This is a genomic window from Nonomuraea sp. NPDC050202, from assembly GCF_040656115.1.
Classification (GTDB): domain Bacteria; phylum Actinomycetota; class Actinomycetes; order Streptosporangiales; family Streptosporangiaceae; genus Nonomuraea.
This window is the reverse complement of record NZ_JBFALF010000058.1, coordinates 1-50,487: the sequence shown is the minus strand read 5'-3', so window position 1 is coordinate 50,487 and position 50,487 is coordinate 1. Positions and strand designations below refer to the sequence as shown.

The following is a 50,487-nucleotide window of genomic DNA, read 5'->3' as shown; positions in this document are numbered from 1 at the left end:
AGCCGCCCGAGGTTGACCGGGTGCAGGCCGTCGGCGTCCTTGGCCGGGTCGATGCGCTCCAGCAGCGCCATCGTGTCGAGGTGCTTGGGCAGGGGAAGCTGGACGATGTAACCGGTGCACGCCGGGGAGGCGTTGAGCTCGTCGATGGCCGCTTCGACGTCGGCCTGGGAGGCGGTCGCCGGGAGGTCGACGCGGATGGAGGCGATGCCCACCTCCGCGCAGTCGCGGTGCTTGCCCGCGACGTAGATCTGGCTGCCGGGGTCGTCGCCCACGAGCACGGTGCCGAGGCCGGGGGTGATGCCGCGTTCCTTGAGCGCTGCCACCCGGTTCGTGAGGTCTGCCTTGATCTTGGCGGCGGTCTCCCTGCCATCGAGTCTCACTACACCCATGCCGGCTCCTCCTGTCCTGTTTCCCGGCACGCCGCACCCCTGTGGCTCGGTCATCGCGCGGGGACGCCGCGCAGGGCCGCCTGCTTCAGGTCCCGGACGTGCTTGGCGTAGGGGGCGGGGTAGACCGTGGCGCGGACGTGCACCTGCTCGTGCTGTTCGACGTGCGGCTTCCTGGACCCGCCAGCCGGCTCGCCCCAGACGAGCGTGACTTCCGTGCCTGGGCTCGCGTACTCCTCCTCCAGCATGGCCAGGGACACGACCACGCCGTCGTTGTTGTTGTAGCCGCAGTGGCTGGACAGCCCCGCGAGCCGGCCGTCGTGCGCGCGGACCTCGTCGAACTGCGGGAACCCGTAGAAGGAGACCGGGAACTCCAGCGACTTGTACCGGGGGCCCGTGCCGAACTGCGAGGCGAGGATGCGCAGTACGTCCTCCTCGTGCCACACCAGGGTCACCTTCCTGCGGTGCGGCAGACCGGCCATGCCCTCGAGCGCCGCACGCCCGATGAAGTCGTGGTCGAACTTGAGCAGGCGGTCATAGCCAAGGTCCCACGGGGTGACGTAGTAGTCCTCGATGTCGGCCGAGTAGAAGCTGCCGCCCAGCTGCGCGTTGCCCTCCCAGCCGGAGGCGGGCAGCCATTGCCGGAAACCCCGCAGCTCCTCGCCGGTGTAGATGCCGGGCAGCGGGTAGGCCACCCAGCCGCTCTCGAAGATGGTGCTGAAATACGCCTGCGTGCCGCCCTGCACGAGCCCGTACTTCTCCCCCGCCGCCAGGATGGCCGACCGTACGGCGTCGAGTTCCTCATAAGGTCCCGACAGCTCCACCCCCTGGTGGCCGGCCATCCCGTGCCGCAACACCAGCACCTCGGCGCCGCCGATCCGCACCCGTGCCGTCCGGAAGAAGGCCAGCTCCGGCGTCGCCCCCTCCACGACGTCGTCGAAGATCCTCCCCGCGTTCGGGCCGTCCAGCTGGAAGCGGTAGCGCACCCGCCTGGCCCTCGGGTTGTACGGTGTCGGCGCGTCCCGCTCGATGGTGACGTCGTAGCCTCCCGTCTCGGCCTGATAGTGCACCCAGTTCAGCACGCTCATGCCGCTGACCAGCTCGAAGCTGTCCTCGCCGAGCCGGTAGCAGATGCAGTCGCCGATGACGTGCCCGCGTGGGGTGCACACGACGAGTTGCTTGGCCCGGTCGGCCGGGAAATCGGCGAAGCTGTTGATGCCGACACGAGTCAGCAGGCGCAGGGCGTCCGGCCCGGTCAGGAAGAGCTCGGGCATGTGGTGGGACTGGTCGAACAGGATCGCGCTCTGCCGCCACGCCCGCTGCTCATCGCGCCAGTTGGTGAACGCCGGCGGGATGTAGGCCGCCGTCAGGCTGGTACGCGCGCGGAAGTGGGGGGCGATGGTGTCGTGGTAGAAGTGGTCGACCAGGTTCGGAGTCTCGTCGATGAGAGCCTGGAGTGACTTGCCGTCTCCGTCGGCCATGGCTGATTCCCTTTCCTTCATCTCGCCTCAGAAGACGATCGTCCGGTTGTCTTGGCGGATCACGCGGTCCTGGCAGTGCCACAGCACGGCGCGGGACAGGACCTGACGCTCGATGTCGGCGCCGCGCCTGGTCAGTTCGGCGACGGTGTCCCGGTGCGAGACGCGGATCACGTCCTGCTCGATGATGGGCCCCTCGTCGAGATCTTCGGTGACGTAGTGCGCGGTGGCTCCCACGAGCTTGACGCCGCGATCCTTGGCCTTCTGGTACGGGCCCGCGCCGATGAACGCAGGCAGGAAGGAGTGATGGATGTTGATGATCGGCACCCCCACCTCCTCGATGAAGGAGCCCGACAGGATCTGCATGTAGCGGGCCAGCACGAGCAGGTCGACGTTGTCGGTGACCAGCTTGACGATCTCGGCCTCGGCGGCCGACTTGTCCTTGCCCTGCGAGGGCACGTGGAAGAACGGGATGCCGAAGAAGCGCACGTCCTCGGCGACATCGCTGTGGTTGGAGATCACCATGGGGATCGTCACCGGAAGCTCGCCGCGCCGTTGCCGCCACAACAGGTCCAGCAGGCAGTGGTCCGACTTGGAGGCGAGGATGGCGACCCTCAAGGGCACGGACAGGTCCCGCAGCCGCCAATGCAGTCCCAGTCCGTCGCCGACGGTGGCCGCCAGATCGGTCTCGAGCGCGGGTACCGCCGCGGCGAGGTCCTTGATGTGCGCCACCGTCCGCTGGAAGAAGGCACCGCCGTCCGGGTCGCTGTGCTGATCCAGCGCGACGATGTTCGCGCCGTGCCGCGCCAGCACGCCCGCCACGGCCGCGACGATCCCGGGCTTGTCGTCGCCGTGCACGACCAGGCTCGCGTGGTCGCGAAGCAGCGGCAGCCGGCCGGCGCTCATCGTGTCACCATCGCGTGGTCCCGGATCCACTGCGCTGTCGCCTGGATGCCGCCGAAGGTGTAGAAGTGCAGGAGCACGTCCCCGTGAACCACCGGGTCGAGGTGCTGGCCGAGGTTGTCCACGAAGCGTCCCGGGCCGGCGGTGCCCAGCAGGTTCGTCAGCGAGAAGCCGTACTTCTGGGCGATCCCGGCCGATGACTGCACGCCGAAGCGGCGCGCGTAGCGCAGGAGCCGCTTGACGCCGGCCGGGCCGGGCACGCCGATCCGCACGGGCGCGTCGATGCCGCGGTCACGGACTTCTTCCAGCCAGTGCAGGACCGGCGCCGGGTCGAAGCCGAACTGTGTGATCACGGTCATGCCGAGGGACTGCTGCTGGAGGGCGGCGCGTTTGTCCTCCAGCGCCCGCCAGAGCGTGGAGCGGTCGATGCGCGGATGGCCCTCCGGGTAGCCCGTGACGCTGACCTGGCGGACGCCGTGCTTGCCGAGCAGGCCGCTGCGGATGACCGCCAGCGAGTCGCCGTAGGGGCCCGCTGGTGCGTCGGGGTCGCCCGCGACGACACAGATGTCCTCGGCTGCTCCGACGTCGGCGAGGGCCGCGAGGAACTCGTCGAGTTCGGCCGTCGATCGAAGGCGGCGCGCCGACACATGGGGAACGGGGCGGAATCCGAGCCGCCGTACGGCACGTGCGGCGTGCACACGCATCGAGAAGTCCTCGTGGGCCAGGAACGTCACGTTGACGCGCGTCCCGGGGGGCAACACCGCGCTCGCCTCCTCCAGGGCGTCGGCGTCCTTGCCCGTCAACTCCAGCGAAAAATCGTCCAGCAGGCGCGTGCCGAGCACGCGCGCCGGGAGATCACCGCGATCCAGTCCCATCATTTCCGCCCTCCTCACTGGCGGCCCCGCACAGAAGATCCAGGCGGGCCCGATCCGGCGCCCGCCGTCCGCGGCCGATCGCCTGCGCGGCTGTTCGAGAGCCGATCCGGCTCGACGGTAGGGCGGCGGCAGGCGTCCGGCGGCGAGATTCGGTATCGCAGAATCGGCCCTGTCGTTCCGTGTCCTGAGTCGCCCGGGAAGTCAGGCGCCGGAGTCAGGAGCACGCGCCGCGAGCGCCGGACCCAGCCTCCGGCCTCGGCCTGGGGCGTTGACCATCGGTCTTCATCGAGATACGTTCGGCGATACGTATCAATTGGGGCATTTCGCCAGACGTAGCGGGCCAGGCGCCCCGTGAAGATCCGGCGCCGTCCACCGGTAGGGGGTGAAGATGTCTTCTCCGGAGAAAGTCCCTCCCGCATACCCCACGAACGCGCTCGACCGCGGCCTGCGGCTCATTCAGCTCGTCCGTGACGAGGGCAGCATCCGGGTGACCGACGCCGCCAAGGAACTGGGCGTGGCGGCTTCGAGCGCGCATCGGCTGCTGCAGGCCCTGGTGTACCGGGACTTCCTGGTCCAGGACGACACGCATGCCTACGTCGCGGGCCCGGCGATGTCCGCGCAGGTCGCCGATGTCGCCTGGAGCCGCGGCCTGCGCCGGGCCGCCACGCCCCACATGGCCCGGCTCAGCGAGCTCGTGGGCAACTCGACGAACTTGGCGATCCGGGTCAAGCAGGACATCCGTGTGCTGGCCAGCGTCATCGTCCCCGGCAGCACCGTCGACTGGCGTGGCTCGGTGCTGCCGGCGCACCGGACCGCCGGCGGCAAGGCCGTGCTCTCGATGCTGCCCGATCCGATCCTGGAAGGCATGTATCTCACCGCGGGCCGGGCCGCCACAGTCTCGGCCGCGGAGTTCGACCAGCTCATGGACGGCATCGCGTGGGCCCGGCGTACCGGCTGGTCAGTCTCGAGGGGAGAGTGCGAGAAGACGATCACCGCCATCGGCATCCCCCTGCGCGGCCGGTCGGGCGAGGCGCTCGGCGCGATGACCATCACGACCCACGGCCCTTCGAGCCTGGTCGGGCCGGGCTTGGAACGCACCGTCCGGCACCTGCTGGAAGCCCGGTCCCGCATCGAGACCGAGATCGAGGTGTGAGGGCGCCCGCGGCTCAGCCGTAGGTGCCGGCCTCGCGCCCGCCCTCGCCGGCGCCGTCCGGCGCGAGGGACCCTTCCAGCCGGTCGATGAGTTCCAGCCCGCGGCGCGCCCACGCGATCTCGTTGTCCGCGTGCGCCACTTGCCCCTCCAGGGCCAGTTCCTTGAAGGCCAGGATGCGGTCGTGCAGCTCGGGAGGGCTGTTGTCGAGCCTGGTTCTGAGCAGAGGGAAGTGGACCGCCCTGATCGTCTCGAGCAGCGTGCTCCACTGGTGCCGGCGCAGCGTGTAGTGGTCCAGATGCCGGGTGAGCACCATGCGGGTGTCGGACAGGTCGGCCAGCTCCGCGTAGGAGATCTGCAGCCGGTGGGCGTCACGCTGGGGCGGGTAGGGGATCGGCGAGCTCACCCAGGCCTTCAGCGCGGCCCGGCCGCGTGCGGTGATCGTGTAGAGCCGCTTGGCCGCACGTTCCCCGCGGGGGACCGTTTTCGCGCGGACCAGCCCGTCATCCTCCATGCGCCGCAGTTCGGGGTAGATCTGGCTGTCCTGCGCCGCCCACATGAGGCCCACGGTGTCGTCGAAGTAGCGGACGAGCTCATAGCCCGTCATCGGCTGTGCCGACAGAAGGGCCAGAGCGGCGTAGCGCAGTGACACGGACCCCTCGCTGTCGTGGTGGCGGACTTCCCCAACATACCGCCTGCGATCTCCGGAGGCCGACGGGAGAGATCAGGAAAATTCAGGTCTTGACACCGCACGGGCGATAGTGGCCTACTTCAGTAAAAGCTTACCTAAAGAGTGAGTGATATCCGGACGTTCCTGGAGGTGGAACGGCATGACCACAGAAACTCAGGCCCACGACAACGACGGCGCACAGGCTCGCGCCGGTCGGGCGATCACGACCGAGGAGTACCGGGAGCTGCTCGCCACGATGCCCTCGATCAGGACATCCAGCGAGGCGGCCTCGGTGCTGACGGCCGACGACTACTTCAAGGTCGTGCGCAAGCAGGACACCCGGCCCGCGTTCTGGAAGTTCCAGGACGTGCGCGAGACGCTCGACCGGCTCGCCGAGGAGCCCCTGCGCGAGGCCGAGCGGCGCTTTTGCACCACCGTCAACGCCGACACCGGCGAGCTGGTCGGCGCCTCCCCGTTCATCTTCATCGGCTGGCAGCTCATCCACCCCGGCGAAGAGGTGCCGCCGCACCGCCACAACTCCGTGGCGATCTACCACATCCTCGAGGGCAGCGGCTACACGGCCGTCCAGTCCACCGGCCAGACCTGGGCCAAGTACCACTGGGAGAAGGGCGACACCCTCGCCTGCCCGGCCTGGGCCTACCACGCGCACTACGCCGAGGGCGAGCAGGACACGCTCATGTACGTCGTCCAGGACATGCCGATGATGGCCGCCAGCCGGACGCTGTTCTGGGAGGAGCCGCTCGGCCAGGAGAACATCCGGCACATGGTCGTGGGCACCAGCCCCTCCTGGAGCGTCACCCGTCACGACGGCGCCGGCCAGGAGGGCTGAGCGCATGCGGCGCGACATCTCCCTGACCGGCGACGGCGCGGGCGGCATCCTCGTCGAGGCCGCACAGCCTCCGAGCGGGCGGCCGGCGGTGGTGCTCACCACCGCCATCGCCGGCGTCAACGACTACGTCCTGCGCCAGGCCGACCGCCTCGCCGCCGACGGCTACACCTGCCTGGTGCTCGACTACTACGCCCGGCAGGGCGGCCAGGCGCCCGACCTGAGCAGCATGGACAAGATCATGGCGGCGGTCACCGCGCTGCGCGACCCGGTGGTCATCGACGACATGGCGGCGGCCGTGCGCTGGCTGGGCGCGCAGGCCGGCGCCGAGCGGGTCGGCGCCGTAGGGTTCTGCATCGGCGGCACGTACTCCCTGCTGGCCGCCTCCCAGGTGCCCGGCCTGCACTGCGCCGTCACCTTCTACGGGATGCTGCGCTACACGCAGACGACCGACGCCAAGCCGGTCTCCCCGCTGGAGACCGTGGAGAAGGCGGCCTGCCCGGTGCTCGGTCACTTCGGCGAAGCCGACCACCTGGTGCCCGCCACCGACGCGGCGGAACTCAGCGAGCGGCTGCGCGGCAAGCCCGCGGAGATCTACACCTACCCGGGCGCCGGGCATGCCTTCCACGAGGACTTCCGGCCACAGGTGTACCGGCCGGTGGCGGCCACGACCGCGTGGGCGCGCACCCAGGAGTACCTGTCGTACTACCTGCGAGAGCCGGCATGACGGACGTGGACTGGGTCCGGCTGGCGCCCTCCACCGCGCTGCCCCGCGGCACTGCGGTCAACGTCGACATCGACGGCGAGCAGGTGGCTCTCTTCCACAGCGACGACGGCTTCCACGCGCTCGCCGAGGCGTGCCCGCATATGGGAGCCCCCCTGAGCCAGGGCGAGATCCACGGCGGACAGGTGAAGTGCCCCTGGCACGGCTGGCGCTACGACCTGGCGACCGGTATGCGGCAGGACCGGCGGGGCCAGCCCGCTCGGGTGTATCCCGTCGCAGTGCACGACGGGTGGCTGTCGCTGGGACTGCCTCGCAGGAAGGAACCGGCGTGAAGATCGACAAAGTGGTGACGCGGCAGGCCGTGGTGCCGCTGGGCGCGGCACGCGGCGGCTCTGGCGCCACGAGCCTGCAGGTGCTGCACGTCACCGTGCACGACATCGGCGGCGAGAGCGGCACCGGCTTCACCTACGCCCTCACCGGCGGCGTCGAGGGAGCCCGCGCGATCGTCGACAACCTCTACGGCCCGCGCGTCACCGGCGCCGATCCTCTGCAGTGGGACCGCCTGTGGCACGAACTGCAGGCGGCCACCCACCGCCTCGGCACCGGCGTCGCAACGGCGGCGCTGTCGGCCCTGGACATCGCCGTCTGGGACCTGCGCGCCCGCGCCGCCGGCCTGCCGCTCCACCGCTTCCTCGGCACTCATCGCGAGAGCGTGCCCATCTACGGCAGCGGCCGCGCCACCCACCAGATGAGCGATGAGGAGCTGATCGCCGGTGCGCTGTCCTATGTCGAGGAAGGCTACGGCGCGATCAAGCTGCGAGCAGGAGTCCTCGGCCTCGATCGCGACGTCGCCCGGGTCGCGGCGGTGCGCGGAGCGGTGGGCGCGGACGTGCAGATCATGGTCGACTGCAACGAACGGCTGGACCTGGCACAGGCCCAGCGGCTCGGGCAGCGGCTGAACGACCTCGACGTCGCCTGGCTGGAGGAGCCCCTGCCCTCCCACGACGTGGCCGCGCACGCGCTGCTGGCCTCGCGCTGCCCGGTGCCCATCGCCGCCGGCGAGCACCTGCAAGGCCGCTTCGCGTTCAAGCAGTACCTCGACCAGGGCGCCGCGGCGGTCCTCATGCCCGACGCGCCCCTGGCCGGAGGGATCACCGAATGGATGAGAATCGCCGTCCTCGCCGAAGCGTCCAGTGTCGCGATCAGCCCGCACTTCCTGCCGGAGCTGCACGTGCACCTGGCCGCCGCGACGAGGGCCGCCACCTGGGTCGAGCACTTCCCGCTGCTCGACGATCTCCTGCTGGAGACCCTCTCCCCCTCCGGCGGCGTCGTCTGCCCGCCGGACCGTCCCGGGCACGGCCTGCTCTGGGATCCCGACGCCCTCGACCGCTTTTCCGCCTCCTGACCGGACGGGTACGACGATGAAGCTGGCAATGTTCGACGACCACCGCATCGGCCTGGTCGATTCCGTCACGGCGACCATCCGCGACGTCACTGACGCCGTGCCGGGCGCGGGCGATCCCGACCCGCTCGGCGCGGGCTGGTGGGTACGGCTGTGCCGGGACTTCCCCGCGCTGCGCTCGCGGCTGGCCGAGGCCGGTCGGGCGGCCGCCCCCCGCCCGCTGGGAGCCGTGAAGCTGCGCGCGCCGGCGCTCAACCCCGGCAAGATCATCGCGTGCGCGTCCAACTACGCCGCCCACGTCGCCGAGATGCGCGAGGTGGTGGCGCCGCGACAGACGGCCGGCGCGGGGGCGTGGCTGCTCGACTTCGACGTCTTCCTCAAGGCGCCGAGCTCCATCAGCGGCCCCGACGACGAGGTGCTGCTGCCCAGGGCCACGCTCCAGGCCGGCCGCGAGATCCACCACGAGAGCGAGCTCAGCCTCGTCATCGGCCGCGGCGGCAGCGACATCGCCGAGCAGGACGCGCTTGAGCACGTGTTCGGCTACCTCATCGGCCTGGACATCACCGTCCGCGGACAGGGCGACCGCTCCCGCCGCAAGAGCCACGACACCTTCACACCGCTCGGACCGTGGATCACCACCTCCGAAGAGGTGGCCGATCCCCAGCTGCTCGACATCGAGCTGCGCGTCGGCGAGGAGGTGCGCCAGCGCGTGAACACCGCCGACATGATCACACCGGTGTCCCGGATCGTCGCGTACGCGTCCTCGATCATGACGTTGCAGCCCGGGGACATCATCATGACCGGAGCCCCGCCCGGTGTCGGTCCGATCCGCCCCGGCGACACCATCGACGTCGCCATCAGCGGGCTGGGCGAGATGACCCTCCCCGTCCGCGCCACCGGCTGACCCTCCGGCGGGCCCGACCGCGTTCCCCGCCGCATCACCACGGGCCGTCACCGGCCCGGGGCTCCCATCCGTGACCGTATCTCCCCCCAGTTCCCACCACGATCGCTGAGCCAAGGAGCCTGTGATGCGTCGTGCCCCCGTATCCCCGTCGCCAGGTGCCCACCGCCACGCAACAAGCAACAAGGCAGCCATTCTCGTCACCGTCCTGTGCTGGCTGGCCGTCGTCGCCGACGGCTTCGACCTGATCGTCTACGGCAGCGTGCTCCCCACCCTCGCCGACGAACCCGGCTGGCAAGTCGGGCCACAGAGCCTGAGCGTCATCGGCGCGCTGACCTTCCTCGGCATGCTGATCGGCGCGATCACGATCGGCCTGCTCAGCGACCGCGCCGGCCGGCGCCTGCCACTGCTGGGCTGTCTCATCTGGTTCTCCCTCTGCATGATCGGATGCGCGCTGGCCCCCTCCCCCGAAGTCCTGGGAGCCGCGCGCTTCCTGGCCGGGCTCGGCCTCGGCGGGCTGCTGCCGACGGCGTCCGCGCTGCTGATGGAGTACGCGCCGCCCCGGCATCGCGTGCTGGTCTACGCCCTGGCCATCAGCGGCATCCCCCTGGGAGGCGTGCTCGCCGCCCTGCTGTCGCTACCCCTGCTGCCCGAACCGGGCTGGCGTGTGCTGTTCTGGATCGGAGCGGCGCCCCTCGTCCTGATCGTCCCGCTCGCCTGGCGTTACCTGCCGGAATCGCTGGAGTTCCTGGTGAACCGCGGCCGCGCAGGGGAGGCCGCGGCGATCGCCGCCAGGTTCGGCGTCTCCCTGCCCCAGGCACCGGCCGCCGAGAGGCCTGCGCAGCCGGCGACGCCGCTGCTGCGCGGCCGCAACCTCGCCGCCTCGCTGTGCTTCTGGGGCGCCACGTTCCTGGCCCTGCTCACCTGGTACGGCCTGGGGACCTGGCTGCCGGGGATCATGCGCGACGCCGGCTACGAGCTCGGCTCGGCCATCGGGGCGCTGCTGGTCCTCAGCGTCGGGGGCGTGGTCGGCTCGTGGGCGATCGCGGCGCTGGGCGACCGCCTGGGATACCGCACGGTCGCCGTCGGCTCCTTCCTCACCGCCGCCTGCTCACTGTTCCTGCTCAGCATCCCCTCCGGAACCCTGATGCTGTATCTGCTGCTGGTCATCGCGGGCTCGGCCGCCGTCTCCACCCAGGTCCTCATCAACAGCTTCATCGGGATCTACTTCGAGGCCTCCCAGCGCGCCAGCGCACTGGGCTGGTCGCTGGGCATCGGCCGCACCGGCGCCATCGTCGGCCCGCTGACCATCGGCGCGCTCATCGGAGCCGGCCTGCCCTACCAGTGGAACTTCTACCTCTTCGCCGGCTGCGCCCTGCTGGGCGCGATCGCCGTCATGCTCGTGCCCGCCCACCGCTCGTGACCATCGTGTGGACGTCCGCGCTCACGGCGCGAGGTGACGGAACATCTCCTGAACCGAGACCGCACCCCGCCGCAGCGCCCGCCCAGCCGGCCTGCGTCCCTGTCCAGGTCCTCCAGCTCCGATCTGATGGCAGACCAGGTACGCGCGCCCGGCGTAGGCGGCGCGGGCCGGAGGCCGCCGGCGCGAACACCGGCGACATCGTGCCGCGCATGCCGGAGAACGGCTCTCGCAGCGAGAGGGTCAGCCCCGGCGCGTCTCAGCAGGACACACCAGCTCTCCTTGAGCCACCCGGGGGCATACACACGACCCTTTCGCAGGGCCCTCGACGACCGCATCTGCCGAATGACTGGTCCGCGGCCTCCCCGCACCGAGCGGCGAAGCGCGGGCCGATCAGTCGGCTACCGGCGGCCACGCGGCCGATCACCGGGGGCCGTCCACGGAGAACAGGACCATCATTGCGGCTATCGCCAGCACCCACACAACGAACAACGCGCACAACAAGGCTTCCAGCCACCGGCGCCAGTGCTGCTTCACACGACGCCATGGGGTCATGCCCGAGATCCCGTGTCCGCCAAGCAGCGCTTCAGCACACTCCTCACCAGCGCGACCCGCGACCGGGCGGCACCGGCAGCAGCGTCATGCCGGGTGTGAACGGCGAGAGGCGATGGGCCTGTACGGAACGCCACCTTGGTGAACGGCACGGCGAAGGCGGCATGTCGGTCCCTTCTCATCGGCTACGGCGACACGCTATTCGCACGCCACCAGCGGCGAATCCGTCGCACGACCTGCCGGTGCTCCCGCCCCGTCGCGCACGGTGTCGCCCACAAGGCTCCTCGCCGCTCACCCGTCATCGGACCTGTCCCATTCGGCACCGGTCACGTGACAGATTCGCCCACGCCGTCCCAGGCAATAGCGTGGCCTCGTCGTCGACGCCCGCGCGATTCGACGGCTCGTTCCGCCCCGGCCCGAACCGGTCCTTTCGCATCGGCGAGGCTCGCGGCGTCGCTCGCATTTCGACACCACAAGCGCGACCCGGATCTCCGATCGGCCGTCATGCGTGGTGGTGAGTGCGGTTCTCACAGGGAGTTCACCATCATGAAACTTGCTTCGCAAGACTCGATCGCCAGCCTGGACGCCGATTTCGGTGCGATGGCCGTCAAGCGTGGCCGCTACGCATGGGGGCTGCCACAGCTTTCGATGCGGGAGAAGGCGTTCGTGTTCGTCGCGGCGGACCTGTGCTGCCGTGCGCTGCAGTTCCCCCTGCAGACCCACGTGATGATGGCGCTGTCGAACGGCGTGAAACTGGAGGACATCCGCGAAGTGGTGCGTCATCTGGCGCCGTACGTCGGATACCCCACCGCGGCCGAGACCCTCATGCGGCTGATCGAGATCGAGAAGGCCGCCGGTGAGGCCGGTCTGGCGACCAACGATGAGAACTCCGGCACCCCCCAGGGCCAGCCGCAGGAGGCCCGCCTTCCCGACGGCGCCGTGCAGCAGCTGAAGGCGCTGGATGAGGACTTCGCCGCCTTCGTCCAGGAGCAGTTCGAAGAGCGGTGGGGCCGGCCCAACCTGACGGTGGCCGAGCGGGCGCTGGCCACGATCGCGACCGACGTGCTCAACGGAACGCTGGATCAGTCGTTCGCCCAGCACGTCGGGCTGGCGCTGGACAACGGCGCGGCAGAGGAGAAGGTGCGGGCGGTGCTGCTGCTCGTCGCCGAATTCGGCATGGCCAAGACGGGACGCGCGTTCGCCGCGCTGGCGGATGTCCTGGCCGCCAGACGATGACGCCCTGCCCGGCGCCCCTGCCTCAACTGATCCATCCCTTGTCCTTGAAGGAGAAACTTACATGACGCTCATGGCCGACAGCCGGACCCGATTCCTCGACCCGGACGCGTGGCGGGGAATGATCTACATCGACGGCGGCTGGACCGCCGGCTCGGGGCCCGCCTTGCAGGTCTTCGACAAGTCCACCGGTGAGCAGATCGCTGAGGTCGGGACCGGTACGCCGGACGATGTCGCGCGTGCGACGGCTTCTGCCAAGAAGGCACAGGCCGCATGGGCAAGTACGCCGGCCGCGCAGCGGCGGGCGATTTTCCTGCGTGCCGAAGCCCTGCTCACCGAGCACCACGACGAGCTGACCGAATGGCTGATCCGCGAGAGCGGCGGCATCCGCCCCAAGGTCGCCTTCGAGCTCGCCAAGAGCCATGAGAACCTGCTCCACGCCGCCGCCGTCACGACTCGCTCGACCGGCCAGATCCTCCCGTCCGAGCCGGGCGTGCTCAGCCTCGCGCGGCGTGTACCCCGGGGCGTCGTCGGCGTGATCACGCCGTGGAACTTCCCGTTCGTCCTCGCCCTGCGCATGCTGGGGCCGGCCCTGGCCACCGGCAACAGCGTGGTGCTCAAGCCCAACCCGCACACGCCCGTCACCGGCGGCATCCTGCTGGCGCGACTGTTTGAGGAGGCCGGGCTGCCGCCGGGGGTCCTGCAGGTCATTCCGGGTGGCGGCGACGTCGGCCAGGCCATCGTCACCGACCCCGGCACCGGCATGATCTCCTTCACCGGCTCGACCCAGGTCGGCCGCGCGATCGCCCAGGCCGCCGCGCCCTTGCTGAAGAAGTGCGTGCTCGAACTCGGCGGCAACAACCCGTACATCGTGCTGGAGGACGCCGACCTGGACGCCGCCGTCTCCGCGGCCGCGTTCGCCTCGTTCATGCACCAGGGTCAGGTGTGCATGACCGCCGGCAAGCACCTCGTGCACCACTCCGTCGCCGCCGCCTACGCCGACAAGCTCGCCGCCAAGGCCCAGTCCCTGCGCGTCGGCAACCCGGCGGAGGAAGAGGTTCACCTGGGACCGATCGTCAACAAGACGCAGATCGACCGCGTGCAGCGCATCGTCGACGACAGCGTCGCGGCCGGCGCGGTCGCGCTCACCGGCGGCCACCACAACGGGCCCTTCTTCGCCCCCACCGTGCTGACCCACGTGACCGAGGACATGCCCGCGTTCGACCAGGAGATCTTCGGCCCGGTCGCTCCCGTCATCGCGTTCGAGTCCGACGAGGAGGCCATCGCCCTGGCCAACGCCGGTGAGTACGGTCTGACCGCCGCGGTGCGCAGCGGCTCGGAGTCGCGGGCGGCCGCCATCGCCGAGCGGCTGCGCGCCGGCGTTGTCCACGTCAACGACCAGAACATCGCCTACGAGACGTGGGCGCCGATCGGCGGCATGGGCGCCTCCGGGGGCGGCGACGCCCTCGGCGGCCCGGCCGACGCCGACGCCTTCACCGAGTGGCAGTGGATGACCCGCCGCGCGGAGCAGACCGTTCACCACTTCTGATCCCGGGGAGGGGCCACCCATCAGCCCGCGGCCCCTTCCTGGCGTTCGCCGCCGGGGCGCTGTGCGCCCCGGCGGCGAACGTGCCTCACCGATGCCGGCCCGCCAGCTGAGCCGTACAGGAAGCCGACCACATGACGCGACATCTTCGGACGAGGCGAGAGCCCGACGACGGATTCACGGCAGCCACCGTGTCAGCCACCGTGTCAGCCACCGTGTCAGCCACCGTGTCAGCCACTGCAGCAGCCGCTGGGCCACCCGCTGTCCTACCCCGCACCGCATGACCTGGCCGCCCAGCCCCAGCCCGAGCGACCTGGAACACGACAGGAAACGGAACCTCGCCGACGTGGCCCTCGCGACCCTGGCCACCGAGGGCACACGGGGCCTGACGCACCGCGCCGTGGACCGTGCGGCCGGCCTGCCGTCAGGATCCACCTCGAACTGCTTCAGGACTCGCGCTGCGCTGCTTCAAGCAGCGGCCGAGCGACTCGGCGAGCGCATCAGCGCGGACCTGGCCGCCCTGCGCCTGCGGGAGGACGCCTCCCCGCAGGAAGCAGCCGACGCGGTGGCGTGGCTCGTCGACCAGTGGACGAGCGCCGACCGCGAGCGCCGGCTGGCCAGATATGAGCTGTCGCTGGAGGCGACCCGGCGGCCCGAGATCCGCAAGACCCTGCTGGACATCGACTCCCACGTGCGCACGACCGTCGCCGAACTGCTGCGCGGCGCGGGCGTGCCCGGCGCCGATTCGTGGGCGGACGGGCTCATCGCCTACTCCGACGCGCTATTCCTGGCGCATCTGCTCAACCCGCGCCCCGGCGAGCCGGGCGACCTGCGCCCGAAGATCGACGCACTGCTGGCCATGGTGACGAGCGACGCCCGCCCGGCCGGCCCATGACCGGTCCGCCGGGCCCGAACAACGTCCCAAGCGACTTCGAACGAGGTGATGACGACGATGACAGGCGGTCGGTGGGCGGCGTGCGCGCTGGTCGTGCCTCCCGAGGCTCGCATCGACATCGGACTGCTCGACCGGCTCGGCGGTTTCGCCTGCCTCGGAAGGGGCGGCTTCGGCTCCGAAGTAGCCGCCACGGTCTACGCCGCGGGCGACGACCTCCTGGTCGAGGCCGCGATCCCGGAACTCGCCATCAAGGCGCTGCTGTTCCGCGCGGACCGCGCGGAACGGGTCGCCGCCTTCCGCGAGGCCATCGCGGCACGCTTTGCGGTCTGTACGGAGCAGATCCTGCGTGACATGCTGTACCAGACGCTTCCCCGCAGCCCCTGGACGCTGGTGGCGATGGCCATGGCGCTGGGCGGCGGCCCGGCCGAGCGCCAGACCCGTGATCTGCTGCGCGCGTGCCGCAATCATGACGACGCCGAGGTGCGAGCTGCCGCTCTGTACGCCGACACGGTCGCCGAGGAGCTCCGCCACCTTCCGGTCATCCGGCTCGAGGCGGATCCGCACAAGCCGGCACGGGTCCTTGGGGCCGACCAGCCCACGCTTGACGGGAGGGACCGGATCACGGTGCGCTCCCCGACCATGGAGCACGCCATGCCCGGCTGCGTCACCTGGCTCCGTCTGGTTCCCGGGTCCGGCTGCGCCGACGACGTGGCCCTGTGGGCCGAAGACGCCCACTGGGGTCTCGAACTCATCCACGACGACGCCGATTCCGCCTGGTCACAGTACATCTACTGCGACCCCGTCAGCCGTAGCGCCCTTCACATCCTCCGGCACCCGGCCTTGGAGCACGCATACGTCGCCGTACATGGTGCGAACAGCGAGCCGACGGTGGGCGCGTTGCGGACGGCTCTGGACGCCGAGGTCCTGACAGGCCCACCGGCCGGCTGGGGCCGCACGGCTGACTGACCCATCGGTCCGCAGGCGGGCCCGTCACGACCCAGGAAAGGTGCCGAAAGCAGCCGTGGCGCCCGGCTCGCGCAGCGCGGAGGTGCAGAACATGTCCCCATCGATTCCCTGGCTCCGTCACCTGGCCGAGGGACGGGTCTTCGTGTCCCGGACCGGCGGCCACGGCAACGCCGTCCTGGTTCTGCTCTGCACGCGCTTGCCGCCCGCAGCCCTGCGGCAGGAGATCGCCCGCGGCGCGCCAGCCCCGGCGACGGTGTTCGTCGACGTCGGCGATGGCGCTGCCCACGTGCACAACCGTCTGCTCGAAAGGCCTTTCGCCGGTCATCCGCTCCTGGGGGCGGCGGCGGTGCTGCACGAGCAGGGGTATGCGTTCGACCGTCTCACCGTGGCAGCGGGAACGGTCACGCTGTGGAGTGAAGACGCCCGCATGTGGCTGCGTGCCCCCGCGATCTGGTGCCCGGCCACGCGCCATCGCCGGCTGGACTCACCCCGGCACGTCGAGGCCCTGCCCGGACCGCCCGCCGACGAGCCCGTGCAGGTCTGGGCATGGCTGGACCGTCAGGCGGGGACGGTGCGCGCGCGGCAGTTCGCGCCCAGTGAGGGCAAGCCCGAGGACGAGGCATGCGGGTCGGCGTCCATGCTGCTGGCGCACACGCTCGGCCGGCCGCTGACGGTGATCCACGGGAAGGGGTCGATCATCCACGTCCGCCCGGAAGGCCCCATGGTGGCGCTCGGTGGTCGATGCCTGGCCGATGCCGTGCGGGCCGACGACGCGCTGGGCAGGCTCCCATGACAGGCCGGGCACCGCACGCCTCCGCCGCTGGTCTCGACCTGCACCTCGACCTGCCTGCCGACCTCCCCGGCACGGGCGGCGTGGGACGGGCGCTGGAATCAGCGCTGCGCGAGGCCGTGCGATCCGGCCGGCTGGCGGCGGGAACTCGGCTACCGGGGAGCCGTAGCCTCGCCACCGACCTCGGCATCGCCAGGGGCACCGTCGTGCAGGTGTACAACCGTCTGGTCACCGAGGGATGGCTGACGGCAGTGCACGGGTCGGGCACCCGCGTGGCCCGCATCTCATCCCAGCGAGCCGAGACGGAAACCGACCGGCATCGCCGCTTCCGCCCGGAGGGCACAGGCACGGTCGATCTACGACCCGGCCGGCCCGACGTCAGCTCGTTCCCGCGCGCGGCCTGGGCCTCCAGCGTCCGCGAAGCGGTCTCGACGCTGGAGGCGCGCTTGCTGGACTACCCCGAACCCGGCGGCGCGTCGGAGCTGCGGGCCGTCATCGCCGACTACGTCCGCCGCACCCGCGGGGTACGGGCCGCCGCCGACGATGTCGTGGTCGTGCCCGGCTTCGCCGCGGGACTGGCGCTGCTGGCCCGGGTGTTCACCCACCTCGGGATCCGGGAGGTCGCGACCGAGAACCCCGGTTTTCACCGCCATCGCGAGCTTCTCCGGCTCGCCGGCCTGGAGGTGGCGCCGCTGACGGTGGACGCCAGCGGCGCCGATCCGGCGGAGCTCACGTCGCAAGCTGGCGCCGTGCTGCTGACACCCGCCCACCAGTATCCGCTGGGGGTCGTGCTGGCGCAGGAGCGGCGGACGGCCTTCATCGACTGGGCTCGCCGCAACCATGCCTTCGTCATCGAGGACGACTACGACGGCGAATTCCGGTATGACGGGCGGGCCGTGGGCGCGATGCAGACCCTCGCACCCGACCGGGTGGTCTACGCGGGCACTACCAGCAAGGCGTTGGCGCCGGGAGTGCGGCTCGCGTGGCTGGTCGTCCCCCGCGTCCTGCGACGGCCGGTACTGGCGGCTCTGGAGGAGACCGGCGTCCAGGCGCCGGTGGTGGACCAGCTGGCTCTAGCGGACCTGATGCACGGCGGCGGCTACGACAGGCACGTCAGGGACCGGCGGCTCGCCTACCGCCGCCGTCGAAGCGAGCTCACCCGACGACTGGCCGCGATCGGCTGGGCGCACCCGGCGGGAGCCGCCGCGGGGCTGCATACGTTGCTGCCCGTCGACACCGAGCGGCAGGAACGGCATCTGGTCTGCGAAGCCGGGCGCACCGGTGTGCGGCTGCACGGCCTGCACACCGACCGGTACTGGCATCAGGGCAGTCGCGGCCCTGCGGCCCTTGTCCTGGGATATGCCACTCCCCCGTCCCATGACTGGCCGCGCTCACTGCAGGCGCTGGCCGCCTTGCTCGTGCGGCACGGGCGGTGACCGGTGTTCACTGCTTCGCCGTGGTCACAGGTGAGCGAATCCTTCGCGCCACGACGGATGGCGTGGCTGCCAGCGCAGGTCAGCTCGCGCATGGCGGTTGTCGGCGCCGCGCGCCCATCCGTTCCGGGGTCCGGGCGGAGCCTCGGCCGGCGGCGGCGCTCCGACGGACCGGCAGAAGGCGGGCACCCACTCGCGGGCCGGTGCCGGCTCGTCATCACAGACGTTGACCGTGCCGCTCGGCCATGACAGCGCCTGCGCCGCCGCCTCGGCGGCGTCCTCCACGTGGAGGAAGCTGGTGACGTTGTCGTCGGCACCGAGCTGGCCGGCGTGGGCCTCTCTGGCGTAGAGCCCATACCGGGCGTACCAGGTTCCGGGCCCGTACAGCAGCCCGTAGCGCAGCACCACCCACTCCGGCATCTCCGCCACGGCCGCTTCCAGCGCCGTGACCCCGCTCACCGTCGTGTGACGGGGTTCAGGAGCGTGCAGGTCCAGTGGCGTCTGTTCGCAGGCGGGAGCGGCGCCCGGCTCGTAGGCCCACGCGATGCTCTGCGCCACCATCCTGGGCACATGAGCGGCCATCGCGGCATCGACGAGGTTGCGCGTGCCTGCCTTGCGGAGCGCGGCGTTGGCGCGGGGGTCACCCGCGCTCAGGTCGGTGAGCTGGTGCACCACCACGTCCGGCGCCGCGTTCGCCACCTCCTTCATCACCGCCGCCCGATCATGGGCGTCAGCCACTGCCGGTACCGCACCGAGCGCGCGGAGCCAGGCGGCGCGTTCAGGGCTGCGGGTCAGGCCGACCACATGGTGTCCCTCGGCGACCAGCAGCCCTGCCAGCCTCCGCCCGATCAGTCCTGTGGCGCCGGCCACGAAGATCCGCATAGTCACCTCCTCCTGTCGTTCAGCTCGGCCTCGGTGCCCGGCGGGCCCGGCGCCGCGCCAGTTCGGCGTCGTCGACGAGGGTGAGCATCGGCTCGCCCGGCACGCCGAACATGACCACCACGAAACGGCTGCACGCATCGGTGAGGTGGTTGCCCGCCTGGTAGTGGATGACGTCGCCGCCCGGTTCCCAGAACGCCTCGCCGGCGCGGATGATCCGCTCCGGCTCGCCTTCCAGCTCGAACACCATCTCGCCTTCCAGCATGTAGCCGAACACCGGACCCGAGTGCCGGTGCGGTGGCGTGCCGGGGTCGCCCGGCGGCAGCTCGACGAGGGCCGTCATGATCTCCATCTCGGGCGTGGCCACCGTCAGCACCCGATGCAGAAGTGAGGTCAGGACGGTGTTCGACTGTGGGGGCAGCGTGACCATACGGCGAACCTACGCCGTCGCAGGATCTGGCCGATGGACCAGTTCCGGTCGGATTTCGTGCACCACTTGGCCCTCCTTCACGGCAAGGCGGCCCCTCGGCCCCGTCACGAAGCGGAAGGCGCAGGCCGGGCCTGCGACCGGACCGGTCACGGTACCGATGCGGCGCCCGATCCCACCGATCTACGGTTGCCTGCTCCGGAAGGGAATGAGGTGTGATGAAGACCTATGAGAGCCAGGTGTGCATCGTGGGGGCGGGCCCGTCCGGTCTGGCGGCCGCGATCGGGCTTGCGCTGGCCGATGTGCCGTTCGTCCTGCTGGACGCCGGCACTGGCCCCGTGACCGAGTCACGGGCGCTGGTCATGCACGCCGGGGGGACGGAGGTGCTGCGGCACCTCGGGGTGGCCGACGAACTGGTGGATGCGGGGCTCAAGATGCCCACGTTCCGGATCTACGGCCGACGCAGAACACTGACCACCATCCCCTGGGACAGCGTCGCCTCGCCCTTCCCGTTCATCCTCTTCGTGCCGCAGCGCACCACGGAGAGCGTCCTGCACCGGAGGCTGGCCCAGCTGGGCGCGCAGCCGCTGCACGAGCACAGAGTGACCGGCGTCGCGGAGGTCGCCGGAGGCTACGAGGTGACCGGGGACGGATTCGCCGTCCGGGCACCGTATCTGGTCGGCGCGGACGGGCTCGGCAGCACCGTACGCCGCGAGCTGGGCATCACCTTGCCCACCGGCACCTACGACACCGCGTTCCTGCTCGGCGACGTGGATCTCGACGGCCCGCTGGATCCCACGGTCACGCACGTCTTCCCCAGCCGGCACGGCCTGCTGTTCTTCGGCCCGACGGCCGATGGGCCATGGCGTCTCATCATCACCGTGCGGACTCCGCGGCTGCCCACCACCCCGACCAAGCAGGTGCTGCAGCGTCACGTGGACGAGCGCGGTCCCGGCGGCCTAAGGATCAAGGAACTGACCTGGTCGGCAGCATTTCGTGCCCAGCACGGCGTGGCCAGCAGTTTCGGCCACGGCGGCGCGGCGCTCGTCGGGGACGCCGCCCACACCCACAGTCCCACCGGAGGTCAGGGCCTGAACACCGGAATCCAGGACGCCTATGACCTGGCCGCCACTCTCGCGGCCATCCACCGGGGTGCCCCTGCCGGAGCGGCACTGGCGGGCTACCGCAGCCGCAGGCACGCCGCCGCGCAAGAGGTCGTGCAGGTCACTCACCGCGTTCACCAGGCCCTCACCGCCGGCACGCTCCCCGTGCATCTGCTGCGTCTGGGCGTGCTGTCCGTGCTGGAGCTGCTGCCCGCTGTCCGGCGCCGAGTCGCCCGCACGGTCTCTGGCATCGGCCGAACCCCCCACGCCACGGGCGCTCCTACGCTACGGCCGGCCGACAACCGGTGAGCGGCACCTGGACAGATCCGCCCCGACCTTCAGTGCCCCGTGCGCCGGCAACCGCTTGGCGCGGCCGCCCGGCTCTGCGTCGTCCGGCGCATGGGCGTTGACGCCGGCCACGTGACGCGCTCGGGACACGGCGGGGAACGGGTGGGCAAGACGGGTTCCCGCGCCCGCATCACCCTCGACGGGGCCGGCGACGGTCATGGTGCGGTGCCGGATCTGCCATCCAACTGGGCGGCCCCTCCCCTGGCCGGCGATCGGCGCTCCAGGAGAGCCGGCTCCCCTGCCGCCGTAAGGGGACCCGGACGTGAATCCTGCCCACCAGCGGGCTAGAGTCCCCTTCGGTAAGTGTCGGCCGCGCGATGACGCGGCGCCTGCGTCCCTGGGTGCCGCCCGTGCGGCTGGACCAGTCACACGACAGATGCCGTGCCAGCCCTTCGAAGCCCACCATTACGCCATCAACGCGGCTTTGTGGAGGAACGGCCATGCCCGTGCTCGACCGACAGGACGATGTCTTCATCCTCGATATCGGGGACACCGAGAATCGTCTGCATCCCGACTGGATCGCCTCAGTCAACGCCTTGCTGGATGAGGTGGAGAAGGGTGACGGGCCAAGATCCCTGGTGACGGTCGCGCAAGGCAAGTTCTTCTCCAACGGGCTCGACCTGGACTGGGTTCTCGCCAACACCGGGCAGGCTGAGGAGTACGTCTCGGACGTCCAGCGGTTGCTCGCGCGGATGCTCACCTTCCCCATGGTCACCGTGGCGGCCTTGCAGGGGCACGCGTTCGCGGCCGGCGCGATGTTCTCGCTGGCGCACGATTTTCGGGTGATGCGCCGTGACCGGGGCTACTGGTGCCTGCCCGAGGCTCAGATCGACCTTCCCTTCACTCCCGGCATGTCCGCTCTGGTCCGCGCCAGACTGACCGCGCAGGTCGCACATGAGGCCATGGTCACCGCTCGCCGTTACGGCGGGTACGACGCCGTGGCCGCGGAGATCGTCGACGCCAGCGCGGACGCGACCACCATCCGCGCGGCCGCGATCGACATGGCCCGCGACCAGACGGCGAAGGCGGGCCCGACGCTGGGGACGATCAAGGCCCGCATGTATGCGCCCGTCGTGGAGGCGTTGCGGGAGAAGGTGACGTTGCCCATCTGAGGCACGGCCGGCACACGACCGGGCGGCGCCTCTCCCGACGCGCGCCCCATCGGCGATGGCCGCGCGGTCTGGCGAGCGGCGCGACGCCGGGCCTCGCGCATACCGGCTGATAACAAGCCACGAAGCCTCATCGATCGTGGCCAGATGACAAGACCGGGGTTGCTTCTTTCCCTCACATGAATATCCTCATGAGAGGACTTAAAAGTCCTCTGAATAGGACTTAATGGTGAGAGGATGAGACGCATGCCCCTGCCGCATGAGTGACCGTTCCGCTTCGGAGCAGCCCTGCACGTACCAGGTACCCGCGATCAATGGCTGGACAAGTGCAGGAAGGCCGAAGCTCTGGGATATGACACGATCTCGGTACCGGACCATCTCGGCATGCCGGGACCGTTCCCCACGATCATGCTGGCCGCCGAGGTGACGGAGCGGGTGCGGCTCGGCACGTACATGCTCAACGCGAACTTCTACCGGCCCGCGCTGCTCGCCCGCGAGATCGCCACCACCGACCTGCTCATCGGCGGCAGGCTTGAGGTCGGCATCGGAGCGGGGCACGCCAAGCCGGAATTCGAACTGGCAGGCCTGCCCTACGGCTCCGGCCGTGACCGTGTCGAGGGCCTGGGCCGGATGGTGTCGGAGCTACGCGTTCTCTTCACCCACCCGGACATGCAGCCGCAGCCCGCTCAGCGCCCCTCTCCCCCGATGATGATCGCGGGACGCGGTGACCGGCTCCTCACCCTGGCCGCACGCGAGGCCGACATCATCGGCTTCAACGGAGCGGCCTCCAGCCAGCACGACAAGGGCGGCCTGCCGACCTTCGCGGCCTTCGACGCCGTCGCCGAACGGGTGGACTTCGCCCGGTCGGCGCTCGGGGAGCGGATCGGCGAGGTCGAGTTCAACAGCGCGGTCGTCGCGGTCATCGTCACCAACGACCGCCGGTCAGGCCTGGAGAAGGTCGAGCAGTTCGCCCCCCACCTGAGCCTGGAGGAGCGGGCGGAGGTGCCCGGCCTCCTCGTCGGCACGGTGCAGGAGATCGCCGACAAGCTGCGCAAGAACCGCGAGCGGCTGGGGTTCAGCTACATCACTGTCCTGGAACCGGGGCTGGAGGCGATGGCGCCAGTCATCGAGCTTCTGCGGGGGCAGTAGCGCGGAACACCCCTGCCGCCAAGGGGGCTTCGGGCCACGCTTGCGTACGTCACTGCCATGACTCGCGTCCTCTCCGGCACCCCGCCTACCCGCGATCGCGCCGTCGCCAGCGACCGCCTCGTGACTGCGCATGCGCGCGGCAAGAGGCGGTGGCACGGCCGTGGACATCACCGTGGCCTCCATGCCGGTACATGTGCCTGACGGGGTTCGCCGAAGAAGTGGCTCCAACTGACCGACGCGAGCCCTGTGTGCGGGCGGACCGGTCCATACTGATCAGACTGGCACTGATCACCAGCGGACACGGTGTTCTGACGGCTCAACGACGGCAGCCTGCGTATCGCACGAGTGCGCAAAACACGGGCCACGTTGCCGCTGCTGCGGGCCGCCGATGAGCGGCCCGCGCTGGCGGCCGACGTCTCCCCCTGGCTGTGCCCCGATGCCGCCGCTTCGCCACCCGCTCGCTCTGCCACCGATATGGCCGGGGCAAGAACGAACACCAGATGATCCCCAGCTGGCCGTACTCGATCGTGACCGCCTTGGAACCGGAGGCCCGCAACTCTTGGACCGCGCCCTGCCGAAGCGACTCCCCTGCACCCGGATGTCGATGTCCTGCCGGTCACCCGCCGTCCAACTCCGCCCGGTGGCCGAGCGGCAGGCCACGACCTGCGCTGCTCCGCGCCTACAGTGGGCAACCTCCCGATCCGACAGGCACTGCTCTAAACGCCGAGATCGCAGGCTCCCGAGGGGCCGGGCACACCCACCCGCGTTGAGCCCCGACCGCGCCGAACGCCTCCTCCAAGCGCCGGCGGCCGGCCGTGGAGTCGGCAAGGGGTCACAGCCAAAAAGCCGTCGGACTCGCTGATGGTGACCGCCGCATCGGCATACTCGCTCCGATAGGAGGAACCACAGCCATGTGTTCGCCTGGATACCGGCACGCAGGCCTTCGGCAGCCGTTCGCGTTCCGACGTCCGCAGCGGCTCATCGTGCGCTCATCAGCGCGGATGATGAGCGCACAACGCCTCTGACCGGCCACGTGCGGCTGGCACCGTTTCCGCTGTTGTTTCCCTCCCCTTCCCCGTCGTTCCCGGTCTCCGGGAGCGCGCGACGGGGACGTGCACCAGTGAGCCGCAGGCCAATCGGGGAAACGACCGGACAGGGATGGTGCCAGCCCCGGTGACGCCACCGGCCGAGCCGGCGAAGGATCAGGAGAGTGGGAGGATCGCCCGGGCGAAGAAGGCGGCGTGGGCGGCGATGCGGTGGCGGGCCGCCTCCAGCTGAGCGGGTGTGGCGTGGGCGTGGAGCCAGAGCATGCGGGCGTGGGCGATGGGGGCCAGCAGGGTGTACGCGAGGTCGCCGGGCTCGCCGAGGTCGCCGCGGATGCGGCCGTCCGCCAGCCAGCGGGTGAAGACGGCGGTCAGATGCGTCAGAGCGTCCTCAATGTCGGCGTGGAGCACCGGGTCGTGCAACAGCCCGTCGCGGGAGACCAAGCTGGTGACCTGTCGCGACTGGGGCGTGTCCCAGGCGGACAGCAAGGCGTCGGCGAAGGAGCGGACGAAGGCCGCCGGATCGTCGGGGGCGAGCCCCGAGGCGGTCTGGGCGGCCTGAGGGCCCGCCAGGGACAACGCCGCCTCGTAGATGGCCCGCTTGCTGGAGAAGTGGGCGTACAGCACGCTCTCGCTGAGCCCTACCTCCCGTGCGATGGCCCTGATCGAGGTGCCCGCGTAGCCACGCTCGGCGAACAGGCGCATGGCGGCGTCCAGGAGAGCGGTCTTGGTGTCCGGGGCCTCGCTCTTCGGGGGACGGCCGGGCCGGCGACGACTGACGGTGGTGCTCATACCGCTCATCTAACCACCCCTTGAAAATAATCGAACGAACGATTATTTTCTCATCCGACGAGAGGAGTCATGATGTCGACCGAGATTCCGGAGCGGGAGATCAGCGAGCTGCCAGCGGGCTACCGGGGCCCCAACCTGTCGCCGGCAGGGCTGGAGCTGATGCCGCACAAGTTCGCCCAGGACATGTACGCGCTGCTGGCGAACATCCCGCCCAAGGACAACAACGGGCTGATCGCGGGGAGCCGGGCGGCCCTGGTGGTGGACGCCGGGATCACCCCGGACATCTCACGGAAGATCCAGCAGGCCGCCGCCGGCCTCGTCGCCGTCCCCGTGCGTTACCTGGTCAACACCACCTATCACGGCGACCACACCTTCGGGAACGCCACCTTCCCCGACGACGTGGTGATCGTCTCTTCGCAGGTCAACAAGGACAACATGACCGACCTGGCCTACGAGAAGCAGACCAGATCCGGCAACATGCACGACCATGCCGCACTGCTCGACGAGATCACTGTCTGGCGCGCCCCTGACCTCACCTTCACCACCTACGCCGAGATCGACCTGGGCGGCCGGGTGGTCCAACTGCACCATTTCGGCCCCGGCAACGGCCCCGGCGACACCGTGGTCTACGTCCCCGACACCCGCACGGCGTGGACGGGCAACTTCCTGTGCCACACGGGCGTCGCCCCGATGCTGCTCCAGGGCGGCCCCCAGCCGTATGTCGACTCGCTGCGCAGGATGCGCGAGACCCTCCCCAACCTGGAAACCATCGTTCCCGGCCATGGCCCGATGGGGGAAGGGCGCGCCGCGATCGACGGCCTGGTGGCCTATCTGGAACGGCTGCACGAGGAGATCGCCGCCAGCGTGGCTGTCGGCCGAACGCTTGAGGAGACCTACGCCGCCTGCACCGATCCGTGGGCCGAGGAACTGGACCCGCGGCTGGCCGCAGCCTTGACGGCCTATCCCATCCCGGCCGCGCAGGCGCGCGAACGCCTGCGCGCCCTGTGCCGCGACCTGCACCGGCTCAACATCCTGGCCACCTACCGCCTGTACCGCTGAGCGCTCGCCCAGCCGACCCGATCTGCACGCGCAGACGTATCGAGGGCACTGTCACGGGACGCGGCCGGTCAGGTAGCGCTGCAGCGTCGGAGCCAGCCAGGCGACGAGCTCCTCGCGCCGCGCCGACACCAGCACCTCCACCCGCACCACGTACCTGGCCACGGCGAACCCGACGAGCTGGCTCATCGCCAGGCCGGCGCGGAGCTCGGGATGGTCCACCCCGAGCGAGCGGGTCAGCTTGGCGAGCATCTCCTTGGCCAGGAACTCCCGTGCCAGCGCCGCCGCCCGCTCACTCGTCGCCGCCGACCGGATCAACCCCAGCAACGGCCCCGGCGCCTCCACCTCACCCACCACATCCAGCACATAACCCGCCAACCGCTCCCCCAACCGCCCCCGCGGCCCCCGCAACAACCCCGCCACCGCCTCCTCCGGCCGAAACACCGACACCATCACCGCACCGAACAACTGCTCCTTCCCCCCAAAAAACCGACGCACCAACGCCGGATCCACCCCCGCATCCGCCGCCACCCCCCGCACACTCGTCGCCTCAAACCCCACACGACTAAACGACACCGCCGCAGCCGCCACAATCTCACCCCTCGTGGTCGACGGCCCCGGACGACGGCCCCTTCTGCTCATCTTCCTCCTTGACGCCACAAGCTATATCCTCATATAGAGACTTACAAGTCCTCGCATGGGGAATTACTGGGCAGAAGAGAGGTGGCTCACATGCCGCTGCCACAACAGCGCCCATTCCGTTCCGGCGTCGCCCTGAACTTGTCGGGCGCGCGCCACATCCGGGCCCTGACCTGGGACCAGGCGTACCCGCCCGGCGACTACACCCTTGCCGTCAGCCATGACCAGGACACATCGGTGCGGCGCCTGACCTCCCTGCCACCCTCGGCGGTGACAGACGTGAACGTCATCGTCCCCCCACGCGTCCCCTTTCGCCTGGTCGGCAGACGCCAGGAGGTGAACGGTCCCGTGCTGCACGGACGTGCCACGGAGCTGGCGGCGATCGACCGGATTCTCGACCGTGCCCAGGCCTCCCGCAGCACCGCGCTAGTGGTGCGGGGCGAAACCGGGATCGGCAAGTCCGCACTGCTCGATCATGCCGCGGCCGCGGCGGCCGCCCGGGGCATGCGGGTACTTCGGGGCTGCGGCGTCCAGCAGGAGATGGAGCTGCCGTTCGCTGGTCTTCACCTGCTGCTGCATGCGGCCCTGGATCGGCTGGCGCAGCTGCCCGCACCGCAGGCCCGGGCGCTGCGGGGCGCGCTGGGCCTGTCTGCCGACGTGGTCGCCGACCGTTTCCTCATCGGCGTGGCGGTGCTCACGTTGCTGGAAGGTCTGGCCGAGCAGCGACCGCTGGTGTGCCTGGTCGATGACGCACACTGGCTCGACCATGCCTCCGCCGAGGCGCTGTTGTTCGCGGCTCGCCGTCTCGGCGCCGAAGGCGTGGCCTTGATCTTCGCCTCTCGTGACCACCCCTGCCCGTTCCCGGCCTCCGGTCTGCAGGAGATGAGACTGGGCAGGCTGGACGATGCCGCGGCCGCGAAGCTGCTGACGGAGCAGGCCATCGACCTGGCCCCGCAAGTACGCGACCGGGTGCTGCTGGAGGCGCAGGGCAATCCGCTGGCGCTGGTGGAGCTGCCCGCCACCTTCAGCCCGCAGCAACGCAGCGGAGAGCAGCCGCCGCCCGGTGCCGGCACCGGCCCGATGGCGCCGTCCGGCCGGGTTCTGGACGCGTTCCGGGATCGGCTGTCCGCGCTGCCCGACAAGACTCGCACGCTGATGCTGGTGGCCGCGGCCGACGACACCGGCAGGCTGGAGGTGGTGCTGGAGGCGGCGCGGCGGCTGGGCGCGTCCGTGGCCGACACCGCACCGGCCGAGGCCGCGCGGCTGCTCCACATCGACGACGGCAGGCTGGTCTTCCGCCATCCGCTGGCGCGCAGCGCCGCCTACCAGCAGGCTCCGCTGGCCGACCGGCTGGCCGCGCACCGCGCGCTGGCCGGCGCGCTGGAGGGCAGGGCCGATGACCTCGACCGGCGCGCCTGGCATCTGGCCTCAGCGGCGACGGGGCCGGACGAGCACGCCGCCGCCGCGCTGGTGCTCAGCGCCGAGCAGGCCCGCATGCGCGGCGGGTACGCCGCGGTGGCGGCCGCCTACGAGCGCGCCGCTCAGCTCAGTCCCGCCCCGGCCGACCGCGCGCACCGGATGCTGTCGGCGGCGCGGGCTGCCGCCGACGCCGGCCATCACGCCGAGGCGCACCACCTGGTGGACCTGGCGGTCGTCGGACTCACCACCCCGGCGGCGCTGGCCCAGGCGGCACGGGTGCGCGCCACCGTCGCCAACGCCCAGGGTGATCCGAAAGCCGCGCACGCCCTGCTGGCAGAGGCCGCCGAGACCTTGGCGGTGAGCGATCAGGAAGGCGCGGCCGTGCTGTTCTTCGAGGCGATCACGTCAGCCTGGGCCGCCACTGAGTTCGCCGCCGCCGCCCACACCGCGCGGCGCGCGGCGGCGTTGCTGCCCTCCCCCACGGGGCACGCCGGCCCCTTGCTACGGGCGGCCTCGGGGCTTGCACGCCTGTCGTCGGAGGAGCCCGCCCGCGCGCTGACCTGGCTACGCGACCTTATCGACGGCCTGCACGCATCCGGTCGCACGGCCGATCTGCAGGAGCGGGCGCGGCTGGCGATCTGGGACCTGGTCACCGGCGACGACGACGCCGCCTACGACCATGCGGTGGCCATCGAGCGCGACTGCCGCGCACAGGGAGCGGTCGGCGTACTGCCGCTCGCCCTCGCTCTGGTCGCCCGCACCCAGGTCTACCGCGGCTTCCACCGCGACGCCGCGGCAAGCGCCGAAGAAGGACTTCGCATCGTTCGCGACACCCTGCACCATCACGAGGCCGCCGCCCTGCTCACCGGGGTGCTGGCCTATCTGGCGGCTATGGAGGGGGACGAGGAGCGGTGCCTGTCCCTCGTCGAGCAGGTCCGCCATTCCTCCGACGCAGGGGCCAGAGGTATGGGGTTCGCCGCCCTGACCATTCTCGATCTCGCCCTGGGCCGCTACGAGGCCGCAGTACGCCGGGCGGAGGAACACAGCGCGGCCCTGCCCGGGGGACGACTCATGCTGACCTTGCACCGGGCCTCCGACCTGGTGGAGGCGGCGGTCCGGGCGGAGCGGCCGGACTTCGCGCACACGGTGGCGGCCTGGCTGCACGCATGGGCAGAGCACACGGGCCAGTCCTGGGCCAAGGCCGTGAGCCTGCGCTGCCGGGCGCTGCTGGCTTCAGGCAAGGAGGCCGAGCAGAACTTCGTCGCCGCCGTGCGCCTGCACCACCAGGGCGGCCGCCCGTTCGAAAGGGCCCGCACCGAGCTGCTGTACGGGGAGTGGCTGCGCCGGGCCCGGCGCCGTGCCGACGCCCGCCTGCACCTGAAGTCGGCCATGGAGATCTTCCAGCAGCTCGGAGCCCGCCCGTGGGCCGAACGCACGCAATCGGAGCTGCGGGCCACCGGCGAACGCCAGGCCCACCCCGCCGACGGCTCCGCCGTGCTCGATCGGCTCACTCCGCAGGAACTGCAGATCGTGCGCATGGCCGCCACCGGAATGACCAACCGCGAGATCGCCGCGTTGCTGTTCCTGAGCCCCAGGACCGTCGGATACCACCTCTACAAGGCCTATCCCAAGCTCGGTATCACCTCCCGCGGGGAGCTGGCCCGACTGGGGCTTCACCCCGACTCATGATCCCTTCCATTATCACCCGACACAGGAGGATCTCATGTATGCCATCGTCCGCCACTACAGCACCAAGACCGGCTCGATAGATGAGATGATCAAGCAGGTCGACGGCGAGTTCGCCGATCGCATCCCCGATCAGGTCGGTTCCCTCCTCTACACCGCCGTCGACACGGGCAGGGGGACGGCCATGACGATCACGATCTTCGGTGACGAGGAGACCGCGGTCCGTTCCGAGAGCACCGTGGCACAGGTGCAGCAGAATCTGGCCTCAAGGTTCGGTGTCGAGGAGACCGCCGTCCATCGGGGCGAGGTCATGGTGAGCAGGGCGGCCGACGCCGTCGTGCAACCGGTCCGCCTGAACCCGTAGCCCCGTGGCGGCGCCGGCCGGCTGAGCCCGCAGGATGAGGCGGAGTCCGGCCCGTGCCGCCGTCGGGCTCCCGGCCCGGCCCGGAGCCGACGGCTCCGGACGCCGGGCCTTGCGCTGTCTGCCGCGTGGACGCCGAGATCGGACGGCAGGTCTTCCGACATGCCTGGGCAGACCGTCGTGGCACGGCTCGTCAGCGGGCCCGTGTCGCGCCACCTCCGTACCCGATTCCTTTATGTCCCCACATGAGGATTTACAACCATTGTTGGCCTACACTTGTTGTCATGGCCTTCACGAAACGCTCCGAGGCGACCCGCAACGCCATCCTCACGGCGGCTAGGAAGCTCCTGACAGAGCGGGGATACGACGCGATGACGATCCGGGCCGTCGCCGCGGAGGTCGGTGTCGACCCCTCGATGGTGATGCGCTACTACGGCAGCAAAGCCGGCCTGTTCAGCGCCGCGATAGACGTAGATCTGCGCTTGGACCAGCTCCCGCCGGTCTCCGCAGACCGGCTGGGTGAGGCCCTCGCGCGCCACTTCCTGGCCCGCTGGGAAGGCGAGCTGTCGGATGATGCGGTGATGCTCCTGCTCCGCTCGGCCAGCACCAGTGACCTGGCGGCCGAACACGTGCGCGCCGTGTTCGCGACACAGATCTCAGCAGCCTTCGAGCGGCTCATCGGAGCCGGCACCCCGGCCCTGGCCAGGCGCGCGGCGCTGGTGAGCGCCCATCTGCTCGGCCTGGCGCTGGGCCGGTACGTCCTGCGCTTCCCGCCTCTGGCCCGCCTGGACGTCGCCACCCTGGCGGACGACGTCGCGCCCGTGCTGCAGTACTACCTCACCGGCGATCTCGCCGGCGCCGTTCGCTAACCCCGGCCCGCCAGAACTTCGTCCGAGCGCGGCCTCAGCCAGAACGCCAGGGCCCCCGTCATCCTCGCGGGCTCGATGCCCCCATGCTCGATGGCCGCCAGGTGCCCGTCGGGCCGCACCAGCACAACGCTGCCATGGCTCACGCCGAACCCGCGGGCGAGCCGTCCCTTGACGTCGATGAGCACCGGGGCGCCGAGCTCCACCGGATCCACCACCCCTTCGTCGAGGACGACATAGGAACGGACAGCCTCGCCGTAGGTCTCCCGTGCCGTCCGGAGGAAGGCCCGGATCCGTTCCCGGTCGGCGCCCAGACGGTCGGCGGAGGCCACGACCAGCAGCGTGTAACCGGTGGCCCGCAGCAGCTCGTGCAGCCGCAGCGAGGCCCGACCCGGAGCCCAGAGATCGGCGTCGGGCACGCGATCACCCACCCGCAGGACACCCCTGGCGCGTTTCCCAGCGTCGTCGGGCCGGGTGTGCCGATAGCCGAAGGCGATGCCGGAGATGGTCGCCGACAGCCGGCGCTGCACCGGTGAGCGCGGGATCAGGCAGCGAGCGGCGGCGTTGCGGAGCAACTGGAGCAGGGGATTGCGCAGCGCGAACGCACGGAACATCAGGTCCGTGCCGTGCCTGACGCTCTCGTGGATCGGCCGCCGCTCCTCGTCGTAGGTGTCCAGGAGCGCCTGCGGAGCCTGACCGTGCAGCACCATGGCCAGCTTCCAGCTCAGGTTGACGGCATCCTGCAGCCCGGTGTTCATGCCCTGGCCCGCCGCCGGGCTGTGGGCGTGGGCCGAGTCGCCGGCCAGGAAGATGCGCCCCACGCGGGTCGTGGCCACCTGCCGGCTGTGGGCGACGTACCGGGTGAGCCACCGCGGGTCCTTGAGCCTGATGGGCCGTGGGGCGATGGCGTCGACGGTGTCCTGCAGTTCCTCCAGGCTCAGCGCGTCGTCGCGGCGGAAGTCCTGCCGGGCGAAGTCGATGGCGAAGACCCGCACGTACTCGCCGAGGAACGGCAGCACCGAGACGAAACCGCGTGGCGAGGTGTAGTTGGTGATGCGCGAGCGCACGAACTCGGTGTCCGCCTTCACATCGCCGATCAGCACCAGGCTCTCGAGCTGCTCGCCGTCGAAGCCGAGCCCGGCCAGCCGCCGCACAGCGCTGTGCGAGCCGTCGCAGCCCAGCAGGTACCGGGCTCTGATGGTTCTCCTCTGCTCGCCGGCCGCCACCGTGGCCAGCACCTCGTCCTCACTCTGCTCGACCGCGACGAGTTCCGTTCCTTCCTCGATCCGCACGCCCCGGCCTTCCAGGTGCTCGAGCAGGATCTGTTCCGTCTGCCGCTGCGGCAGGACGAGCATGAAGGGGTATCGGGTGTCCAGGCCCTGGAGGTTCACCGGGAGCGGCTTGCCGGAACGGCGCAGCCCCACCGCGATGCCCGGCGCGGGATAGCCCCGGCCGACGAACTCGTCGGCAAGCCCGGCGAAGTCCAGCATCTCCAGGGTGCGGGCATGGATCACCAGTGCCTTCGACAGCGGGGACCGCTCGCCCTCCTTCTCCACCACGTGCACGGAGACCCCGTGGCGCACCAGCTCGTGCGCCGCCATGAGCCCGACCGGCCCCGCTCCCACGACGAGTACGTCAGCGTCGTACCCCGACCCGCCCGCGCTGGATCCGCTCATGTCCTTGTCCCTTCCACATGGCACCATTGTGCAAACAACAGTAGGCCAACAGATGTTGGCCTACAAGCGTTAGACAAAAATGGTCCTGATACTTGAAACGAGGTTTAATCAACATCTAGTGTCATTCCATGACATCCGTGAAGGAGATCGCACGGCGGCTGCTCGACCTGGCCGAAGAGACGGGCGCGGGCCCCCTGGCGGCGATGAGCCTGGAAGAGATCGCCGCCCTGCACGGGGTGTCCCGCTCGACCCTGCTACGCCAGATCGGCAGCCGCAGACAACTCGACACAGCCCTGGCCGCGCTCGGCGCCCAAGCCGCACCCCGGCAGCGTGTCGCGGAGCGTGCCATCACCGCCGCCGCGCAGCTGATCGCCACGAACGGCGTCGGCGACACGACGCTCGAGGAGGTAGCAGCCGCCGCCCAGTGCAGCGTGCAGGCGATACACGCCCAGATCGGCGGCAGGGACGCGCTCCTGATCGCCGTCTTCAAGCACTACAGCCCCATGGACGGGATCGCCACCGTCCTGGCCGACCCGCCGCCCGACCTCGTCGACGGCGCCCGGGCGATCTACCTCGCCATCCTGGACGCCGTACTGGACACACCCGCGATCGCGGCCATGCTGGCCGAGGTATTGGCCCGGCCACGCAGCACCCTGGCCGGCCACGTGCGCGACGCCTACGCCGCCAGAGTCACCGGGCTGGTCCAAGGATGGCTGGAGCACCACCTCCAGCACGGCGCGATCCGACCTATGCGCCGCCGGCTTCTGCTGACGCTGTTCACCGGCCCGATCGCCGCCGAAGTCCTCTCCCTGTCAGCCGCGAAGGCAAGCCCGGACGCCTCCTACCGGCGCCGGGCCGCACGCGAACTCGCCGAGTCCTTCGCTCTGGCCGTACAACCCGGCCACAGCACCGTCATCACCACAGGAGACGCACATGCGTAACATCAGCGACAACACCTTCCAGCTCGGCGTCTTCGCCCCCAACATGTGGGGCGGATTGACCAGGACGACCGCCGAGCAACGCTGGCAGGCGACATGGGACAACAACGTCGCCGTCGGGAAGATGGCCGACGAAGCCGGCATGGACTTCCTCCTGCCCCTGGCCCAATGGTCCAGGCTGAAAGGACAAGCCCAGACCGATGGCCACATGCTGGAGGCCCTGAGCTGGGCGGCCGGGATGCTCGCCCAGACCGAGCGCATCACCGTCTTCGCCACCGTGCACACCCCGTTCCTCCATCCGCTCTTCGCCGCCAGGCAGGCCGTGACCTGCGACCACATCGGCAAGGGACGGTTCGGGCTGAACATCGTCTCAGGGTCGGCGGAGCCGGACTTTCAGATGTTTGGCACCCCCATGCGCGACCACGACGAGCGCTACGCCTACACCGAGGAGTGGACGACGCTGCTCAAGCGCCTGTGGCAGGAGCCCGAGCCGTTCGACTTCCACGGCGAGTTCTTCCACCTCGAAGGCGTCTTCGCCCGCCCGGCCCCCTACGGCGGTGACCGGCCCGTGCTGATCAGCGCCGGCTCCTCACCCACCGGGCGCCGCTTCGCCGCCCGGCACGCCGACAGCCTGTTCATGGCCATCCTCTCCCTCGAGGGCCTGGCCGACCAGATCACCGCCACCCGCGCAGACGCCGGCCGCGCCCTGCCCATGTACGGCGCCGGTCATGTGATCTGCCGCAAGACCCGCCAGGAGACCGAGGAGTACTACCACTACATCGTCCACGAGAAGGGCGACCAGGAGGCCGCAGAAGAGGTACGGCGGACCATCTTCGGCAAGGGACAGCAGTCCGTGCCGCGCGAGGTCATCGACCGCATGACGGAGCGCTTGATCAGCGGCGGCGGCACGTTCCCCATCAAGGGCGACCCCGACGACGTCGCACAGACGTTCAAGCAGCTCAGCGACGCCGGCCTGACCGGCATGGCCGTCGCGATGGTCAACTATCTCGACGACCTGCCCATCCTGCGCGACGAGGTGCTGCCGCGGCTGGAGCGCATGGGGCTGCGGAACACGCCTGTAACCGGGGCCGCGGCATCATGACCGTCGAGACGCAAACCCTCAAACAGGCGCTCGCCAAGTACGTCACCGGAATCACCGTCGTGACAACGACAGACTCCGCCGGACGCCGCTGGGGCTTCACCGCCAGCTCCTTCACCCCGGTCTCTCTGGATCCGCCCCAGATCCTGGTGTGCATCGCCCGCTCCGCACAGTGCCATGCGACGTTCATGGAAACGGACGAGTTCGCCGTGAACGTCCTGACCAACCAGCAAGAGGCGGTGGCCGAGCGGTTCGCCCGGCGCGGGGGCGACAAGTTCGCCGGCTTTCCCTTCGAAGCCGGGTCGCACGGCCTGCCCGTGCTCGACAAGGCCCTGGCGGTCTTCGAGTGCGAGACACGTGACCGGTTCCCCGCCGGAGACCACACCATCCTCCTGGGAGAGGTGTCGAACGTGCGCGTGAGCAACGGCGTACCCGCTCTCTACTTCGACCGGAAACTCCGTCGCGTCCCCTGCTCACAGCCTCTGTTGTGACCCCATGGCCCGCAAGGCCCCGGCGGCGACCTGTGCCTTCCGCCCAGAGGCATCGACGGCGATGCCCAGCTGAGCCGAGCCGGTTATCCAGGTGCCGCCGGGACTGGCCCATGCCGCGGTTGCGGCAGGGATGGTCGCGCAAGCGATGGCCAGGAAGAGACTGCCGAGCGCCTGCCCGCCGTCCCACCCTGTAGACATCGCTCTTGGCACCGTCGTTGGCGCCAGCGGCACTGTCATCTGACGGCGAGCACGGTGGCATGACCTTAGGGGACATGACGGGTTCGCGCCCGCCCCGTGTGGACCGAGTCTCAGGAAGATCATTTCGGGACGTGCCGCGGCCCGAGCGCCCGCTACAAGAAGATCTGGCAACGCAGCCGTACGAGGGCGTAGATGTATTCCGCCGTCTCGCGATCAACCTCAACGGTGATCCAGCCCTCGGGGTGCGAGGACTGCGAGCGCCTCAATAATGTGGCCACCGACGCCCGCCCACTCCCTCATCGTTGAGGACGATCACGTAAACGGAACCGAGCGTGCCGATCATGGAGGGTCTCAATCCGCCATGGCTGGAGAAACTGGAGTCGAGGGCTGCGCTACATCCTCGATGCGACGGACATAAAGCGAGGACTGGCCGTGGTGTCCCAACCGAGAGCTCGGCATCGACTAGATCCTCCCAGGCCGCCAGGATCAGGCTGAGGTTGTCGTCGGCAATGTCCTCGGCCCTCAGGCACAGGCGGCCAACGAGCCGGTTCAGCTTGTTCAGTTCAATGATCGTCAGGTAGTTTCTTCGCGACGTCGCGGTCCTTCTTGGCTGGCTCTGTCTTGCCTGTTTCTCGGCCCTTCCAGTGGCAGATTTGTCGGGCGTTCTTGATCTCGGCGGCGCTCATGCCGGTGATGTGCCGGTAGAGCCGATTCTGCATGGTGGCGAAGAACAGGGTGCTGGCCTTGGTGCTGGGAACGTAGTCGATGGCGTTCTCCACCATCATGTCGCGGCAGATCCTGCAGTCGGTCATCTCCCGCGCCGTGCGAGCGCTGCCTGGCGGATCTCCTCGACGGCGAGCGCGCCGAGTTCCGCCTCGCGGGTGCGGACGGCGAAGTAGACCCGCACACCGTCGCCGGGGCGTTCTCGTCTTACGCGCGACCAATCATGTCACGATCTCATGACAGAACGGTCCAATTCGTGACGCAGGCCACCGAGAGGACTATACGTGCCTATCAGTACGGTGTAGGGCGACTCCGGCTTGCCCCAGTATCTGCATACATCGCTAGCGTTCGATCTTGACAAGCCTGTGCGTGCGCGGGAAGAAGCGGGGTCGCGCACCGAAGTCCAACGCACCAGCTTCGAGCTGAGGACCGTCCCAGCTCAAGGTCCGAGCTGGAGACGCTCAATTCGGGCACATTCGGCCAGCTGCCCCTTCCTATAGAGGATCCGCGCGTGTCAGAAATGACTAGCACAAGCAGCAACGTTCGAAGTCGAAGTCCTCGGCCGACGCATCCTTTCTGATTCGCGCGTTGGCGCCGTTGTGTGTTGGGTCGATGAGTCTCGCGATCACCAGAGGCACCACGGCTGTGGCCCCCTGCCGAGACAGGGCCAGTGCCGCGCTCTGCAGATAGCCGCCGCGGACGCATAGGTCGTCCAAGAGCAGCACCCTGTGCCCACGGAGAGGGCCAGTGGTGGTGAAGCCTTCTTTCTGGGCCGTCGTTTCGTTCATGGCCCCGGCCGCCAGGCCAGGCTCGAGCACCGGGTGGTACAGGCGACGAACACTCGGGATGTTCGCCGCGATGCCTTGCGTAGGATGCTCCGGCTCGGCGTCGGGTCGATTGAACCGCGGCTTGGGCACGGTGGTCACCAGAGTGAAGTCGCCGCCGGCCAGTCTGGACAGGCATGCAACGTGAGCTTGGTAAAAACGGTCGATCATGGCAGCGAGGACGGGCGGCCAGTCGACGCTGTCGTCGGGCGGATTCGACCTGATGTGGGCGGTCACCGCCGTATACAGCTGATCCTCCCCCTTGAAGGCCAGAGAGAAGGGGACGATCTTAGTGAGGGCCTCTACGTCGCAGCCCAGGTCTCCCGCTACAAGGCTGCAGCCGCGGCACTCGGGGTAGTACCCCCGATCCTCCTTCGTCTTGTCCTCGTTGGGCCCGGAATGGCAGATCCGGCAGACTCCGGGGCGTACAGCCGGAACGTTCCGAAGAATGCGGCGGTACCGCTCAGTAAGAGCAAGGTAACCGCCCACGGTCAGGAGACGTTCAGTCGAGGGGTCATATCTACGAGATTGACCGCCTGGCGGACCAAGTCGTCAATGTCCTGGACGACAGTCATGCCTGCCCGCACGGCCGCCTGTGCGGCCCACGGCTGTTCCTGCTGGAGCCGCTGGGGCACGAGCACCATCTTGCCGGTCGCCAGAGCCCTTGCGGCATGCCCGTCGGACGAGCCCTCGGGGTGACCGTCGACGATGTACAGGCAGTCGGCTAGCCCGCAGGTCACGATGCGTGCGAGCTCGACGGTTCTGTTTGTAGGGTCGATGTCGGGCCAGAACGGAGACACGACCGCGCCCCGTTCGGCTATCTGCTTGGCCACACTAGCGTGCGCGCCGAATGCCGACGCCGCTGCGAGGCCACCGGCGAGAACCCCCAGGGTGCGACCGCCGACGGCGATCGCCACCTCGTGTACGGCCGCATCCAGGTCCGTGCGGAGCGGCGAGACAACGGTGAGTCCGGCGTGGGCGAGGTTGCGGGCCGCCGCAGTGGCGTGGTCGACGTCGAGTTCGCCGACAACGGCGACGGCCCGGTAGTCGCCGCGCTCGATGCCGCCACGAACCCACAGGAACGGCTGGCGGTCGTAGGCGGAGTACAGGTTGCCGGGATAGCCCTTATCGAGCACGGTGACCAGGTGGACGCCTTCGGAGCGCATGGCGGCGATGAGATCGCGCGCCCACTCGAGGTCCTCTCGCCGGACGCGGGCGGCGATGGCGGCAGCGTGCGCCTGGTCGTCCTCGTCGCAGCCGGTGAAGGTGCCGGCGAGCACGCCGAGGGCGCTGCCGGCGGCGGCGATGACGCGTGTGGTGTGGAACCAGGGCTTGTCGTGGGTGGCCTTGGTGAGGGCGAGGACGGCGGCTTGCTCATCGATCGCGGTCATGGTCATGTCATCACCATCTCGATTCTGGTTGTGAACGTACGCTTCGACACCGGCACGGCGGCAACGGGATGCGTGGTTCTCAATGGCCTATCGTGCCGGGATTGCATGATCGGGGCAGCGGAACAGCCACGCGGATTGTGTGGCGCTGCCGCGACTTGACAGTCGGAGCAGCTGCGGGCTTCGCCGAAGCCCGTCACGAATGGGATTAGCCGCCTCCGCCGCCATCGTCCTGACGGCGGGGACGGATCTGAGGGCACACTCCTCGCGGGGTGTGGGCCGGGCGTGGCTGGCCGCGCCGCACAACCACGCACGGATCTCAGGCGGGCCGACGTATGACCGGGCGCCGCACGTCGCGGTGCTCAAGCTGCACGTCGTCTCCCGCGGCGCGCAGCAGGTCGGCCACCACGGAGGCGATGACGACGCTGCTTTTCCGGACTAAGAACGTGGTGGGAGGAGCCGGATCGGCATTTGAGCACGTGGCCCTACGCATGACCGTTTTGTCGGTCGGCCCGGGCAGCATGGGGACATGATCACGACTGCAGCTGACTACGTCTGGTTCTATGAAGGGTTCCCGAGCTTGTGGCAGGCGTACTGCTGAATCGCCCGAGTTGGGGGAGACTCCACCAAACCATAGGAGCATCGGGGCGGTTCAATCGAGAACCAGGCAGGACTTGGGGCCAGGTCACGTCCATGGCCGTGGGTGTGCCGACAGAGGCATGGCGGGACGTGGCCTCCGGCACGAGCACGACCGCACGCGCGCCGGACGTACAAGCTGGAAGGGCCGAGCCCCGGACGACGAGACCTGGCGGAAATCTTATCCGGGGCCTTGAGACGCTTGAGACGGACCATCGCCTGCCCACCCCATGCCGGCAGGCGTCGCGACGGCAGGACTGTCAGGACTGGAGGGCACCAAGCGGCGACCCATGTCGGCTTACGCCCAACATCGGCGCGGGCCTGCAGGAGGCCCCGTGCAGCAACCTACTCGCATTCCTGGACGCGCCACGGCCCGCCCGGCGTGATCGCGACTGTCGTCCGGTCGGGTCTCAAGCCTGGGCGCTGGATCCCGTTGCTGCCGTGGCGACGCTCCGGTCGATCAGCCGCCCCGTACGCCGGTCGACCGGCTTGCCGTGCTCGGCGATGAGCTCGCCGCGCAAGTAGGTGGCGACGGCACGCCCGGTCATCCCCATGCCCTCATACGGACTCCAGCCCGCCTTGGACAGCACGTCCTCCTTGCGCAGCCGCCAACGAGCCGCCGGGTCGACCAGCACGATGTCGGCATCCGCGCCCGGGGCGATACGCCCCTTGCGCGGCCACAGTCCGTAGATGCGTGCGGGAACCTCGCTGTACAGCCTGGCGATGTCCTCGTAGGCGAGCATCCCGCCCGCCGCGGCGCTCAGCAGCACCGCCATCGTGCTGTCCAGCCCGGGAAGCCCGAAGTGCACGTCCCAGATGCCGCCGGAGGTCTTCTGCTCCGGGGTGGAGGGCGCGTGGTCGGAGGACACGTGGGTGAGCCCGCCATCGCGCAGCAGCCGCCACAGCGCGGCCTCGTCCTCGTCGTGCCGGGCGCGCGCCGGCGGGGTGAACTTGCGGAACGGTCCGTGCGCGTGCACCTCGTCCTCGCGCAGCAGCAGGTATTGGGGGCACGTCTCGGCGTACACCTGCGCCCCGCGGGCGCGTTCGGCCGCGAGGTAGGCGGCCACCTCCGGATGGCTGACATGCGCCACCGTGGCGCGCGAGCCGGTGCGCCGGATGAGCATGGCGGCGACGGCGGCGGCGACCACCTCGGCGTCCCGGTTGCGCCATTCGGGCAGAAGCCCGGGGTCCTCGCGGCCGGCGGCGCGCAGCACCGACTCGGCGGCGGCGGTCAGCGACTCATCCTCGCAGTGGATCAGGCTGATCGCTCCAGCGTCGGCCGTGGCCTGCAGGTGCGCCCGCAAGGTGGCCGCGTCGTGGCCCGGTATCCCATGCGTGGTACAGGTGAACACCTTGAAGAACGCCGCCCCGGCCTGCCACAACGGCGCGACGGCGCCGGTGTCGCCCGGCCAGGCGTGCGCCGCCAGGGCGAAGTCGACGTTGGATCTGCCGTGCAGATATGCCGCCTTGTCCTCCAAGTCCCGCACGGTCCGCACCGGCCTGCCGTGGGAGTGCTCGATGATCGTCGTCACGCCGGACGCCGCGGCGGCCCGGGTCCCGCTGGGGAAGTCTTCCCGGTCGGTGCTGCCCGGATCCATCAGGTGCACATGCGTATCGACCCCTCCGGGCAGCAGCAGCAGGCCGGTGGCGTCGACTGTGTGCGCCGCTCTCAGGCCGGCGCCGTCGAGCGTCAGGATGCGCCCTTGGCGCACGGCCACGTGCGCGGTGCGGCGGCCTTGTGAGGTGACGAGCGTGCCACCAGAGATGAGCAGATCGGCTTCGAGCATCAGACGCGGTACCTTTCCACGGCCTCCTGGGACAGCACGATGCCGAAGCCGGGCCGCTCACCGGCCTCGACACGGCCGTCCACTACCTGAAGGGGTTCCTGCATGATGGGCTGCCACCAGGGCTGGTACTCCTGCCAGACGACGTTCGGCAGCCCCGCGGCAAGGTGCACGCAGTGCTCCATGAACAGGTGCGGCGTCACCGGCAGCTCGTAGCTCTCGCACTGATGGGCCGCCTTGACCAGCTCCGTCATGCCGCCCATCCGCATGAGATCGGGCATGACGTAATCGGCGCCGCCCTGTGCAGCCAACGTCATCAACTCGCCCTTGAGGTAGTTGGACTCGCCGGTGCACAGCGGCATCTCCATCGTCCGGCGCGCGATGGCGTAGGCGTCGACGCGGGTGTAGGGCATCGGCTCCTCCAGCCACGTCAGGTCGAAGGGCGCGAGGCGGGCGGCCATGCGCAGCGTCTGCTTCAGGTCCCACGCCTGGTTGGCGTCGACCATCAGCTTGACGTCGGGGCCGATGGCCTCGCGGACCAGGGCGACGCGGGCCACGTCCTCGTTCTCGTCGGGCAGCCCGGCGCGCATCTTGACCGCGCGAAATCCCTGCTCGACCAGGCTTTGCGCCTCTTTGGCGAGTTCGTCGCGGGAGCGATCCAGCCACAGGCCCTGACTGGCGTACACCTCGACGCTGTCGCGGAAGCCGCCGAGCAGCCGGTGCACCGGCTGGCCGGCCGCCTGGCCCTTGATGTCCCAGCAGGCGGTGTCGAGGGTGGACATGGCCAGCGCGGCGAGGCCTTGCCTGCCGATGAAGCCCACCGCCTTGGACATGCGTGCCCACAGCTGTTCGGTCGCCAGCGCGTCGGAGCCGACCGCAAGGTCGGCGAGGTCGGTGATGAGCCTGATCAGCGACGCGACCTTGCCCTGGCCGAAGGCGAAGCTCCACGCCACGCCGGTGTGGCCGTCGCCGGTGCGCACCTGCACCAGCGCGGTGTCGATGGCGGGGATCGGGAAGGCGGCGGTGACCAGGGGCCGTTCGAGCGGGATGGACAGCAGGTCGGCGTCGACTGCGGTGATGCGGGTGCCGGTGGCCATGATGCTCCTGATGAGGACGTGAAGGGGTGTCAGCGGCGGCCGACGAGGCGGCCGCAGAGCCGGACGAGGGCCTGCCAGAGGCGGGACAGGGCCGACCGGCCGGCGAGGCTGAGAATGTTGATCTCCTGGGCGGGGCGGCCCTGACTGCGGGGCGCCGCGTGCCGGGCGCCGTTCAGGCCGTCCGCCGGGGCTCTTCCGCTGGACTGGCCGGTGGCCGTACGCGCCGACGTCGACGGCGTCCCCGGAGCCGACGGGGCCGACGGGGCGGTGGCAGGCGCGGGCGGAGGCGTTGCCGGGCCCGGTCCGGGCGCCACACGCTCGGCGGCGAGCTTGGCGGCCAGCGCTTCGGCGAACTGGCCGATGAGCCTGTTGCTGACCTCGGTCATCACGCCGCGCCCCATCTGGGCGGGCCGCCCGGTGACGTCGAGCTCGGTCAGCAGCTGCACCCGCGTACGGTCGCCGTCGCCGGCCAGCTGCATGGTGACGTTGGCGCCGGCGGTGCCGTTGCCACGGGCGTCGCGTCCCCGGGCCACCAGCACCGCCACGTGGGAGGCCGCGTCCTTCCCGGTGATCTCCGCCTGGCCCTTGTAGGTGAGGCTCACCGGCCCCACCTTGACCTTGACCCGGCCGGTGAACACGTCGCCGTCGATCGAGTCGAGCACCGCTCCGGGCATGCACTCGGCGATCTGGCCCACGTCCAGCAGGGTCTTCCAGGCGTCGTCCACCGGCAGCGGGACGGTGAAGCTGTTGTCGATGCGCATAGTCATCGTGGTGCCGTCTTTTCGAGGTAGCGGTAGGTCAGCAGGATGTTCAGCCGGTGCAGGGAGTCCATCAGGGCGGGGAAGCGGTCCGCGCCCGGGATCTCCGGCGGCAGGGTCAGCGGGTCCTTGAGCTCGATCGTGTCCATCATGCTGTCGAGGTCCAGGCCCTCACTGCGGTACCGGTCGACGCCGGCGGCAAGGTTCTCCAGGTAGGCCAGCATCCAGCTGATGGACGGTTCGGCGTCGCTGAGCGGGCCGTGTCCCGGGACGAAGCGGTCGAGTTCGAGGGTGGCCTTCATGGCCCGGATGGAACGGGTGTATCCGATGGGGTCACCGGCCAGCAGCATCGGCGGCATTCCCGCGTGCCGCAGGAAGTTGCCGGCCCACACGACCCGCGCGTCGGGCACGTGAACGAGCGTGTCGCCGGAGCCGTTGCCGGTGCCGAAGTGCCACAGGTGCACCATGCGGCCGCCCAGGTCGATCTCGCAGAAACGGTCGAACACGATGTCCGGCTCCCGCCAGGTGACGACCTCTTCCATGCCCGGATCGCCGTACATGCTCTCGCCGCGCAGCTTCTTCTCCATCTCCAGGTCGGTCATCGCCGCCTTGTTGAGGCGGGAGGAGATGATGGGCACGTCGTCGGGGAAGGCGACATTGCCGAAGGTGTGGTCACCGTGGTAGGTCGTGTTGGCGACGTAGAGGACGGGCTTGTCGGTGATCTTTTTGACCACCTCCTGGATATAGGTGCCCACGCTCGGCGTGATGCCCGTGTCGACGACGAGCGCGGCCTTGCTGCCGATGATCAGGCCGTTGTTGTCCTTGGGCAGCCGGTTGGCCATGAGGGCGTAAACCCCCTTGGCCAGCTCGGTGGGGATGAGCTCGAGCCCGACGGGACTCAGGTTCGGGGCGAAGAACCCCTTCTGCCGTTCGGTCATCTCCGGGACGACGGGGGCGGGCCAGCAGTACACAGATACCTCCCAGATCAGGCGGGACGAAGCAATTCGCGGACGCGGTCAGGGGTGAGTGGAAGCCGCCAGAGGCGGGCGCCCGCGGCGGCGCCGAGCGCGTCGGCCACGGCGTTGGCGATGGCGGCGGGGGTGCCGACCATGCCGGATTCGCCACCGCCTTTGACGCCCAGAGGGTTGGCCGGGGTGGGCCGCTCTTCGATGATGACCTCGATGTCAGGCAGTTCCTCGACGGTGGGCATGCGGTAGTCGGCGAGGAGGGTCGACAGTGGCTGGCCGTACTCGTCGTAGAGCAGTTCCTCCAGCACAGCAGCGCCGATGCCCTGGGCCGCCGCGCCCGCGAGCTGGCGGCGCAGCAGTTTCGGGTTGATGGCGCGGCCGACGTCGTGCAGCACCAGGTGCCGCAGGACCCGCACCTGCCCCGTGCCGGGGTCGATCGCGATGAGTGACAGGGCGGCGCCGAAGGAGAAGCTGGGATGGGGTTTGTCGAAGCGGCCCCAGCCCTCGCCCAGGTCGGCCAGCGGCACCGACGCGCCTGAAGGCGCCGTGGCCTGCCCCCCGGACAGCCGGACATCGGCGCTGGGCACGCCGAGCTTGGCCGCGGCTCGGCCGCGCAGGTCCTCGGCCGCCAGGGCCAGGGCGTTGCCGGCCAGGGTGGTCGCCCGGCTGGCGAAGGCGCCGAAACCGTCCGCCAGCTCGCTGGTGTCGTGGTGGTCGATGGTGACAGCCTCCATCGGCACGCCGAGCTTCTCGGCGGCGATCTGGGCGAGCACGGTCTCCACGCCCTGGCCGAGCGAACCGACTCCGACGTGCGCGACGAAGCCGCCGTCCGGGCGCGGCACGATCCTGGCCTCCTCGAACGGGCCGATCCCGCCGATCTCGGTGTAGGCCGCGAAGCCGATGCCCACGCATTCGCCTCTGGCGCGCCGTGCGTCCCTCTGCTCCCGCAGATCGGCGTAACCCGCCTGATCGAGGAGGCGCTCGAAGCCGGCGGGGAAGTCGCCGCTCTCGTAGGTGATGGGCGTGGGCTTGAAGCTCCACGGCAGTTGCCCGGACTCGATCAGGTTGCGGCGACGCAGGTCGGCGGGGTCGAGCCGGAGTTCGTGGGCGAGTCTGTCGAGCATGCGCTCGCGGACGAAGGTCGCCTCGGTCATGCCGGGACCGCGGTAGGTTCCCACCGGTGTGCGGTGGGTGAGCACGCCGTGCGTCTCCACGGAGAACGCCTGCCACCGGTACGGCCCCGGCATGTGCAAGGCGGGCAGCAGCGCCGGCAGGATGCCCTGCGAGCGGACGTAGGCCCCCTGATCGCACCAGGCGCGGTCGCGGAAGGCCAGCAGCCGTCCGTCGGCCGTGGCGGCCACCTCGAAGTCGTGCTCCTGCTCGCGCGCGTGGTTGGTGGCGACGAAGTGCTCCACGCGGTCCTCGATCCACTTCACGGGCCGGCCGAGGCGTAGCGCGAGGAAGGCGATGAGGTAGTCCTCGGGGTACGGCTCGCCGCGCACCCCGAAACCGCCGCCGACGTGGTTCTCGACCAGGCGGATGCGGTCCCGGCCGATGCCGAGCATGCCGCTGAGCGCCTGGCGGGTGAAGTGTTTGACCTTGGCCGCGCCCCAGAGGGTGAGCACGCCGGTGCCCTGGTCCACCTCTGCCAGGAGGCCGCGCGTCTCCATGGGGACGGCGGTGTGCCGGTGCACCCGCAACCGGTCCCGCAGCACGATGTCGGCGCGGGCGAACGCCTCCTCGACCTCGCCGAAGGCCAGGGGTACTGTGGCGACGAGGTTGGTGCCGGTCTCGGGATGCACCAGCGTCGTGCCCGCGCAGGCGGCCGAGACGACGTCGTTGACCACGTCGAGTTCGTCGAATTCGAGGTCGACCAGCTCGGCTGCGTCCTCGGCGAGGTAGGGGTCGCCGGCCACGACGACCGCGATCGGCTCGCCGACGTAGCGCACCACCTCGCGGGCCAGGGGTGGCTGCAGGAATTTGTGGGTGTCGGGGGTCTCGGCCATCGGCAGGCGGATCGGGATGCGCACGTCGGGCACGTCGGCCGCGGTGATCACGGTGATGACGCCGGGCTGGGCCAGCGCCTCGGCCACGTCGACGGACACGATGCGGGCGTGCGCGACGGGACTGCGTACCACCCTGGCGTAGAGCTGGCCTTCGCGATCGACGTCGGCGACGTAGCAGGCCGATCCGTCGAGGAACGGTGAGTCGTCTCGTTCGACGCTGGCGCCGATGTAGCTGTAGGTCATGGTTCCTCCCTCAGCCGCGCCAGGGCCCGTTCGACGAGCGTGGCGATGAGCTCCCTGCGGTAGGCGGCGCCGGCGTGCGCGTCGTGCGAGGGGTCGCAGCCCGCGGCGGCGCGCCTGGCGGCCTCGCGCACCGCGCCGTCGGTGAGATGCTCGCCTTGCAGGACGTTCTCGGCTTCGCCGGCGCGTACGGGCACCGCGCCCACTCCTCCGAGCGCGATACGCGCGCTGCGCACCCGGCCGTCGTCATGGGTGGTCAGGGTGACGGCGGTGGAGGCGAAGGCAAAGTCCCCGGCACGTGGGCTGAATTCCTCGAAGACGCTGCGCGTGCGTGGTGCCGGGGCCGGAAAGCGCGCCCCGATCAGCAGTTCGGCGGGTTCGAGCACGGTCATGAGCGGCCCGGCGAAGAAGTCGGACGCCGGGATCTCGCGATCACCTTGACTGGAGCGTGCGATGAAGGTCGCGTTCATGGCGGTGGCCACGACCGGGAGTTCGGCCGACGGATCGGCGTGCGCCGTGCTGCCGCCGAACGTGCCGCGCAGCCTGATGGGGTAGTGGCCGATGAGGGCCGCGGCCTCGCGCAGAGCGCGCCACGGGCCGCTCAGCCGGTCGCAGCGTTCCAGTGCCGCATGGCGGACCAGGGCACCGACGTGCAGCCCGTCACTGCCCTGGCGTAGATCGGCGAGGCCGGGCAGGCGGTTGATGTCGATGAGGTGGCTCGGCCGGGACATGCGCAGGGCAAGCAGCGGCATCAGGCTCTGGCCGCCGGCGATGAACTTGGCGTCCTCACCCGCCTCCGCGGCCAGGCTCAGCGCCTCCGCGACGGAGGCCGGCCGACAGTAGGCGAAGGGTGGCGGTTTCATCTGTCCCCTCCGGTCAGTTCTTGCTGCGCGGCGAGCACGGCCCGCAGGATGGGGACCCCCCCGGTGCATCGGCACAGGTTGGCGGACAGAACCTCGCGCACTCTCTCAGGAGTGGCATCGGGCTCATCGCGCAGCAACCCGACGGCCAGCATCAGGAAGCCGGAGGTGCAAAATCCGCACTGCAGTGCCCCGTGCTGGTGGAAGGCGCGCCGCAACGCGTGCAACTCTCGGCTGGGCGGCGCCTGTTCGACGGTCTCCAGCGTGCAGCCTTCGGCCTGCACGGCCAGAGTGAGGCAGGATCGGATGGGCTGACCGTCGAGGAGAACGGTGCAGGCGCCGCATGAACCCTGTTCGCAGCCGAGCCGGGTGCCTATGAGACCTTGCTGTCTCAGCGCGTCGGCCAGTGTGCATCTGGCAGGCGCTCGGACGTGCACCGGCTGGTCATTGACGACCAGATCGAACTGTGCGCGGTCGTCCGGTTCGAGCCAGCTGTCGCGGGTCTGCGGGCCGGAGTGATGGTCGGCGCGGTGGTCGGCGTATGTCATGTCGTGCCTTCCCTTATCCCGAAAGGGCGTCGTAGGCGGCCGCGATGGAGGTGCGGCGCCAGCCCGCGCTCATGGCGAGGGCCAGCAGGACGCGCGCCTGTGGGGCGGCGAGCACGCCAGCGGGAATGAGGCCCCTGGCGAGCAGGTCCTGTTCCGAGCCGGGGAAGCCATAGGTGCCAGTGAACGTCTCGCCCGACCCGGTGCGCGAGGCGAGCACCACGGGCATGTCACGCGCCAGAGCGGTCAGGTCTTCCACCATGCACTCCGCCACATGTCCCACACCGAACCCGGCCACGACTACCCCCTCGTAGCCGTGGCCGGGGAGTGTGCGCAGCAGGCGTCCGTCGTCGCCGAGGGCGGCGGTCACCAACGCCACGGGGGCGATCGTCTTGGCATCCGGGGGCAGTTCGACGAGGACGCGTCCGGACAGCCGCAACGGGATCCTGACGCGCTCCTCTGCCGTCCAGCCCACGGGTCCTGCTCCCGCTGACGCGAACGCGGAAGGTCGGCTGGCGTGGGCCTTGCGGACGAACCTGGCGGCGTGAATCTCGTCGTTCATCGTGACCAGCACGCCCATGCCGCGAGCCCGGTCACTCGCGGCGACGAGCACGGCGTTGCGCAGGTTTGCGGGACCGTCGGCGCCGGGCTGGGCCGGGTCGCGCATGGCGCCGGTCACGACGACGGGCTGGTCGGCGGCCAGCAGCAGGTCGAGGGCCATGGCACTTTCCTCGATGGTGTCGGTGCCCTGGGTCACCACGACACCCTCGACTCCATCGTCGAACAGTTGTTTGATTCTGTGGGCCAGTCGCAGGAGGTCGGGCAGGGTCAGGTGGGCCCCGGGCAGGCGGGCGAAGCTTTCGGTCTCGATCCGGGCCAGCCCTTGCAGGCCGGGAACGGCGTGCACGAGGGCATCCGCGTCGAGGGCCGGAGCAACACCCGCGCGGCCATCCTGGGCCGCCATGGCGATGGTGCCGCCCAGTGCCACCACCCGAATTCGACGATCACCCTCGGACACCGCTCCTCCTCAGCTCGTTATACATCAGCTTACGTAAACTCATACATAAATGGAAGTGGTTCGGCACCATCTCGAGGTCGTATCAACAGGTCAGCGCCCATGGGGCCCGAAGCGGGCACGGGTGTGCTCTGGCCTGACTCCGGCTTACATCGACGAAGGCCTCACACGAAAGAGAGCGGTGCACTGCTGTGCCGGCCGCAGGATCGCGCGCGACCGGCGGACGGAGCGGCGTGCCGATGGTCGCAGGCCCACTCGTACGGTCGCGCCCGGGGCGCCACCCCGGGCAGCGGACCCGGTTACGCCGACGCGCCGCAGACCGAGACGCTCACTGGCACGGCTCAGGGACGGTGGGACGCGCGCCGGCGCCGGGGATCGGCTCGGCCGGCCGCTTCGTCATGCCTCGGAGAGGCCGGGCGAGTCCGGCTGCTCTCCCCACAGCGGCACCTTCTTCTCCTCCAAGCGGTCCAGCAGCTCAAGCCCCTCCTCCGCCCACGCGATCTCCATACGGGCCTTGGCCGCCTCCCCTCGAAACGCGAAGCTCCTGAAGGCGATGATCGCCTCGTGTTCGGCGGCAGGGCGCTTGGCCAGCCGTTCGCGCAACAGGGAGACGCGAGCGGCTTCGATATCGTCGACCAGGTGCTCCCACTCGTGCAGTGCTCTCAGGTAGTGCCTGCGATGCTCCTGCAGCTGGCGGCGCGCGCTCGCGTAGGTGCCCATCTCGAAGTGGGCCGATCGCAACCGGTACGGGTCACGATCTCCCTGGTAGGGGGCCAGGGTGCCCAGCCAGGTCTGTAGTTCCTCGACACCCGCCTCACTGATGGAGTAGATGCGCTTTTCCGCCTTGTCTCCACGTGGGACGACCTGGGCGTCCACAAGCCCGGCACGCTCCATGCGCCGCAGCTCAGGGTAAATCTGGCTGTGCGGGGCGCTCCAAAGGAAAGCGACGCTGCCATCGAAGTACTTCACCAGGTCGTAGCCGGTCATCGGTTTCGCGGTGAGCACGGCGAGCAGAGCGTGCCGGAGCGACATGGGGACCTCCGCGGCGCATGGATACGTACATACAACACTATCGCTGAACGTATCGCGCGCCACACATCTGATGAACGGTGATACAAGATCGCCTGATCGACGGCCAAGGCTCTGGCTCTTACCAGGCCGGACGGCTGGATTCCCATCCTCGACGAAGGGCCTCGCTGGGACACACGCCTGAAGATCCTCGAGCTGCTGGCCATCATCCACAGATGCAGTTACAACGACCGCAGGCTCGTCCGGCTGTGGGATGCGGTGTTACGCGCCGTTGACGCCAACATGATGACCGAGCGCCTCATCTGCCTGGCGGACGCGACCGCTGAACGGCCCAAGCAGCACGGCCGCATGTCGCAGCCGTGGGCTGCAACGCTCCAGGCTTGGTTCCGCTGCTCCGCGCCTCCATCCCCACGCCAGACCGGCGACGCCATCACCATCGCCCTCGGCCACCTGCCGGAGTGGGTAGACGCTGGCACGGCACAGGCGCTCCGCGAGGTGATCCACGAAGAAAATTCCCGCGCTGGGCCGGAGGAGCGCCCGTCCGCCGACTCGGTGAGAACGGGCGCCAAGGCCCGTCTGCGTATCCTGCTGCGGCCAACCGCCATGCTGGTCGTTCGACTGCGCCAACGGTCGCGCCGATCGGGGCCGTAGCGACTGCTGTGGCGTGCGCGCGGCCAGGACCGCCGCTGACGAGCTCGGCGAACGGATCGTGGAGTGCCGCGAACTCGTCCAGGATCTCTGACATCTGCGGTCGCAGGCTCGGCGACCCGCAGGGGCTCGGCCGGCGAGCCGGCGGACGCTCCCAGGCCGGTGCCCGCCGGGGAAGGATCCCTGTCGGCGTACTCATTGATGTGCGGAGGTGAGTACGAGTAACGCGCAGAGCTGTCAGGGCCGGGTTTCGCTGGTTCCCCGTCAGATGGTTTTGCCGTCGAGGCTGACTCCGCTTGACGGTGGTTCGAACGCGGGTCCCCTTGTTCGCTGCCATCCGGCGCGATGCCGTCAGGCCGCTGGCCCATACGACCAGGCCAACCCTGCGGATCGGCGCATGCGCATACGAGCAGGGCCGGCTGGGTAGCGCGCTGCGAATGTGGTCAACTCCGACATCCGGGCCGAGGCGCCGATTCATCACTCTCCTGATCACCGTGCTGCTGCTCGGCATCACCG

At 70.0% G+C, this 50,487-nt stretch carries 46 protein-coding genes and 2 pseudogenes; 25 read left to right on the top strand and 23 right to left on the bottom strand.

Going from position 1 to position 50,487, the window contains the following annotated elements; translation table 11 throughout:
- From AB0I79_RS59260 to AB0I79_RS59245, 4 genes are all read right to left on the bottom strand, one after another.
- Positions 1-389, bottom strand: a 389-nt coding sequence (locus AB0I79_RS59260; protein WP_357894225.1) for a tetrahydrofolate dehydrogenase/cyclohydrolase catalytic domain-containing protein, incomplete at its 3' end; no start/stop codon positions are given.
- A 50-nt stretch (positions 390-439) separates the two neighbouring features.
- Entirely contained in the window at positions 440-1,867 is a 1,428-nt protein-coding gene (locus AB0I79_RS59255; RefSeq protein WP_357894222.1) for a hypothetical protein, read from the bottom strand.
- A gap of 27 nt (positions 1,868-1,894) precedes the next feature.
- A complete protein-coding gene (purU, locus tag AB0I79_RS59250; RefSeq protein WP_357894219.1) occupies positions 1,895-2,770 on the bottom strand; it encodes a formyltetrahydrofolate deformylase in 876 nt (291 codons plus the stop codon).
- A complete protein-coding gene (locus AB0I79_RS59245; RefSeq protein WP_357894216.1) occupies positions 2,767-3,645 on the bottom strand; it encodes a methylenetetrahydrofolate reductase in 879 nt (292 codons plus the stop codon). The genes purU and AB0I79_RS59245 overlap by 4 nt, the downstream gene beginning before the upstream one ends.
- Positions 3,646-4,030: 385 nt before the next feature.
- Between AB0I79_RS59245 and AB0I79_RS59240 the strand changes: the two genes are divergently transcribed.
- Positions 4,031-4,795 carry an IclR family transcriptional regulator gene (locus tag AB0I79_RS59240; RefSeq protein WP_357894213.1) on the top strand — a complete coding sequence of 255 codons (765 nt, stop codon included), beginning with the start codon at positions 4,031-4,033 and terminating at the stop codon, positions 4,793-4,795.
- Between the two features lie 13 nt (positions 4,796-4,808).
- Here the strand turns inward: AB0I79_RS59240 and AB0I79_RS59235 are convergent, their stop codons facing one another.
- Positions 4,809-5,444 carry a PadR family transcriptional regulator gene (locus tag AB0I79_RS59235; protein ID WP_357894210.1) on the bottom strand — a complete coding sequence of 212 codons (636 nt, stop codon included), beginning with the start codon at positions 5,442-5,444 and terminating at the stop codon, positions 4,809-4,811.
- Positions 5,445-5,622: 178 nt separating this feature from the next.
- Here AB0I79_RS59235 and AB0I79_RS59230 point away from each other — a divergent pair, with 178 nt between their 5' ends.
- The 12 genes from AB0I79_RS59230 to AB0I79_RS59175 all read left to right on the top strand — a co-directional run bounded on the left by AB0I79_RS59230 (position 5,623) and on the right by AB0I79_RS59175 (position 18,174).
- Positions 5,623-6,312, top strand: coding sequence for a cupin domain-containing protein (locus AB0I79_RS59230; RefSeq protein WP_357894207.1), 690 nt, complete (start codon positions 5,623-5,625; stop codon positions 6,310-6,312).
- A 4-nt stretch (positions 6,313-6,316) separates the two neighbouring features.
- Positions 6,317-7,036: an alpha/beta fold hydrolase gene (locus AB0I79_RS59225; RefSeq protein ID WP_357894204.1), complete on the top strand. Its 720-nt coding sequence runs from the start codon at positions 6,317-6,319 to the stop codon at positions 7,034-7,036.
- Positions 7,033-7,365, top strand: a complete 333-nt coding sequence (locus tag AB0I79_RS59220) for a Rieske (2Fe-2S) protein (protein ID WP_357894201.1) — start codon at positions 7,033-7,035, stop codon at positions 7,363-7,365. Before AB0I79_RS59225 ends, AB0I79_RS59220 begins: the two co-directional genes overlap by 4 nt.
- Complete coding sequence (locus AB0I79_RS59215) at positions 7,362-8,438, top strand: mandelate racemase/muconate lactonizing enzyme family protein (RefSeq protein ID WP_357894199.1); 1,077 nt, start codon at positions 7,362-7,364, stop codon at positions 8,436-8,438. Before AB0I79_RS59220 ends, AB0I79_RS59215 begins: the two co-directional genes overlap by 4 nt.
- Before the next feature lie 16 nt (positions 8,439-8,454).
- Positions 8,455-9,339, top strand: a complete 885-nt coding sequence (locus tag AB0I79_RS59210; RefSeq protein WP_357894196.1) for a fumarylacetoacetate hydrolase family protein — start codon at positions 8,455-8,457, stop codon at positions 9,337-9,339.
- 124 nt (positions 9,340-9,463) lie between these two features.
- Complete coding sequence (locus AB0I79_RS59205; RefSeq protein ID WP_357894193.1) at positions 9,464-10,759, top strand: aromatic acid/H+ symport family MFS transporter; 1,296 nt, start codon at positions 9,464-9,466, stop codon at positions 10,757-10,759.
- A 1,053-nt stretch (positions 10,760-11,812) separates the two neighbouring features.
- Positions 11,813-12,544: a carboxymuconolactone decarboxylase family protein gene (locus AB0I79_RS59200; protein ID WP_357894190.1), complete on the top strand. Its 732-nt coding sequence runs from the start codon at positions 11,813-11,815 to the stop codon at positions 12,542-12,544.
- Positions 12,545-12,605: 61 nt separating this feature from the next.
- A complete protein-coding gene (locus AB0I79_RS59195) occupies positions 12,606-14,090 on the top strand; it encodes an aldehyde dehydrogenase family protein (RefSeq protein WP_357894187.1) in 1,485 nt (494 codons plus the stop codon).
- A gap of 277 nt (positions 14,091-14,367) precedes the next feature.
- Complete coding sequence (locus tag AB0I79_RS59190) at positions 14,368-14,982, top strand: TetR family transcriptional regulator (protein ID WP_357894184.1); 615 nt, start codon at positions 14,368-14,370, stop codon at positions 14,980-14,982.
- 57 nt (positions 14,983-15,039) lie between these two features.
- Complete coding sequence (locus tag AB0I79_RS59185; RefSeq protein WP_357894181.1) at positions 15,040-15,948, top strand: hypothetical protein; 909 nt, start codon at positions 15,040-15,042, stop codon at positions 15,946-15,948.
- A 91-nt stretch (positions 15,949-16,039) separates the two neighbouring features.
- Complete coding sequence (locus AB0I79_RS59180; RefSeq protein ID WP_357894178.1) at positions 16,040-16,741, top strand: PhzF family phenazine biosynthesis protein; 702 nt, start codon at positions 16,040-16,042, stop codon at positions 16,739-16,741.
- Entirely contained in the window at positions 16,738-18,174 is a 1,437-nt protein-coding gene (locus tag AB0I79_RS59175) for a PLP-dependent aminotransferase family protein (protein ID WP_357894175.1), read from the top strand. Before AB0I79_RS59180 ends, AB0I79_RS59175 begins: the two co-directional genes overlap by 4 nt.
- Positions 18,175-18,198: 24 nt before the next feature.
- Here the strand turns inward: AB0I79_RS59175 and AB0I79_RS59170 are convergent, their stop codons facing one another.
- On the bottom strand, positions 18,199-19,053 hold the full coding sequence (locus tag AB0I79_RS59170; protein ID WP_357894172.1) for an NAD(P)-dependent oxidoreductase: 855 nt from the start codon (positions 19,051-19,053) through the stop codon (positions 18,199-18,201).
- A 19-nt stretch (positions 19,054-19,072) separates the two neighbouring features.
- Entirely contained in the window at positions 19,073-19,480 is a 408-nt protein-coding gene (locus AB0I79_RS59165) for a cupin domain-containing protein (RefSeq protein WP_357894169.1), read from the bottom strand.
- A gap of 215 nt (positions 19,481-19,695) precedes the next feature.
- Here AB0I79_RS59165 and AB0I79_RS59160 point away from each other — a divergent pair, with 215 nt between their 5' ends.
- The 3 genes and pseudogenes from AB0I79_RS59160 to AB0I79_RS59150 form a co-directional block, all read left to right on the top strand.
- The gene (locus AB0I79_RS59160; RefSeq protein WP_357894166.1) at positions 19,696-20,889 is read left to right on the top strand and encodes an FAD-dependent monooxygenase; all 1,194 of its coding nucleotides are present in this window, start codon (positions 19,696-19,698) and stop codon (positions 20,887-20,889) included.
- A gap of 479 nt (positions 20,890-21,368) precedes the next feature.
- Positions 21,369-22,040, top strand: a complete 672-nt coding sequence (locus AB0I79_RS59155) for an enoyl-CoA hydratase-related protein (protein ID WP_357894163.1) — start codon at positions 21,369-21,371, stop codon at positions 22,038-22,040.
- 279 nt (positions 22,041-22,319) lie between these two features.
- Positions 22,320-23,186 (top strand): annotated as a pseudogene (locus AB0I79_RS59150) (TIGR03621 family F420-dependent LLM class oxidoreductase); the annotation flags it as partial.
- 1,202 nt (positions 23,187-24,388) lie between these two features.
- Here the strand turns inward: AB0I79_RS59150 and AB0I79_RS59145 are convergent.
- Positions 24,389-25,030, bottom strand: coding sequence for a helix-turn-helix domain-containing protein (locus tag AB0I79_RS59145; RefSeq protein ID WP_357894160.1), 642 nt, complete (start codon positions 25,028-25,030; stop codon positions 24,389-24,391).
- A 63-nt stretch (positions 25,031-25,093) separates the two neighbouring features.
- On the opposite strand from AB0I79_RS59145, the gene AB0I79_RS59140 reads away from it, so the two are divergent.
- Positions 25,094-26,080, top strand: a complete 987-nt coding sequence (locus tag AB0I79_RS59140) for an MBL fold metallo-hydrolase (protein ID WP_357894157.1) — start codon at positions 25,094-25,096, stop codon at positions 26,078-26,080.
- Between the two features lie 51 nt (positions 26,081-26,131).
- Here the strand turns inward: AB0I79_RS59140 and AB0I79_RS59135 are convergent, their stop codons facing one another.
- Positions 26,132-26,530 (bottom strand): TetR/AcrR family transcriptional regulator, encoded by a 399-nt coding sequence (locus AB0I79_RS59135; protein WP_357894228.1) that lies wholly within the window; start codon positions 26,528-26,530, stop codon positions 26,132-26,134.
- 12 nt (positions 26,531-26,542) lie between these two features.
- Positions 26,543-26,719: pseudogene (locus tag AB0I79_RS59130) on the bottom strand (helix-turn-helix domain-containing protein); the annotation flags it as partial.
- Positions 26,720-26,809: 90 nt separating this feature from the next.
- Between AB0I79_RS59130 and AB0I79_RS59125 the strand changes: the two are divergent.
- The 3 genes from AB0I79_RS59125 to AB0I79_RS59115 all read left to right on the top strand — a co-directional run bounded on the left by AB0I79_RS59125 (position 26,810) and on the right by AB0I79_RS59115 (position 31,051).
- Positions 26,810-29,824 (top strand): AAA family ATPase, encoded by a 3,015-nt coding sequence (locus AB0I79_RS59125; protein WP_357894154.1) that lies wholly within the window; start codon positions 26,810-26,812, stop codon positions 29,822-29,824.
- A gap of 34 nt (positions 29,825-29,858) precedes the next feature.
- Entirely contained in the window at positions 29,859-30,185 is a 327-nt protein-coding gene (locus AB0I79_RS59120) for a hypothetical protein (RefSeq protein WP_357894151.1), read from the top strand.
- 281 nt (positions 30,186-30,466) lie between these two features.
- A complete protein-coding gene (locus AB0I79_RS59115; RefSeq protein WP_357894148.1) occupies positions 30,467-31,051 on the top strand; it encodes a TetR family transcriptional regulator in 585 nt (194 codons plus the stop codon).
- Here the strand turns inward: AB0I79_RS59115 and AB0I79_RS59110 are convergent.
- Positions 31,048-32,724, bottom strand: a complete 1,677-nt coding sequence (locus AB0I79_RS59110; RefSeq protein ID WP_357894145.1) for an FAD-dependent oxidoreductase — start codon at positions 32,722-32,724, stop codon at positions 31,048-31,050. The two genes, AB0I79_RS59115 and AB0I79_RS59110, sit on opposite strands and share 4 nt — an antisense overlap.
- A gap of 128 nt (positions 32,725-32,852) precedes the next feature.
- Between AB0I79_RS59110 and AB0I79_RS59105 the strand changes: the two genes are divergently transcribed.
- Genes AB0I79_RS59105 through AB0I79_RS59095 form a run of 3 tightly spaced genes read left to right on the top strand, consistent with a single transcriptional unit; the run spans position 32,853 to position 35,252 of the window.
- The gene (locus AB0I79_RS59105) at positions 32,853-33,665 is read left to right on the top strand and encodes a TetR family transcriptional regulator (protein WP_357894142.1); all 813 of its coding nucleotides are present in this window, start codon (positions 32,853-32,855) and stop codon (positions 33,663-33,665) included.
- Complete coding sequence (locus AB0I79_RS59100; RefSeq protein WP_357894139.1) at positions 33,658-34,764, top strand: LLM class flavin-dependent oxidoreductase; 1,107 nt, start codon at positions 33,658-33,660, stop codon at positions 34,762-34,764. Before AB0I79_RS59105 ends, AB0I79_RS59100 begins: the two co-directional genes overlap by 8 nt.
- Entirely contained in the window at positions 34,761-35,252 is a 492-nt protein-coding gene (locus tag AB0I79_RS59095) for a flavin reductase family protein (protein WP_357894136.1), read from the top strand. The genes AB0I79_RS59100 and AB0I79_RS59095 overlap by 4 nt, the downstream gene beginning before the upstream one ends.
- A 761-nt stretch (positions 35,253-36,013) precedes the next feature.
- On the opposite strand, the gene AB0I79_RS59090 is transcribed toward AB0I79_RS59095, so the two are convergent.
- The 3 genes from AB0I79_RS59090 to AB0I79_RS59080 all read right to left on the bottom strand — a co-directional run bounded on the left by AB0I79_RS59090 (position 36,014) and on the right by AB0I79_RS59080 (position 38,394).
- On the bottom strand, positions 36,014-36,262 hold the full coding sequence (locus AB0I79_RS59090; RefSeq protein WP_357894133.1) for a hypothetical protein: 249 nt from the start codon (positions 36,260-36,262) through the stop codon (positions 36,014-36,016).
- A gap of 435 nt (positions 36,263-36,697) precedes the next feature.
- Positions 36,698-37,234, bottom strand: a complete 537-nt coding sequence (locus AB0I79_RS59085) for a hypothetical protein (RefSeq protein ID WP_357894130.1) — start codon at positions 37,232-37,234, stop codon at positions 36,698-36,700.
- Positions 37,235-37,488: 254 nt separating this feature from the next.
- Positions 37,489-38,394, bottom strand: a complete 906-nt coding sequence (locus AB0I79_RS59080) for a DNA-processing protein DprA (RefSeq protein WP_357894127.1) — start codon at positions 38,392-38,394, stop codon at positions 37,489-37,491.
- Positions 38,395-38,587: 193 nt separating this feature from the next.
- Between AB0I79_RS59080 and AB0I79_RS59075 the strand changes: the two genes are divergently transcribed.
- Positions 38,588-38,827 carry a hypothetical protein gene (locus tag AB0I79_RS59075; protein ID WP_357894124.1) on the top strand — a complete coding sequence of 80 codons (240 nt, stop codon included), beginning with the start codon at positions 38,588-38,590 and terminating at the stop codon, positions 38,825-38,827.
- A gap of 604 nt (positions 38,828-39,431) precedes the next feature.
- Here AB0I79_RS59075 and AB0I79_RS59070 read toward each other — a convergent pair.
- The 9 genes from AB0I79_RS59070 to AB0I79_RS59030 all read right to left on the bottom strand — a co-directional run bounded on the left by AB0I79_RS59070 (position 39,432) and on the right by AB0I79_RS59030 (position 49,326).
- Positions 39,432-40,808: a dihydroorotase family protein gene (locus tag AB0I79_RS59070; protein ID WP_357894121.1), complete on the bottom strand. Its 1,377-nt coding sequence runs from the start codon at positions 40,806-40,808 to the stop codon at positions 39,432-39,434.
- A complete protein-coding gene (locus AB0I79_RS59065) occupies positions 40,808-41,902 on the bottom strand; it encodes a mandelate racemase/muconate lactonizing enzyme family protein (RefSeq protein ID WP_357894118.1) in 1,095 nt (364 codons plus the stop codon). Before AB0I79_RS59065 ends, AB0I79_RS59070 begins: the two co-directional genes overlap by 1 nt.
- Before the next feature lie 29 nt (positions 41,903-41,931).
- On the bottom strand, positions 41,932-42,663 hold the full coding sequence (locus AB0I79_RS59060) for an SRPBCC family protein (RefSeq protein WP_357894115.1): 732 nt from the start codon (positions 42,661-42,663) through the stop codon (positions 41,932-41,934).
- Positions 42,664-42,665: 2 nt separating this feature from the next.
- Positions 42,666-43,598: an MBL fold metallo-hydrolase gene (locus tag AB0I79_RS59055; RefSeq protein WP_357894112.1), complete on the bottom strand. Its 933-nt coding sequence runs from the start codon at positions 43,596-43,598 to the stop codon at positions 42,666-42,668.
- Between the two features lie 47 nt (positions 43,599-43,645).
- The gene (locus tag AB0I79_RS59050) at positions 43,646-45,877 is read right to left on the bottom strand and encodes a xanthine dehydrogenase family protein molybdopterin-binding subunit (RefSeq protein ID WP_357894109.1); all 2,232 of its coding nucleotides are present in this window, start codon (positions 45,875-45,877) and stop codon (positions 43,646-43,648) included.
- Positions 45,874-46,737 (bottom strand): xanthine dehydrogenase family protein subunit M, encoded by an 864-nt coding sequence (locus tag AB0I79_RS59045; RefSeq protein ID WP_357894106.1) that lies wholly within the window; start codon positions 46,735-46,737, stop codon positions 45,874-45,876. Before AB0I79_RS59045 ends, AB0I79_RS59050 begins: the two co-directional genes overlap by 4 nt.
- A complete protein-coding gene (locus AB0I79_RS59040; protein ID WP_357894103.1) occupies positions 46,734-47,282 on the bottom strand; it encodes a (2Fe-2S)-binding protein in 549 nt (182 codons plus the stop codon). The genes AB0I79_RS59045 and AB0I79_RS59040 overlap by 4 nt, the downstream gene beginning before the upstream one ends.
- A 13-nt stretch (positions 47,283-47,295) precedes the next feature.
- Positions 47,296-48,297, bottom strand: a complete 1,002-nt coding sequence (locus AB0I79_RS59035; RefSeq protein ID WP_357894100.1) for an asparaginase — start codon at positions 48,295-48,297, stop codon at positions 47,296-47,298.
- A gap of 393 nt (positions 48,298-48,690) precedes the next feature.
- The gene (locus AB0I79_RS59030; protein WP_357894097.1) at positions 48,691-49,326 is read right to left on the bottom strand and encodes a PadR family transcriptional regulator; all 636 of its coding nucleotides are present in this window, start codon (positions 49,324-49,326) and stop codon (positions 48,691-48,693) included.
- A 968-nt stretch (positions 49,327-50,294) separates the two neighbouring features.
- Here AB0I79_RS59030 and AB0I79_RS59025 point away from each other — a divergent pair.
- The coding region (locus AB0I79_RS59025; RefSeq protein ID WP_357894094.1) for a hypothetical protein at positions 50,295-50,487 on the top strand (193 nt) is incomplete at its 3' end.

Coding starts and splice junctions, on each gene's coding strand:
- AB0I79_RS59255 (WP_357894222.1), bottom strand. CDS start 1,867: ATGGCCGACGGAGACGGCAAGTCACTCCAGGCTCTCATCGACGAGACT.
- purU (WP_357894219.1), bottom strand. CDS start 2,770: ATGAGCGCCGGCCGGCTGCCGCTGCTTCGCGACCACGCGAGCCTGGTC.
- AB0I79_RS59245 (WP_357894216.1), bottom strand. CDS start 3,645: ATGATGGGACTGGATCGCGGTGATCTCCCGGCGCGCGTGCTCGGCACG.
- AB0I79_RS59240 (WP_357894213.1), top strand. CDS start 4,031: ATGTCTTCTCCGGAGAAAGTCCCTCCCGCATACCCCACGAACGCGCTC.
- AB0I79_RS59230 (WP_357894207.1), top strand. CDS start 5,623: ATGACCACAGAAACTCAGGCCCACGACAACGACGGCGCACAGGCTCGC.
- AB0I79_RS59225 (WP_357894204.1), top strand. CDS start 6,317: ATGCGGCGCGACATCTCCCTGACCGGCGACGGCGCGGGCGGCATCCTC.
- AB0I79_RS59220 (WP_357894201.1), top strand. CDS start 7,033: ATGACGGACGTGGACTGGGTCCGGCTGGCGCCCTCCACCGCGCTGCCC.
- AB0I79_RS59210 (WP_357894196.1), top strand. CDS start 8,455: ATGAAGCTGGCAATGTTCGACGACCACCGCATCGGCCTGGTCGATTCC.
- AB0I79_RS59205 (WP_357894193.1), top strand. CDS start 9,464: ATGCGTCGTGCCCCCGTATCCCCGTCGCCAGGTGCCCACCGCCACGCA.
- AB0I79_RS59200 (WP_357894190.1), top strand. CDS start 11,813: ATGCGTGGTGGTGAGTGCGGTTCTCACAGGGAGTTCACCATCATGAAA.
- AB0I79_RS59195 (WP_357894187.1), top strand. CDS start 12,606: ATGACGCTCATGGCCGACAGCCGGACCCGATTCCTCGACCCGGACGCG.
- AB0I79_RS59190 (WP_357894184.1), top strand. CDS start 14,368: ATGACCTGGCCGCCCAGCCCCAGCCCGAGCGACCTGGAACACGACAGG.
- AB0I79_RS59185 (WP_357894181.1), top strand. CDS start 15,040: ATGACAGGCGGTCGGTGGGCGGCGTGCGCGCTGGTCGTGCCTCCCGAG.
- AB0I79_RS59180 (WP_357894178.1), top strand. CDS start 16,040: ATGTCCCCATCGATTCCCTGGCTCCGTCACCTGGCCGAGGGACGGGTC.
- AB0I79_RS59175 (WP_357894175.1), top strand. CDS start 16,738: ATGACAGGCCGGGCACCGCACGCCTCCGCCGCTGGTCTCGACCTGCAC.
- AB0I79_RS59170 (WP_357894172.1), bottom strand. CDS start 19,053: ATGCGGATCTTCGTGGCCGGCGCCACAGGACTGATCGGGCGGAGGCTG.
- AB0I79_RS59165 (WP_357894169.1), bottom strand. CDS start 19,480: ATGGTCACGCTGCCCCCACAGTCGAACACCGTCCTGACCTCACTTCTG.
- AB0I79_RS59160 (WP_357894166.1), top strand. CDS start 19,696: ATGAAGACCTATGAGAGCCAGGTGTGCATCGTGGGGGCGGGCCCGTCC.
- AB0I79_RS59155 (WP_357894163.1), top strand. CDS start 21,369: ATGCCCGTGCTCGACCGACAGGACGATGTCTTCATCCTCGATATCGGG.
- AB0I79_RS59145 (WP_357894160.1), bottom strand. CDS start 25,030: ATGAGCGGTATGAGCACCACCGTCAGTCGTCGCCGGCCCGGCCGTCCC.
- AB0I79_RS59140 (WP_357894157.1), top strand. CDS start 25,094: ATGTCGACCGAGATTCCGGAGCGGGAGATCAGCGAGCTGCCAGCGGGC.
- AB0I79_RS59135 (WP_357894228.1), bottom strand. CDS start 26,530: ATGGTGTCGGTGTTTCGGCCGGAGGAGGCGGTGGCGGGGTTGTTGCGG.
- AB0I79_RS59125 (WP_357894154.1), top strand. CDS start 26,810: ATGCCGCTGCCACAACAGCGCCCATTCCGTTCCGGCGTCGCCCTGAAC.
- AB0I79_RS59120 (WP_357894151.1), top strand. CDS start 29,859: ATGTATGCCATCGTCCGCCACTACAGCACCAAGACCGGCTCGATAGAT.
- AB0I79_RS59115 (WP_357894148.1), top strand. CDS start 30,467: ATGGCCTTCACGAAACGCTCCGAGGCGACCCGCAACGCCATCCTCACG.
- AB0I79_RS59110 (WP_357894145.1), bottom strand. CDS start 32,724: ATGAGCGGATCCAGCGCGGGCGGGTCGGGGTACGACGCTGACGTACTC.
- AB0I79_RS59105 (WP_357894142.1), top strand. CDS start 32,853: ATGACATCCGTGAAGGAGATCGCACGGCGGCTGCTCGACCTGGCCGAA.
- AB0I79_RS59100 (WP_357894139.1), top strand. CDS start 33,658: ATGCGTAACATCAGCGACAACACCTTCCAGCTCGGCGTCTTCGCCCCC.
- AB0I79_RS59095 (WP_357894136.1), top strand. CDS start 34,761: ATGACCGTCGAGACGCAAACCCTCAAACAGGCGCTCGCCAAGTACGTC.
- AB0I79_RS59090 (WP_357894133.1), bottom strand. CDS start 36,262: ATGACCGACTGCAGGATCTGCCGCGACATGATGGTGGAGAACGCCATC.
- AB0I79_RS59080 (WP_357894127.1), bottom strand. CDS start 38,394: ATGACCATGACCGCGATCGATGAGCAAGCCGCCGTCCTCGCCCTCACC.
- AB0I79_RS59075 (WP_357894124.1), top strand. CDS start 38,588: ATGGGATTAGCCGCCTCCGCCGCCATCGTCCTGACGGCGGGGACGGAT.
- AB0I79_RS59070 (WP_357894121.1), bottom strand. CDS start 40,808: ATGCTCGAAGCCGATCTGCTCATCTCTGGTGGCACGCTCGTCACCTCA.
- AB0I79_RS59065 (WP_357894118.1), bottom strand. CDS start 41,902: ATGGCCACCGGCACCCGCATCACCGCAGTCGACGCCGACCTGCTGTCC.
- AB0I79_RS59060 (WP_357894115.1), bottom strand. CDS start 42,663: ATGCGCATCGACAACAGCTTCACCGTCCCGCTGCCGGTGGACGACGCC.
- AB0I79_RS59055 (WP_357894112.1), bottom strand. CDS start 43,598: ATGACCGAACGGCAGAAGGGGTTCTTCGCCCCGAACCTGAGTCCCGTC.
- AB0I79_RS59050 (WP_357894109.1), bottom strand. CDS start 45,877: ATGACCTACAGCTACATCGGCGCCAGCGTCGAACGAGACGACTCACCG.
- AB0I79_RS59045 (WP_357894106.1), bottom strand. CDS start 46,737: ATGAAACCGCCACCCTTCGCCTACTGTCGGCCGGCCTCCGTCGCGGAG.
- AB0I79_RS59040 (WP_357894103.1), bottom strand. CDS start 47,282: ATGACATACGCCGACCACCGCGCCGACCATCACTCCGGCCCGCAGACC.
- AB0I79_RS59030 (WP_357894097.1), bottom strand. CDS start 49,326: ATGTCGCTCCGGCACGCTCTGCTCGCCGTGCTCACCGCGAAACCGATG.